This is a genomic window from Ruegeria sp. CDSB136 (genome assembly GCF_059610965.1).
On the sequence record NZ_JBXWOP010000010.1, the window covers coordinates 54939 to 112609 of the forward strand.

General features: G+C 59.7%; 52 protein-coding genes (2 of these 52 cut by a window edge). 24 read left to right on the forward strand and 28 right to left on the reverse strand.

The annotated features are described in order from the left end of the window. The 8 genes from AC2FIR_RS12260 to AC2FIR_RS12295 all read right to left on the reverse strand — a co-directional run. On the reverse strand, positions 1 to 470 hold the 5' portion of the coding sequence (locus AC2FIR_RS12260; protein WP_480914153.1) for a NuoB/complex I 20 kDa subunit family protein. The gene continues 64 nt to the left of window position 1, outside the view; only the first 470 of its 534 coding nucleotides appear in the window; it begins with the start codon at positions 468 to 470; the stop codon falls past the left edge of the window. Beyond that, positions 461 to 826 (reverse strand): NADH-quinone oxidoreductase subunit A, encoded by a 366-nt coding sequence (locus AC2FIR_RS12265; protein ID WP_170615352.1) that lies wholly within the window; start codon positions 824 to 826, stop codon positions 461 to 463. Before AC2FIR_RS12265 ends, AC2FIR_RS12260 begins: the two co-directional genes overlap by 10 nt. A 186-nt stretch (positions 827 to 1012) precedes the next feature. Beyond that, positions 1013 to 1801, reverse strand: a complete 789-nt coding sequence (locus tag AC2FIR_RS12270; protein WP_496746130.1) for a crotonase/enoyl-CoA hydratase family protein — start codon at positions 1799 to 1801, stop codon at positions 1013 to 1015. Beyond that, positions 1794 to 2324, reverse strand: a complete 531-nt coding sequence (locus AC2FIR_RS12275) for a P-loop nucleotide/nucleoside kinase family protein (protein WP_496746128.1) — start codon at positions 2322 to 2324, stop codon at positions 1794 to 1796. The genes AC2FIR_RS12270 and AC2FIR_RS12275 overlap by 8 nt, the downstream gene beginning before the upstream one ends. Further along, positions 2325 to 3179 carry a hydroxymethylglutaryl-CoA lyase gene (locus tag AC2FIR_RS12280; protein ID WP_480812186.1) on the reverse strand — a complete coding sequence of 285 codons (855 nt, stop codon included), beginning with the start codon at positions 3177 to 3179 and terminating at the stop codon, positions 2325 to 2327. It lies immediately after the preceding gene. A gap of 79 nt (positions 3180 to 3258) precedes the next feature. Next, positions 3259 to 5190 (reverse strand): acetyl/propionyl/methylcrotonyl-CoA carboxylase subunit alpha, encoded by a 1932-nt coding sequence (locus AC2FIR_RS12285; protein WP_170619704.1) that lies wholly within the window; start codon positions 5188 to 5190, stop codon positions 3259 to 3261. A 78-nt stretch (positions 5191 to 5268) separates the two neighbouring features. Then, positions 5269 to 6873 carry a carboxyl transferase domain-containing protein gene (locus tag AC2FIR_RS12290; protein ID WP_496746125.1) on the reverse strand — a complete coding sequence of 535 codons (1605 nt, stop codon included), beginning with the start codon at positions 6871 to 6873 and terminating at the stop codon, positions 5269 to 5271. Positions 6874 to 7252: 379 nt separating this feature from the next. Then, positions 7253 to 8779, reverse strand: a complete 1527-nt coding sequence (locus tag AC2FIR_RS12295; protein WP_496746123.1) for an AMP-binding protein — start codon at positions 8777 to 8779, stop codon at positions 7253 to 7255. A gap of 136 nt (positions 8780 to 8915) precedes the next feature. Between AC2FIR_RS12295 and AC2FIR_RS12300 the strand changes: the two genes are divergently transcribed. Beyond that, positions 8916 to 9518, forward strand: a complete 603-nt coding sequence (locus AC2FIR_RS12300) for an OmpW/AlkL family protein (protein WP_480914138.1) — start codon at positions 8916 to 8918, stop codon at positions 9516 to 9518. A 51-nt stretch (positions 9519 to 9569) separates the two neighbouring features. Here AC2FIR_RS12300 and AC2FIR_RS12305 read toward each other — a convergent pair whose 3' ends face one another. The 3 genes from AC2FIR_RS12305 to AC2FIR_RS12315 all read right to left on the reverse strand — a co-directional run bounded on the left by AC2FIR_RS12305 (position 9570) and on the right by AC2FIR_RS12315 (position 12810). Then, positions 9570 to 10733: an isovaleryl-CoA dehydrogenase gene (locus AC2FIR_RS12305; RefSeq protein WP_480525216.1), complete on the reverse strand. Its 1164-nt coding sequence runs from the start codon at positions 10731 to 10733 to the stop codon at positions 9570 to 9572. A gap of 166 nt (positions 10734 to 10899) precedes the next feature. Beyond that, a complete protein-coding gene (locus AC2FIR_RS12310; RefSeq protein ID WP_496746120.1) occupies positions 10900 to 12099 on the reverse strand; it encodes a DegT/DnrJ/EryC1/StrS family aminotransferase in 1200 nt (399 codons plus the stop codon). 39 nt (positions 12100 to 12138) lie between these two features. Then, positions 12139 to 12810 (reverse strand): HAD-IA family hydrolase, encoded by a 672-nt coding sequence (locus tag AC2FIR_RS12315; protein ID WP_170615332.1) that lies wholly within the window; start codon positions 12808 to 12810, stop codon positions 12139 to 12141. Between the two features lie 134 nt (positions 12811 to 12944). Here AC2FIR_RS12315 and glmU point away from each other — a divergent pair, with 134 nt between their 5' ends. Genes glmU through AC2FIR_RS12335 form a run of 4 tightly spaced genes read left to right on the forward strand, consistent with a single transcriptional unit; the run spans position 12945 to position 17364 of the window. Then, complete coding sequence (glmU, locus tag AC2FIR_RS12320) at positions 12945 to 14297, forward strand: bifunctional UDP-N-acetylglucosamine diphosphorylase/glucosamine-1-phosphate N-acetyltransferase GlmU (RefSeq protein ID WP_496762442.1); 1353 nt, start codon at positions 12945 to 12947, stop codon at positions 14295 to 14297. Between the two features lie 3 nt (positions 14298 to 14300). After that, on the forward strand, positions 14301 to 16124 hold the full coding sequence (gene glmS / locus AC2FIR_RS12325) for a glutamine--fructose-6-phosphate transaminase (isomerizing) (RefSeq protein WP_496746115.1): 1824 nt from the start codon (positions 14301 to 14303) through the stop codon (positions 16122 to 16124). Positions 16125 to 16127: 3 nt separating this feature from the next. Beyond that, a complete protein-coding gene (locus tag AC2FIR_RS12330) occupies positions 16128 to 16688 on the forward strand; it encodes a pyridoxamine 5'-phosphate oxidase family protein (protein ID WP_496746113.1) in 561 nt (186 codons plus the stop codon). Continuing rightward, a complete protein-coding gene (locus AC2FIR_RS12335) occupies positions 16678 to 17364 on the forward strand; it encodes a DNA alkylation repair protein (RefSeq protein WP_496746111.1) in 687 nt (228 codons plus the stop codon). Before AC2FIR_RS12330 ends, AC2FIR_RS12335 begins: the two co-directional genes overlap by 11 nt. Here the strand turns inward: AC2FIR_RS12335 and AC2FIR_RS12340 are convergent. After that, the gene (locus AC2FIR_RS12340; RefSeq protein ID WP_496746109.1) at positions 17352 to 17768 is read right to left on the reverse strand and encodes a hypothetical protein; all 417 of its coding nucleotides are present in this window, start codon (positions 17766 to 17768) and stop codon (positions 17352 to 17354) included. The two genes, AC2FIR_RS12335 and AC2FIR_RS12340, sit on opposite strands and share 13 nt — an antisense overlap. A gap of 90 nt (positions 17769 to 17858) precedes the next feature. On the opposite strand from AC2FIR_RS12340, the gene moaA reads away from it, so the two are divergent. Then, positions 17859 to 18866 carry a GTP 3',8-cyclase MoaA gene (gene moaA, locus AC2FIR_RS12345; RefSeq protein WP_496746107.1) on the forward strand — a complete coding sequence of 336 codons (1008 nt, stop codon included), beginning with the start codon at positions 17859 to 17861 and terminating at the stop codon, positions 18864 to 18866. Between the two features lies 1 nt (position 18867). Then, complete coding sequence (locus AC2FIR_RS12350) at positions 18868 to 20163, forward strand: 3-deoxy-D-manno-octulosonic acid transferase (RefSeq protein ID WP_496762444.1); 1296 nt, start codon at positions 18868 to 18870, stop codon at positions 20161 to 20163. Between the two features lie 94 nt (positions 20164 to 20257). Here AC2FIR_RS12350 and AC2FIR_RS12355 read toward each other — a convergent pair whose 3' ends face one another. Genes AC2FIR_RS12355 through AC2FIR_RS12370 form a run of 4 tightly spaced genes read right to left on the reverse strand, consistent with a single transcriptional unit; the run spans position 20258 to position 25650 of the window. Then, positions 20258 to 21421, reverse strand: a complete 1164-nt coding sequence (locus tag AC2FIR_RS12355; protein WP_170677864.1) for a M20 aminoacylase family protein — start codon at positions 21419 to 21421, stop codon at positions 20258 to 20260. 18 nt (positions 21422 to 21439) lie between these two features. Beyond that, positions 21440 to 22606: a M20 aminoacylase family protein gene (locus AC2FIR_RS12360; protein ID WP_480525197.1), complete on the reverse strand. Its 1167-nt coding sequence runs from the start codon at positions 22604 to 22606 to the stop codon at positions 21440 to 21442. A 51-nt stretch (positions 22607 to 22657) separates the two neighbouring features. Continuing rightward, complete coding sequence (argE, locus tag AC2FIR_RS12365; protein ID WP_496762446.1) at positions 22658 to 23824, reverse strand: acetylornithine deacetylase; 1167 nt, start codon at positions 23822 to 23824, stop codon at positions 22658 to 22660. A gap of 5 nt (positions 23825 to 23829) precedes the next feature. Then, positions 23830 to 25650 carry an ABC transporter ATP-binding protein gene (locus AC2FIR_RS12370; RefSeq protein WP_496746102.1) on the reverse strand — a complete coding sequence of 607 codons (1821 nt, stop codon included), beginning with the start codon at positions 25648 to 25650 and terminating at the stop codon, positions 23830 to 23832. Between the two features lie 285 nt (positions 25651 to 25935). Between AC2FIR_RS12370 and AC2FIR_RS12375 the strand changes: the two genes are divergently transcribed. The 3 genes from AC2FIR_RS12375 to AC2FIR_RS12385 all read left to right on the forward strand — a co-directional run bounded on the left by AC2FIR_RS12375 (position 25936) and on the right by AC2FIR_RS12385 (position 29717). Next, the gene (locus AC2FIR_RS12375) at positions 25936 to 27642 is read left to right on the forward strand and encodes a peptide ABC transporter substrate-binding protein (RefSeq protein ID WP_170615308.1); all 1707 of its coding nucleotides are present in this window, start codon (positions 25936 to 25938) and stop codon (positions 27640 to 27642) included. Between the two features lie 94 nt (positions 27643 to 27736). After that, on the forward strand, positions 27737 to 28744 hold the full coding sequence (locus tag AC2FIR_RS12380) for an ABC transporter permease (RefSeq protein WP_170615306.1): 1008 nt from the start codon (positions 27737 to 27739) through the stop codon (positions 28742 to 28744). Further along, positions 28737 to 29717, forward strand: coding sequence for an ABC transporter permease (locus AC2FIR_RS12385; RefSeq protein WP_170677871.1), 981 nt, complete (start codon positions 28737 to 28739; stop codon positions 29715 to 29717). The genes AC2FIR_RS12380 and AC2FIR_RS12385 overlap by 8 nt, the downstream gene beginning before the upstream one ends. Before the next feature lie 6 nt (positions 29718 to 29723). On the opposite strand, the gene AC2FIR_RS12390 is transcribed toward AC2FIR_RS12385, so the two are convergent. The 6 genes from AC2FIR_RS12390 to AC2FIR_RS12415 form a co-directional block, all read right to left on the reverse strand. Further along, complete coding sequence (locus AC2FIR_RS12390) at positions 29724 to 30860, reverse strand: MFS transporter (RefSeq protein ID WP_480489556.1); 1137 nt, start codon at positions 30858 to 30860, stop codon at positions 29724 to 29726. A gap of 71 nt (positions 30861 to 30931) precedes the next feature. Further along, positions 30932 to 32209 (reverse strand): DUF3422 family protein, encoded by a 1278-nt coding sequence (locus tag AC2FIR_RS12395; protein WP_170615304.1) that lies wholly within the window; start codon positions 32207 to 32209, stop codon positions 30932 to 30934. Between the two features lie 106 nt (positions 32210 to 32315). After that, positions 32316 to 32672, reverse strand: a complete 357-nt coding sequence (locus tag AC2FIR_RS12400; protein ID WP_496762448.1) for a VOC family protein — start codon at positions 32670 to 32672, stop codon at positions 32316 to 32318. Between the two features lie 160 nt (positions 32673 to 32832). Continuing rightward, positions 32833 to 34287 (reverse strand): NAD(P)(+) transhydrogenase (Re/Si-specific) subunit beta, encoded by a 1455-nt coding sequence (locus tag AC2FIR_RS12405; RefSeq protein ID WP_170615302.1) that lies wholly within the window; start codon positions 34285 to 34287, stop codon positions 32833 to 32835. Between the two features lie 13 nt (positions 34288 to 34300). After that, positions 34301 to 35872, reverse strand: a complete 1572-nt coding sequence (locus AC2FIR_RS12410; protein WP_170677877.1) for a Re/Si-specific NAD(P)(+) transhydrogenase subunit alpha — start codon at positions 35870 to 35872, stop codon at positions 34301 to 34303. 131 nt (positions 35873 to 36003) lie between these two features. Continuing rightward, complete coding sequence (locus AC2FIR_RS12415; protein WP_496746093.1) at positions 36004 to 36453, reverse strand: methyltransferase family protein; 450 nt, start codon at positions 36451 to 36453, stop codon at positions 36004 to 36006. A gap of 170 nt (positions 36454 to 36623) precedes the next feature. On the opposite strand from AC2FIR_RS12415, the gene kynU reads away from it, so the two are divergent. Continuing rightward, complete coding sequence (kynU, locus tag AC2FIR_RS12420; protein WP_496746091.1) at positions 36624 to 37817, forward strand: kynureninase; 1194 nt, start codon at positions 36624 to 36626, stop codon at positions 37815 to 37817. Here the strand turns inward: kynU and AC2FIR_RS12425 are convergent. Next, complete coding sequence (locus tag AC2FIR_RS12425; RefSeq protein WP_170615298.1) at positions 37810 to 38388, reverse strand: TetR/AcrR family transcriptional regulator; 579 nt, start codon at positions 38386 to 38388, stop codon at positions 37810 to 37812. The genes kynU and AC2FIR_RS12425 overlap by 8 nt on opposite strands. 98 nt (positions 38389 to 38486) lie before the next feature. Between AC2FIR_RS12425 and AC2FIR_RS12430 the strand changes: the two genes are divergently transcribed. After that, positions 38487 to 38951 (forward strand): 2Fe-2S iron-sulfur cluster-binding protein, encoded by a 465-nt coding sequence (locus AC2FIR_RS12430; protein ID WP_321254096.1) that lies wholly within the window; start codon positions 38487 to 38489, stop codon positions 38949 to 38951. A 3-nt stretch (positions 38952 to 38954) separates the two neighbouring features. Further along, positions 38955 to 41195: a xanthine dehydrogenase family protein molybdopterin-binding subunit gene (locus AC2FIR_RS12435; protein ID WP_496746089.1), complete on the forward strand. Its 2241-nt coding sequence runs from the start codon at positions 38955 to 38957 to the stop codon at positions 41193 to 41195. A 39-nt stretch (positions 41196 to 41234) separates the two neighbouring features. Here AC2FIR_RS12435 and AC2FIR_RS12440 read toward each other — a convergent pair whose 3' ends face one another. The 3 genes from AC2FIR_RS12440 to AC2FIR_RS12450 form a co-directional block, all read right to left on the reverse strand. After that, a complete protein-coding gene (locus tag AC2FIR_RS12440) occupies positions 41235 to 42014 on the reverse strand; it encodes a gamma-glutamyl-gamma-aminobutyrate hydrolase family protein (RefSeq protein WP_496762450.1) in 780 nt (259 codons plus the stop codon). Positions 42015 to 42245: 231 nt separating this feature from the next. Further along, a complete protein-coding gene (locus tag AC2FIR_RS12445; protein ID WP_170615294.1) occupies positions 42246 to 42671 on the reverse strand; it encodes a GlcG/HbpS family heme-binding protein in 426 nt (141 codons plus the stop codon). Positions 42672 to 42753: 82 nt separating this feature from the next. Continuing rightward, positions 42754 to 44889: a malate synthase G gene (locus tag AC2FIR_RS12450; RefSeq protein ID WP_496746087.1), complete on the reverse strand. Its 2136-nt coding sequence runs from the start codon at positions 44887 to 44889 to the stop codon at positions 42754 to 42756. Between the two features lie 223 nt (positions 44890 to 45112). Here AC2FIR_RS12450 and pepN point away from each other — a divergent pair, with 223 nt between their 5' ends. The 7 genes from pepN (at position 45113) to AC2FIR_RS12485 (ending at position 54059) form a co-directional block, all read left to right on the forward strand. Continuing rightward, a complete protein-coding gene (pepN, locus tag AC2FIR_RS12455; RefSeq protein WP_496746085.1) occupies positions 45113 to 47665 on the forward strand; it encodes an aminopeptidase N in 2553 nt (850 codons plus the stop codon). Then, complete coding sequence (locus tag AC2FIR_RS12460; RefSeq protein WP_496746083.1) at positions 47662 to 48090, forward strand: hypothetical protein; 429 nt, start codon at positions 47662 to 47664, stop codon at positions 48088 to 48090. The genes pepN and AC2FIR_RS12460 overlap by 4 nt, the downstream gene beginning before the upstream one ends. A gap of 204 nt (positions 48091 to 48294) precedes the next feature. Further along, a complete protein-coding gene (locus AC2FIR_RS12465; RefSeq protein WP_496762453.1) occupies positions 48295 to 49482 on the forward strand; it encodes a hypothetical protein in 1188 nt (395 codons plus the stop codon). Between the two features lie 99 nt (positions 49483 to 49581). Then, positions 49582 to 51093 (forward strand): Asp-tRNA(Asn)/Glu-tRNA(Gln) amidotransferase subunit GatB, encoded by a 1512-nt coding sequence (gatB, locus tag AC2FIR_RS12470; RefSeq protein WP_480713772.1) that lies wholly within the window; start codon positions 49582 to 49584, stop codon positions 51091 to 51093. 149 nt (positions 51094 to 51242) lie between these two features. After that, entirely contained in the window at positions 51243 to 52499 is a 1257-nt protein-coding gene (gene pepT, locus AC2FIR_RS12475) for a peptidase T (protein ID WP_496762455.1), read from the forward strand. Positions 52500 to 52580: 81 nt separating this feature from the next. After that, positions 52581 to 53015 carry a DUF4177 domain-containing protein gene (locus AC2FIR_RS12480; RefSeq protein ID WP_170615285.1) on the forward strand — a complete coding sequence of 145 codons (435 nt, stop codon included), beginning with the start codon at positions 52581 to 52583 and terminating at the stop codon, positions 53013 to 53015. A 144-nt stretch (positions 53016 to 53159) separates the two neighbouring features. Then, positions 53160 to 54059: a hypothetical protein gene (locus AC2FIR_RS12485; RefSeq protein WP_496746079.1), complete on the forward strand. Its 900-nt coding sequence runs from the start codon at positions 53160 to 53162 to the stop codon at positions 54057 to 54059. Positions 54060 to 54065: 6 nt separating this feature from the next. On the opposite strand, the gene AC2FIR_RS12490 is transcribed toward AC2FIR_RS12485, so the two are convergent. Further along, on the reverse strand, positions 54066 to 54320 hold the full coding sequence (locus AC2FIR_RS12490) for a BolA family protein (protein WP_170678569.1): 255 nt from the start codon (positions 54318 to 54320) through the stop codon (positions 54066 to 54068). 107 nt (positions 54321 to 54427) lie between these two features. Between AC2FIR_RS12490 and AC2FIR_RS12495 the strand changes: the two genes are divergently transcribed. Beyond that, positions 54428 to 55054, forward strand: a complete 627-nt coding sequence (locus AC2FIR_RS12495) for a J domain-containing protein (protein WP_170615281.1) — start codon at positions 54428 to 54430, stop codon at positions 55052 to 55054. A 69-nt stretch (positions 55055 to 55123) separates the two neighbouring features. Here AC2FIR_RS12495 and AC2FIR_RS12500 read toward each other — a convergent pair whose 3' ends face one another. Further along, the gene (locus AC2FIR_RS12500) at positions 55124 to 55900 is read right to left on the reverse strand and encodes a carbon-nitrogen hydrolase family protein (RefSeq protein WP_496762457.1); all 777 of its coding nucleotides are present in this window, start codon (positions 55898 to 55900) and stop codon (positions 55124 to 55126) included. Between the two features lie 137 nt (positions 55901 to 56037). On the opposite strand from AC2FIR_RS12500, the gene AC2FIR_RS12505 reads away from it, so the two are divergent. The 3 genes from AC2FIR_RS12505 to AC2FIR_RS12515 form a co-directional block, all read left to right on the forward strand. After that, positions 56038 to 56457 carry an Lrp/AsnC family transcriptional regulator gene (locus AC2FIR_RS12505; RefSeq protein ID WP_170615277.1) on the forward strand — a complete coding sequence of 140 codons (420 nt, stop codon included), beginning with the start codon at positions 56038 to 56040 and terminating at the stop codon, positions 56455 to 56457. Between the two features lie 81 nt (positions 56458 to 56538). Continuing rightward, a complete protein-coding gene (locus AC2FIR_RS12510; RefSeq protein WP_170615275.1) occupies positions 56539 to 57132 on the forward strand; it encodes a dimethylsulfonioproprionate lyase family protein in 594 nt (197 codons plus the stop codon). Positions 57133 to 57307: 175 nt separating this feature from the next. Further along, on the forward strand, positions 57308 to 57671 hold the beginning of the coding sequence (locus AC2FIR_RS12515; RefSeq protein ID WP_496746075.1) for an MBOAT family O-acyltransferase. Its footprint extends 1028 nt past the window's final position; only the first 364 of its 1392 coding nucleotides appear in the window; its start codon is at positions 57308 to 57310; its stop codon lies off the right edge, out of view.

A 57671-nucleotide genomic window follows, 5' to 3' on the forward strand; every position in this document is an offset into this window, starting at 1 on the left:
GCCTCAGCCGTCGGAGGGCAGCCCGGTACGTAGATGTCCACAGGAACAATCCGGTCACAGCCGCGAACAACAGAATAGGAATAGTGATAGTACCCACCGCCATTGGCGCAGGACCCCATCGAGATAACGTAACGCGGTTCCGGCATCTGGTCATACACCTTGCGCAGCGCCGGTGCCATCTTGTTGGTCAGCGTCCCCGCGACGATCATTACGTCGGACTGACGCGGAGAGGCGCGCGGAGCAATGCCAAACCGTTCGGCATCGTAGCGCGGCATCGACGTGTGCATCATCTCAACCGCGCAGCAGGCCAGACCGAATGTCATCCAGTGCAGCGACCCGGTACGCGCCCAGTTGATGATGTCTTCGCTCGAGGTCAGCAGGAAGCCCTTGTCCTGCAGCTCGGCATTGAGGGCCTGGGTGGCGACTTCCTTGTCGGCGCCAGCGGTGTTTGCGCCCGTCATCACTCCCATTCCAGGGCCCCCTTCTTCCATTCATAGGCAAAGCCGATCGTCAGCACCGCCAAGAATACCATCATGGACCAGAAACCCACATCGCTGATGTCGCGGAAGCCCACGGCCCACGGAAACAGGAAGGCGATTTCCAGATCGAAGATGATGAAGAGAATCGAGACCAGATAGAATCGGACGTCGAATTTCATCCGCGCATCGTCGAAGGCATTGAAGCCACATTCATATGCGCTGACTTTTTCAGGATCAGGATTGCGAACAGCAAGCACCACAGCCGCAAGAATAAGGACTATTCCAAGGCCTACGGCGACGGCCAGAAACACCAGGATCGGGAGATACTCCCGCAACAGCTCTTCCACGAGTGGCTCCTTTCCTGCGCGTCCGGTCCCGGGCGCGCCGTCAATTGGCGTGTTGACTGGACATTCTCTATCCGCGCGGGGTCAGAGGGTCAACCAAGCACAGGCGGCGAATGCCGTATTAATCTGCATGCCTGACCCCGATACACCGCCCGGATTTCGCTTTATCCAACAAACGGGAAGATGCTGCTAAACCTTACTATTCCATGCAGGTTTTCGTTTCTCGAAGAACGCACTGATTCCCTCTTGCGCCTCTTGTGTTTCCCACCTTTGGACCAGGGCGTTGATCGTTTGATCAATCACGGCATCGTCGATTTTCGGGCCCAACGCCTGAACAAGGCTTTTGGCGGACGCGACAGCCCCGGGCGCGCAGGACAGATAAGGTTCCACATGGGCTTCCACCGCGTCCTCCAGACCTTCGGCGGGCACAGTCTCAGCCAGCAGCCCAAGATCCACAGCCTCGCTCGCATCAAACAGGCGCGCGGACATGAAGACACGGCGCGCTCGCGCTTCGCCCATGCGAGCAACGACGTATGGCCCGATCGTTGCCGGGATCAGACCTAGGCGGGTTTCCGTCAGGCCCATCTTCAGGCTGTTCACACCGATCGCAATATCGCAGACGGCCGCCATGCCCACACCGCCCCCGAACGCGTTGCCCTGCAAGGCGCCAATCAACGGCTTGGGCAGGGTATTCAGGGCGTTCAGCATTTCGGCCAGCTTGCGTGCTTCGGTGAACCGTGTGGCGGGATCCGCTGCCATCTGGTCCTGCATCCAACCAAGGTCGCCCCCGGCGCAAAAGCTCTTTCCTGCCCCGGTCAGAACAACCAAGCGCACGTTTTCATCCTTGCCCAGCGCCGCTGCCGCGTTGGTCAGTTCCGCAATCATTTGCGCCGACATGGCGTTGTGCTTTTCGGGGCGGTTCAGGGTCAACCTGGCGACACCACGCTGATCAACTGCAATATCGATCGTTTCAAACATCGTTTTTCTCCTGTGGGTCTTCACGGATCGCAGCCGCCAACAAGATCGCCGCCTCGGCCGGATCTGTCTGCGCTGTGTCGATCCTAATATCGGGATTTGGAAACGGGTCGTATCTGCGCATCTCAACAGCCTGCCAGGTCGGCGGTGACCAATTGCGCAACTCGACCACGCGCTTTTCGACACGTTTTCGATGTTCGGTCTTATCTGAGCACCAGAATTCCACATCAAGATGCCGCGCCCGGGCTTTCCCCGACACACCGCGCCATGCGTCTCGCGTCAGGCTGATTGGGTTCACACAGTCGGCTATCACGTCAAACCCCTGCTGCAAGGCACCAGTGGCAACGGCTTGTGCTGCGGCATAACCGCCATCTGCAAGATCATCGACCTTCATATGCGACGACTGCATGGCGGTTTCGATCTGATCAATCCAAAGCCACAACGCGCCTGTCCGCTCCGCAACCATTCGGGCAATTGTCGTTTTGCCAACACCCGGCAAACCGGACAGACACATCAAAACCGGCACTCAGGTGCCCCGCATCGAACGGGCCATCTCTGCCGCTTCCTGCAGGATCGCGGCGTCCAGACCCGTGTCATAGCCCAACCGTTCAAGATGCGCCGCAACCGCCTCGGTCGCCACGTTCCCCGCCGCCCCCGGCGCGTATGGGCAGCCGCCCAAACCGCCGACCGCCGCATCGAAGACACGCACCCCAAGTGCCAGAGCGGCATCGATATTATCCATCGCCCGGCCATTCGTGTCATGAAAATGCCCCGCCAACCTTGTGACCGGCACCTGCTCGCGAACAGCAAGGATCATGCGCGCGATCTTGTCGGGCGTGCCCTGCCCGATGGTATCGCCCAATGAAATCTCATAGCAGCCGTGCGAAAACAGCACATCAGCCACTTCGGCGACTTTCTCCGGCGCTGTCGGTCCGTCATAGGGGCAGTCGGTCACGCAGGAAATATACCCGCGCACCGGCAAGTCGATATGGCGCGCTTCCTCCAGAATCGGCTCGAACCGCGCGATGGATTCCGCAATAGACGCATTAATGTTTGCCTTCGAAAACCCTTCGGATGCCGACGCGAATATGGCGATTTCGTCCGCATGTGCGGCAATAGCGTCCTCATAGCCGCGCATATTCGGCGTCAAGGCAGCGTAGCGAACGCCAGCCGCGCGGGTAATGCCTGCCAAAACCGCTGCACTGTCTGCCATTTGCGGCACCCATTTCGGCGACACAAAACTCGCAACTTCGATGCGATTGAAGCCGGCATCGCTCAGGCGATTCACCAGCGCCACTTTCTCGGCCACGGGGATCTGGCGCTGTTCATTCTGCAGACCGTCCCGGGGCCCGACCTCAAAGATTTCGACTCTGTCACCCATTCCTGCGCCTCTCCTGTGTTGTTCCGATCAACGGCTGAACCTGCCCCGACAATGGCATGCGATGCATCACAGGGATAGGCTACTCCTCTTCCAGCCGAACAAGCGCGGCACCGGCTTCGACCTGCGATCCGGGTGCGGCCAGAACTTCGGCAACGATGCCGTCACGTGCGGCCAGCAAGGCGTGCTCCATTTTCATCGCTTCCAGAATGGCCAAGCGGTCGCCCTCCGATACGGACTGACCAGCCTCGGCGAACACGGCCTTGACCAGACCGGGCATGGGCGCCTCGATCACGTTTGTGTTGCCGGATGCTGTCGTATCGCGATCCAGCGGATCGATTAGTTCAAACGCGTGGCCGTAATCGTCAAAAACCGTGATGACGGCTCCGTTGATGGCAACGCGAGGCATGGGCTGACCGTCCAGACGCCAGAGGCCATCGCGCCGCCGTGCCTCGATCTGTTTCTGGTTTACATACCACAGTTGCCGGTCACGCCCATCGACCTGCACGTCCAGATCGATGACATCGCCCCGGTGCTGCAGGTGGACCGCACGACGCAGCGGCTCCCACAGCGTGAAACCGGTCTCGTAATCCGTGTCGACAAGGCCCAGGGCCGCCATAGCGGCGGCCACGGAATGTCCGGCAGAGGGTTCTGTTTCCGAAGTCAGCCCCGGCAACTCCCGGCCAATCAACCCAGTATCCACATCACCTGCGGCAAATCCTGCATGCCGCGTCAGCGCGCCCAGAAATGCAAGGTTCGTCACCGTTCCAGCGACCTCGGTTTGCTGCAACGCACGGTGCAATTGCTCCAGCGCCGCCGATCGGGTTGGTCCATGCACGATGACCTTGGCAATCATCGGATCGTACCACGGGCTGATTATGTCACCGGCACGCACACCACTGTCGGCGCGGCAATCATCTGGAAACCGAAGGTGAGAAAGCTGTCCGGTCGCGGGCAGAAACCCTTTTGGTACGTCTTCAGCGTAAAGCCGCGCCTCGAAGGCATGCCCGCTGATCGACAGATCTTCTTGACCGGCGGGCAGCTTTTCCCCGGACGCGACCCGCAATTGCCATTCGACCAGATCAACGCCAGTGATCGCTTCTGTCACGGGATGTTCAACCTGCAAACGTGTGTTCATTTCCATGAACCAGAACCGGTCCGGGCGCAGCCCCTCCGAGGCATCTACAATGAACTCAACGGTCCCTGCGCCCTTGTAGCCGATCGCTTCGGCGGCCCGGACACCTGCCTGCCCCATCGCCTCGCGCATCTCGGACGTCATCCCCGGCGCTGGCGCTTCCTCGATGACCTTCTGATGGCGCCGCTGTAACGAGCAGTCCCTTTCGAACAAATGCACGGCATGGGTTCCGTCGCCGAACACCTGCACCTCGATATGGCGGGGTTTGGCGACGAATTTCTCGACCAGAACCGCGTCATTGCCAAACGCCGTCCGCGCCTCGCTGCGCGCGCTGTCCAGCGCGGCGTCGAAGTCCTGCGGCTTTTCGACCAAGCGCATGCCTTTGCCGCCGCCACCGGCAACCGCTTTGATCAGAACCGGGTAGCCAATGGTATCCGCAGCCCCGGCAAGGTGTTCCGGGTCCTGGTTTTCGCCGTGATAGCCGGGAACAACCGGCACACCGGCCTCCTCCATCAGAACCTTCGCCGCATCCTTCAATCCCATCTTGCGGATCGCATCGGCGGACGGTCCTATGAACGTCAGACCGGCAGCTTCGACTGCATCCACGAAATCGGGGTTTTCGGACAGGAATCCATAGCCGGGATGGATCGCTTGCGCGCCGGTTTTTAACGCCGCCTCGATGATCACGTTCCCTTTGAGGTAGCTGTCCGCAGGGGCCGCGCCACCGATATGCACCGCCTCATCGGCCATCTGGACGTGCTTGGACCCGATATCGGCGTCCGAATAGACGGCAACGCAGGAAACCCCCAGCTTTTGCGCGGTTTCCATCACTCGACAGGCAATCTCACCCCGGTTGGCAATCAGAATTTTAGTGAACACAAGCCCAGTTCCTCTCTGAACAAAAATCCCTCGACGAAGGATTTCTTCCCAAGAATTTTCGCAGAAACTTCTCTGCCATCACATCCTGAACACGCCGAAGCGCGTCTCCTCGATCGGGGCATTCAACGCAGCGCTCAGCGAGAGGGCCAGCACTTCGCGGCTTTTGCGCGGGTCGATGATGCCGTCGTCCCACAACCGCGCCGAGGCATAGAGCGGATGCGACTGCTCCTCGAACATGTCCAGCGTGGGCCGCTTGAATTCCGCTTCTTCTTCAGCCGACCATGTGCCGCCCTGCCGTTCGATCCCGTCGCGCTTGACCGTGGCCAGAACACCCGCCGCCTGTTCGCCACCCATGACCGAGATGCGCGAGTTCGGCCAGGTCCAAAGGAAGCGTGGCTGGTAGGCGCGGCCCGCCATGCCATAGTTCCCGGCCCCGAACGAGCCACCGACAAGCATCGTAATCTTCGGAACCGAGGTCGTCGCCACTGCCGTCACCATCTTGGCCCCGTGCCGTGCGATGCCTTCGTTCTCGTATTTCCGCCCGACCATGAAGCCGGTGATGTTTTGCAGGAAAACCAGAGGGATTTTGCGTTGTGAACAGAGTTCAACGAAATGCGCGCCCTTCTGGGCTGCCTCTGAAAACAGCACCCCGTTATTGGCGATGATCCCGACGGGGCAGCCTTTGACATGGGCGAACCCTGTCACCAGCGTTTCCCCGAACCGCGGTTTGAACTCGTCAAAGCGCGAGCCATCCACCAGCCGCGCGATTACCTCGCGGATGTCATAGGGCGTGCGCAGATCGGCGGGGACCACCCCCAGAATCTCTTCAGGATCATAAGCGGGGTCCTCCGGGTTCGCCCAATCCACGGTCTGCGGCTTGCGCAGGTTCAGCGATGCGACGGCCCGGCGCGCCAGCGCCAGCGCATGGGCATCATCCTCGGCCAAATAGTCGGCTACGCCGGACAGGCGTGTATGAACGTCACCACCGCCCAGATCCTCGGAACTGACCACCTCGCCTGTTGCGGCCTTGACCAGAGGCGGCCCGGCCAGAAAGATCGTCCCTTGCTCCTTCACGATGATCGTTACGTCCGACATCGCAGGCACATAAGCGCCACCCGCCGTGCACGACCCCATGACCACCGCAATCTGAGGGATCCCCTTCGCGCTCATCCGCGCCTGATTGTAGAAGATGCGACCAAAGTGGTCGCGGTCGGGAAAGACCTCATCCTGATTGGGCAGGTTCGCGCCGCCACTGTCGACCAGATAGATGCAGGGCAGATGATTTTCCTCGGCGATCTCCTGCGCGCGAAGGTGTTTCTTGACCGTCATCGGGTAGTAGGTGCCGCCCTTCACGGTGGCGTCGTTACACACCACCATGACCTCGCGCCCCTGCACCCGGCCAATGCCCGCAATGGCCCCGGCAGACGGCGCGGCATCTCCGTACATCCCATGGGCCGCCGTTGCACCGATTTCAAGGAAAGGAGAGCCCGGATCGAGCAAGTTCGCCACCCGGCGGCGCGGCAGCATCTTACCCCGAGATTCATGGCGTGCACGGGACTTTTCACCGCCCCCCATACGGGCCGCTTCCGTAGCAGCGGAGATTTGTGCCAATGCCTCGAGATGAGCAGCGCGGTTTTGTTTGAAGCCCTCGGAGGTGGGCATGGCTTTGGATGTGAGTTTCATACCTTGACCTCTAATTTCAGCATTTGATTACTCAGCGGCATTGCAACAAGGAACACATAAATCAGAAAGGGAATGAATTTGGCGACGCCCGATGAAACGAAAGGTGCCATTGACGTTATACTGTCTGCCAGCACATCTAGTATTCCCTGAGAAATTAGGAAGAAAATCGGGACAAACATCAAGATAAGTGAAACCAAGAAAAAGCTCAGTGCGTTACCAAGCCTAACTCTTAGAACGCTGTTACAGTTCGCGCATTTACCTGCGGGCAAATGGCCTTCAACAATATCAACACTCCCCGCAAGCATCCAAGACACCCATAGCGGAAGCGGTTCACAACAATTCGGGCACTTTAGGCCAGCCAGTCGTCGAAAAAGCCCAATCAATTGTTTGTTTCCTCTGCAGCCAAGTGCTTCAACTCTTTCCGAATAACCTTCCCCGTCACCGTCATTGGCAATTCTTCCAAAAACGCCACCTCGCGCGGATAGGAGTAATGCGCCAGACGGTCTTTGACCCAATCCTGCAACTCGGCCCCCGACGCCTCGGCGCCGGGTTTCAGCACGACATAAGCCTTGACGATCTCGGTCCGCAGCGGGTCAGGCTTGCCGACTACGCCCACGGTCGCTACCGCCGGATGGGTCAGCAGGCAGTCTTCGATCTCGGCGGGGCCAATGCGGTAGCCAGCCGAAGTGATCACGTCATCATCACGGCCGACAAAACGCAGGTATTCCCCGTCCCACACGCCGCGGTCGCCAGTGATCAGCCAATCGCCGCGAAACTTCTCGGTCGTGGCCTGGGGCCGGTTCCAGTACTCCAGCATCATTGAGGCCGACCCCTGCCTGATCGCTACGTCGCCTTCTTCGTCCGTCGGAGCGCCATCTTCGTCAATCACCACGACCTCATGCCCCGGCACCGGTTTGCCGATGCATCCGGGACGGACTGGATAGTCCTCGGCGCAGGAAGACACGACCATGTTGCATTCGGTCTGACCGTAGAATTCGTTGATGGTCAGGCCAAACGCCTTTTCCCCCCAGGCCAGCATTTCCGCGCCCAAAGGCTCTCCTCCCGAGGCGACAGAGCGCAGGCCGGGAATGCTCTGATCCGCCGCTTTCAGCATCCGCAGCGCGGTCGGCGGGAAGAAGACGTTCCGTACTCCACCCCGCGAAATCACGTCGGCGCACCCTTCGGGCGAAAACTTCTCAAGCCGCGCGGCAACCACCGGAATTCCCAATGCCAACCCCGGCATCAACACGTCGAACAGTCCGCCAATCCAGGCCCAGTCCGCAGGTGTCCAAAGGCAATCACCGTCCCGCAGATGATTGTGGCTTATCGACACGCCCGGCAGATGGCCGGTCAACACCCGATGCCCGTGCAAAGCCCCTTTCGGAGTCCCTGTTGTACCAGACGTATAGATTAGAACCGCAGGGTCTTCGGGGCCCGTATCGGCAAAAGGCACCGGATCACCTGGTTCTCCGATCTGGTGTGCCAGCAAAGGTTCGGCCAGATCGCCCAGCAGCGCGGCCCCTTCGGCGTCGGTCAGCACAATCCGAGCCCCGGAATCCCCGACCCGCGAGGACAGAGCATCGCGGCGGAACAGCTTGAACAGCGGCACTGAAATGGCCCCGATTTTCCAGATTGCCAGATGTGCCGCAGCGCACCAGACAGACTGCCCCAGCAACACACCAACCCTGTCCCCGGTCCGCACCCGGCGCAACAGCGCCCGCGCCAAACCGTCCGCCAGAGCGCTGAGTTGCCCGTATGTCACGGATGAGGTTTCTTCTCCGGTCAGATCCAGCAACGCCAATTTGTCCGGGGCCTGCGCCAAGCACTGCCGGGCCATGTTCAATTGCGCCGGACAATCCCAGCTGTGATCGGCGCGCAAACCCGGTATGACCTCAGTGGGACGCATGAGTTTTTTCCATTATTTTACTGCGCCTTACCGCCGCTACCTCATTTGGCATTTCGACACGAATTTGACTCAGATCAGAGTCCGCCAGCCTTTGATCCGGCACCACTGCCTCATCAACATAACCAAAGGCATGAATATGACCAAGAAACTCGCCGCTTTGACCTTGTCTACTGCACTGGTTGCGCTGGCCGCGCCGGCTTTTGCACAATCGCAAGGGGACTGGACCGTGGGTATCGGTGTCGGCTACCTCGACCCGAAATCCGACAATGGCACTCTGGCCACGCTGGATGCCGAAGTCGGGTCCAGCACCCGCCCGATCTTTACCGCCGAGTACTTCGTCCGCGACAATCTTGGTATCGAACTTCTGGCCGCAACCCCGTTCAGCCACACCATCGCGCTGGGTGGCATTGATGCCGCCAGCACCAAGCAACTGCCGCCGACCCTGTCCCTTAACTATCACTTCCCGACCAACAGCGCCTGGAAGCCCTATGTTGGTGCCGGTTTGAACTACACGATCTTCTTTGACGAAAAATCCGCCTTGGGCGATCTCGACATCGACAACTCCTTTGGCGTCTCGCTGCAGGCCGGCCTGGACTACATGGTCACCGAACAAGGCTCGGTGCGGCTGAACGTGCGCTGGTTCGACATCGACTCGGACGTCACGCTGGACGGCGCCAAAATCGGCAAAGCCGAAATCGATCCGTGGCTGGTCGGTGTGTCCTACGTCCATCGCTTCTGATCCGTTCGCAATCCCGCCCCGCTGGTCCACTGGCCTGCGGGGCGAATTATCTCAGAGCATCTTGTTCATCATTTCGCGCCCGATCAGCATCCGACGGATTTCGCTGGTCCCGGCACCAATCTCCATCAGCTTTGCATCCCGGAAGATGCGACTGACCGCAGCGTCGGACAGGAACCCGGCCCCGCCCATTGCCTGAACCGCCTGATGAGCCTGCGTCATGGCCTGCTCCGACGCATAGAGGCAGCAAGCCGCCGCGTCCTGACGGGTCACGTCGCCCCGGTCACAGGCCTTTGCGACCTCGTAGATATAAGCTCTGGCCGAGTTCATCGCGGTGTACATATCGGCGATCTTGCCCTGCATCAGCTGAAAGGTACCGATTGGTTTGCCAAACTGCTTGCGCTCGGCCAGATAAGGCATGACCTCATCCAGACAGGCCGCCATGATACCGGTTCCAATCCCCGCAAGAACGACGCGTTCGTAATCCAACCCGGACATCAGCACCGAAACGCCTTTGCCCTCCTCGCCCAGAACATTCTCGAAGGGCACTTCGACATCTTCGAAGATCAGTTCGGCGGTATTCGACCCGCGCATCCCCAGCTTGTCGAAATGGGGTGAGGTCGAAAACCCGGTCATCTCCTTTTCGATCAGAAAGGCGGTGATGCCCTTGGACCCTGCGTCCGGATCAGTCTTGGCGTAGACAACCAGCGTATCGGCATCCGGGCCGTTGGTGATCCAGTATTTGTTGCCATTCAGCCGATAATGATCGTTCCGTTTCTCGGCCCGCAGCTTCATCGACACAACATCGGATCCGGCCGAAGGTTCGGACATCGCCAACGCGCCGACATGCTCACCGGAAATCAGGCGTGGCAGGTATTTCTGTTTCTGCTCGGCGTTGCCGTTCAGCTTGATCTGGTTCACACACAGGTTCGAATGGGCGCCGTAAGACAAAGACACCGAAGCGGACGCGCGAGCGATTTCCTCGACCGCGACCGTGTGCGCCAGATAGGACATTCCGGCTCCGCCGTATTCCTCGGGCACGGTAATGCCCAGCAGGCCCAGTTCCCCCATTTCCGTCCACAGATCATTCGGAAACGCGTTCGAGGAATCGATCTCGGCGGCCATCGGTTTGACCCGCTCCTGCGCCCAGCGATGCACCATATCGCGCAGGGCATTCACATCTTCGCCCAGATCAAATTGCATTGTTGCGGTGAACATCCGGGGCCTCCCTTGCCGGTTTAATGAACAGTTGTTCAATAACGACATACCAGCTTGCATCCGGCCGGTCAACGTTACGGTTTCACGATCTGCCAAAACGAAAAAACCGCCGCCCGTTGGCAGGCGGCGGTTTCTTTGAGAAATCAAGCGTGCGCCGCAGGCGCACTCAATCGGATTGCGCCTGATAGACTGCACCGACTTCGGATCGGATAATCCGAGCAATGACGCGACAGTCTTCAAGCGAAAACGTCAAAGGCACCCGCATATCCATGATGCCGGCCAGGATACGGTCACTCGCTGGCATCCGGGTGCTTTCCGCATAGCGCCAGCTGTCATAGCGCGAGGTAAAACCGGCCGGTTCCGCCCCGCCAAACCACTTCAACTCCACCCCTCGCGCGGCACAGCGGGCAATGACCTCTGCGATGCGGTCAGGGGGCCAGTCCAGCAGCAGAAACTGGATCGAAGACCCGACATAGGTCTCGGCCTCCGGGCGTTCGACAATCGTCAACCCGGGCGTTTGGCGCAAACCTGCCTCAACTTCTCTGTAACGTTCGTTCCAGCGCTGCACCTGACGGTCGAGATCCCGCAGTTGCGGGCGCAGAATCGCGGCCCGCAGATTATCCATGCGGCCAGAAACGTTAGGCGTGGTGTATTTGATGCGCTCGAAAACCTCCGGCCCGGGGGCGGCCAGATGCCGCTCATACAGCATGTAGGATCCCGACAGCATCGTGGCCTTGGCGGCCAGTTCCTCATCATTGGTGATCAGCAGCCCGCCTTCACCGGAATTGACATGCTTGTAGGTCTGACAGGAATAGCACCCGATGGCGCCCTGACGGCCCGACAATTGCCCCCGCCATGCCGCACCCATCGTGTGGGCGCAGTCCTCGATCACCGTGACACCGGCCGCATCACACATCTGCATCAGCCGGTCCATGTCGCACAGATGTCCGCGCATATGGCTTAGCATCAGAACGCGTGCCTGACCCAACTTTCCTTCCAGATCGTCCAGATCGATCGTCAGGCTTTCCGTCACCCCGACAAACACCGGGCGGGCACCGACCGAGGCGATTGACCCCGGCACCGGAGCCAGCGTGAAGGCATTCGTCAGAACCGGATCACCCGGCTGAACCCCGACGGCCCGTAAGGCGGTCGCCAGCGCATACCCCCCCGAGGACACGGCGAGACAGTATTTCGCGCCGGTCTGCGCGGCAAATTCCTGTTCCAGCAATGCAGTCTCGCCCAGTTCCCCGGGCACCACGTTATAGCGATGCAGCCGGCCGTGCCGGAGGACGGCTAACGCGGCTTCGATTGCGTCTTCGGGGATGGGTTCCTGCTGCGTGAAGCTGCCAGAGAATGTTTCGGTCATGTGCCAGTTCTGATCCTGCAAAAGGTTCCGGTCAAGAGCTTACGCCGTCACGCCGATCAGGTCATTCACGACGTCGGGCAGATCATTGAAATGATGCAGCAGGGCGTCCGGTTCCAACGCGGCCATATCTTCGCCGGAAGGCCCGAACGTCACCAGGACCGACGGCACCCCGGCGGCGCGTGCCGTGTTGTGGTCGGTATCCGAGTCTCCAATCAGAACGCACTGGTCGGGGTGCCCGCCAGCACGGCGCGCGGCCTCGCGCAGGGGTTCGGGATCGGGCTTTCGCACCGCCAGCGTATCGGCCCCAACCAGCGAGGCGAAACGATCCCGCACCCCAAGACGCATCAAAAGCAGATCGGCCAGAGCCTCGGGTTTGTTGGTGCAGATACCCACACCGTACCCTGTGGCTTTCAACGTATCGACTGCCTCAAGCGCGCCGGGGTAGAATTTGGTGTGGATGTCAATGGCTTCCGAATAGGCCTCGAGCAGAATTGGATAATACGCCAGCACTGTTGCCTCGTCATACGCTCCGACCCGTTTCAGCCCGTGGCTCAGCATCATGCGTCCGCCACGCAAGGCAACACCGGCGTCCTGTTCCCGCGTCAGAACATCGCCATGCCCCATTTCACGAAAACAATGATTTGCCGCCGCCAGCAAATCGCCTGAAGTATCCGCCAAAGTGCCGTCCAGATCGAAGATGACCGTACGCATTTTGCCTCCTTGCTCGGCAGAAACCCGCCATGAGATGTTGCAAACGGCAATCTTGTTTGATGGGCGAACCGCTTGCGCCTTTGAAACCAGCGGATAAAACGGACGACAACAAAACACAAAGAGAAAACGATTTCATGACCACTGCCCTTGTCATCCTCGCCGCCGGAAAAGGCACCAGGATGAATTCGGAGATACCAAAAGTTCTGCATCCCATCGCGCAGGCCCCGATGCTGGTTCACGCCATGCGCGCCGGCGCAATTCTGTCCCCCGAACGCACTGTCATCGTCACCGGGCACGGGTCCGAGGCGGTCGCCAAAGCCGCGCGGGCCGAGGATGAAGACGTGCATATCGCCATGCAGGAGGAGCAACTGGGTACCGCCCACGCGGTCGCGCATGCACGCGGCGCGTTGGACGGGTTTTCCGGCGATATCGCGGTTCTGTATGGCGACACACCCTTTCTGCAACCGGACACTCTGGAACGGATGGTAGCCGCGCGGGCCGAGAACGATCTTGTCATTCTCGGGTTCGAGGCGGCCGATCCCGCCCGTTATGGCCGACTGGTCATGAAGGGCGACACACTGGAACGGATCGTTGAATTCAAGGACGCCTCCGAGGAGGAGCGCGCGATCACCTTTTGCAATTCGGGCCTTTTGGCCTGCGATGCCCAGACCCTGTTCTCGCTGATCGACGCGGTCGGGAATGGCAATGCATCCGGCGAGTACTACCTTACCGATGTTGTTGAAATCGCGGGAAATCGCGGACTGAAGGTCACCGCTGTTGCCTGTGATGAGGCCCAGACACTGGGTGTCAATTCCCGCGCCGATCTGGCGGCGGCAGATGCCGTTTATCAAACCCGCGCTCGTGCAGAACTGATGGATTTGGGCGTCACGCTGATGGACCCGCAGACCGTGTACCTGGCTGCTGACACAGTGATCGGGCGCGATACCGTGATTGAACCAAATGTGGTTTTTGGCCCCGGCGTTACCGTGGAAAGCGGCGCAACGATCCGCGCCTTTTCGCATCTTGAAGGATGCCATGTCAGCCGCGGTGCCATCGTTGGCCCCTATGCCCGCCTGCGTCCGGGCGCCGAATTGGCCGAAGATGCGCGTATCGGAAATTTCGTCGAAATCAAGAATGCAGAAATCGGTGAAGGTGCCAAGGTCAATCACCTCAGCTATGTCGGCGATGCCTCGGTCGGGGCCAGAACCAATATCGGCGCCGGAACCATCACCTGCAACTATGACGGCGTCATGAAGCACCGAACAACGATTGGTGACGATGTCTTCATCGGCTCCAACACTATGTTGGTGGCACCGGTCACGCTGGGCGACGGCGCAATGACGGCCACTGGCACGGTGGTCACTAGGAATGTCGATCCCGACGCACTGGCCGTGGCTCGTTCACGCCAGGAAAACAAACCGGGTTATGCGCGTAAATTGTTTGAAATGTTAAAGGCGAAGAAGGCTCGCCGCGACAAAGGAGCCTAGAATATGTGTGGTATTGTTGGCGTACTGGGACAGCACGAAGCCGCCCCTATTCTGGTCGAGGCGCTGAAGCGGCTGGAATATCGCGGTTACGACAGTGCGGGGATTGCAACGGTCAACAACGGCGCACTGGGGCGTCGGCGGGCCGTGGGCAAGCTGGTCAACCTAAGCGATCTGCTGGTGCACGACCCCTTGCCCGGAAAATCGGGTATCGGCCACACCCGCTGGGCCACGCATGGCGCGCCTTCGGTCACCAACGCCCACCCGCACAGGGCGGGCCCGGTGGCCGTTGTCCATAACGGCATCGTCGAAAACTACCGCGAATTGCGTGCTGAGCTGGCAGAAAACGGGATCGATTTCCAGACCGAAACCGATACTGAAACCGTCGCCCTGATGACCGAACACTACATGAAAACCGGTCTGAACGCGGTTCAAGCCGCCTTCAAAACGATCGACCGGCTGGAAGGTGCCTTTGCCCTGGCATTCCTGTTCGATGGAGAGGATGACCTGATCATTGCCGCCCGCAAAGGCTCTCCGCTGGCGATCGGCCATGGCGATGGCGAGATGTTCGTTGGCTCGGACGCCATTGCGCTGGCCCCGCTGACAGACAGGATCACATATCTCGAGGAAGGCGACCGCGCCGTCCTGACCCGCACGTCGCTGGAAATCCGCAATGACAAGGGTGACCTGGCCAACCGGGAAACGCGCCGGATCAAACTGGACCATACCCGAACCGACAAGGGCGGGCACAAACATTATATGGCCAAGGAAATCGCCGAACAGCCGATCGTGGTGGCCGAGGCGATCCGGTCCTATCTGCCGACAAGTGGCGACCGGGTCGTGTTGCCCGATGCGGATCTGGATTTCACGAAACTGGACCGGCTGACCATGGTAGCCTGCGGCACAGCCTTCTATGCCTGCCTGACCGCAAAATACTGGTTCGAACAACTGGCCAAAATGCCGGTCGAAGTCGATATCGCCAGCGAGTTCCGCTACCGCGAACCACCGATCACTGATCGGACACTGGCCCTGTTCGTCAGTCAGTCAGGCGAAACGGCGGACACACTGGCCGCGCTGCGCTATTGCGAGGGCAAGGCGGACAAGATCGTTTCGGTCGTCAATGTCCCCGAAAGCTCGATTGCCCGCGAAAGTGACATCGCCCTGCCGATCCACGCCGGCGTGGAAATCGGCGTAGCATCGACGAAGGCGTTCACGTGTCAGTTGAGCGTGTTGCTGATGCTTGCGCTCAAGGCTGCCGCCGACCGGGGCACGCTCAGCGACGAAGAACTGGCCGATCACGCCGCAGCTTTGCGCGGTCTGCCCACAATCCTGAACGCGGCGCTGGATCAAAGCCACGCCATCCGCAAATCCGCCCAGCGCCTGTCCGAGGCGCGCGACGTGTTGTTTCTGGGCCGGGGGCTGATGTATCCACTGGCCATGGAGGGGGCGCTGAAGCTCAAGGAAATCAGCTATATCCATGCGGAAGGTTATGCCTCGGGTGAATTGAAACACGGGCCCATCGCCCTGATCGACAAGCACATGCCGGTGGTTGTCATGGCCCCGCGCGACGCCGTTTTCGACAAGACGGTTTCGAACATGCAGGAGGTCATGGCGCGCAAGGGCAAGGTCATTCTCATCTCGGACGATGACGGCATTACCGACGCGGAAGACGGTGTCTGGAACACGATCCGCATGCCGCATGTCCATACAAGCCTGGCACCAATCCTGTATTCGGTGCCGGCCCAGTTGCTGGCCTATCACACCGCTGTCGCAAAGGGCACGGATGTGGATCAGCCGCGCAACCTGGCCAAATCCGTAACGGTGGAGTGAACCATGTCCAAACAATTCCCGGAACTGGACGCCGCCCAACGCAAGTTCATCGAAGACCAGCACATGTTCTTTGTCGGCACCGCAGGGCCTGAAGGTCGCGTCAATATCTCGCCCAAGGGCATGGATTCCTTACGTGTTCTTGGGCCCAACCGGATCGTTTGGATGAACCTGACCGGAAGTGGCAACGAAACCGCCGGTCATTTGCTGCAGACCAACCGCATGACGCTGATGTGGTGTTCCTTCACCACGCGCCCTCTGATCCTGCGCACCTATGGCACTGCACATACCCTGCATGTCGGCGACGATGGCTGGGACGAACTGGCCGCCCTGTTCCCCAATCATCGCAGCGCGCGGCAGATCTATGACCTCAGCCTCGACATGGTGCAGACATCCTGTGGCTACGCGGTTCCGTTCATGGAATTCCAATCGGACCGCGACACGATGCAAAAGTGGGTCGACGGAAAATCCGACGAAGACATCCGGGCCTATTGGGTCGACACGAACCACTCCACGATTGACGGCCACCCCACCCGTGCCTTGGAAAAGGGCGGCGATGCCGGATAGCTATCTCAACCAGATCAAGGCTCATGCCGACCCCGAGCGCGCCGATCAGATGGCGGCCTATCACAAGGTCGAGCGTCCTTATCTGGGGGTCGCCAATCCGGTTTTGAACGACCTCACCAAGTCGTGGCGGCAAGAGCTGGATGTTTCTGATCGCGTAGAAGTGGCGGACGCTCTGTGGCAGAGCAACATTCACGAGGCTCGTCTTGCTGCTGCCAAACTGCTGGCGCAGGCCCGTATCCGGCCAGATCAGGCGGTCTGGGAACTGCTGCACAGCTGGTTGCCGGATTTTGACGCCTGGGCGGTGGCCGATCACGCCTGCATGGCAATGCAAAAGCGCCTTACAGCAGACCCCGGGCGGCTGGATCAGGTGGAGCTCTGGACCGCCTCAGACCACATGTGGACCCGCAGGGCTGCGCTGGTCGCCACCCTGCCCTGGACCAAGCAGAACCACCCCAAACCCGACGATCTGCAGCGCCGCGACCGTATTCTGGGTTGGGCTGCGGGTTATGTTCCCGATCGTGACTGGTTCATTCAGAAATCTGTCGCCTGGTGGCTGCGCGAACTGTCCAAACACGATCCGCCCCGCGTCATTGCGTTTCTGTCCGCGCATGGCAGCCAGATGAAGCCCTTTGCCCGCCGCGAGGCCGGCAAATACCTGAAAGATCAGTTGGAATAGACTTCAAGTTCGACCAGAGCGTCGAGCGGCAACAAAAGTGCCCGCATTGCATCCAGCGACAGGCGGCTGCCCCCGCTTTCAGGTCCCGGCGCCGGAACCAGCGCAATATAGGCCTGTGCCCCCGTACTTGGGACCAGAACGCGCCCCGTGAACTCTGTCTCGACCAGAGGGGTTTCCATCCAGCGTCCCGGCGTCGTGGGATCACCCAGCGCGGCGACGGTCGTTCTGGCGCCGATCCAACCAGCCGCAGTGGCCGCAACAGGTTCCGGTTCGACCGCGTCCCCGGCAGACGCAGCATCCGGTTCGGCAGCACGATCGCCACCGCCAAAGACCCGGTCCGTCGTTGACCGAACCGCGTCACATCCCGCCAGCAAAGCGCACAACATCAAAACCGCATATCTCATGGCGACAACCTATCGATCTGTGCCCATCTATGCCAGCGCGAAGGAAACTTCACCCTTGTCGTGGGCAGGCCGCAGCTTTACCTATGTCGCATGACAGCTCCACTTATCGACCCGTTTGCGCGCGCCATCACCTACCTCCGTGTTTCCGTCACGGATCGCTGCGATTTCCGCTGCGTCTATTGCATGTCCGAAAACATGACGTTCCTGCCCAAGAAGGACCTGCTGACTCTCGAGGAGCTGGATCGCATGTGTTCGACATTTGTCCGGCTGGGCGTCGAAAAGCTGCGCATAACCGGCGGGGAACCACTGGTGCGCCGTAACATCATGAGCTTTTTCAACGCCATGACCCGGCATCTGGACAGCGGCGCGCTGAAAGAGCTGACGCTGACAACCAACGGATCACAGCTAAACCGTTTTTCCGAGGACCTGTATGCTGCAGGCGTGCGCAGGATCAACGTGTCGCTGGATACGCTGGATGACGACAAATTCGCCCGCATCACCCGTTGGGGCCGCCTGAAACAGGTGCTGAACGGCATTGATGCCGCACAAAAAGCCGGATTGCGGATCAAGATCAATGCCGTGGCTCTGAAAGGCTTCAACGAGGAAGAACTGCCGCGCATCACCCAATGGTGCGCCGAGCGTGACATGGACCTGACCTGGATCGAGGTCATGCCGATGGGGGACATCGGCAACGAAGATCGTCTGGATCAGTACTGGTCACTCAAGGATGTGCGGGCCGAATACGAAAACCACTACCGGGTCACCGATCTGGCCGAGCGGACCGGCGGCCCTGCCCGCTATGTCCGGCTCGAGGAAACGGGGCAGAAGATCGGCTTCATCACGCCGCTCAGCCACAATTTCTGCGAAAGTTGCAACCGCGTGCGGCTGACCTGCACGGGCGAGCTGTACATGTGCCTGGGCCAGGAAGACATGGCCGATCTGCGCGATCCGCTGCGGGATCATCCGGATACGGAACAACCGCTCGAAGACGCGATCCGCGCTGCGATCAACCTCAAACCCAAGGGGCATGATTTCGACTATTCCCGTCAGGCGGTAGATGGCCAGATGAGCCGCCATATGAGCCACACAGGCGGCTGACATGCCGCGCCGGAATGGCCAGACACTGCTTTATCGATTGTATTGCGGCCTGACCTCAATTGCCGCACCGCTTGTCTGGCGTTGCGTGCGTAACAAACTGCAGGCCGCAGGGGTTCCCCAGGCACGGCAACAGGAACGCCTCGGTCACGCAAGCCAGCCCCGTCCAGATGGCCGCCTGGTCTGGTTTCACGCCGCCAGCGTCGGAGAAAGCCTGTCCGTTCTCAGCCTGATCAATCGGCTTGCGGAAAAGCTGCCAGATGCGCATTTCCTGATCACATCCGGTACTCCGACCTCGGCGGCCCTTATCGAAAAGCGCCTTCCGCCCAGAACGCGCCACCAGTACCCGCCGCTGGACACCGGCGGCCCCGTCGGACGGTTTCTCGCCCATTGGAAGCCCGATGCCGGGATCTTCGTCGAAAGCGAAATCTGGCCGCACCTGATTGTCGAGGCCTCGCACCTGGGAACACCGCTTGCCCTGCTCAATGCCCGCCTGTCGGACAAATCAGTCGCTGGCTGGAAAAAGCGTCCGCAAACAGCGCGGTTCATCCTTGAACAGTTTCGCTTGTTTTTGACCCAGAACGACAAGGCGGCGGCCAACCTGCTGGCCATGGGGGCACCGGCAGATCGGGTCAAGCCCGGGACCAACCTCAAGTCGATGTCCGACCCCCTGCCTGTGAACAAAGAAACGCTGACCAGCATCCGCAGCCAGATTGCCGGGCGGCCGGTTTGGGTCGCCAGTTCCACCCATGCCGGAGAAGAGGAAATCGTGCTGGCGGCCCACGCGCAATTGCTGGAAAGATGGCCCGACCTGATACTCCTGCTGATCCCCCGCCATCCTGAACGGCGCGAAGATGTCGGTACATTGATCCAGCAGGCCGGCCTTTCCATGTCGCTGCGCTCTGCCGACATGCCAATCACGGCAGACACGCAGGTCTACGTCGCCGATACCCTCGGCGAAACCGGAACATGGTACGCCTTGTGTCCGATCGTGTTTTTGGGCGGCTCGCTTAAGGAAATCGGCGGTCACAACCCGTTTGAACCGGCACAGGCCGGCGCGGCCGTCATTACCGGGCCGGGGTATTTCAACTTTGCCGAAACATTTGCGCCTCTGATCGACAGTGGCGGCTCAATCGAGGTGCGGACAGCAAAAGACCTTGCCACCGCCGTCACCACTTGGCTGAGCGACAAAGTGGCATTAGCGGAAGCCCAAAGCGCCGTCAAATCCTGCGTGAACACTCAAAAATCGGCGCTGGACGACGTCACAGATACACTCTGCAAGTATCTTTCTCTCACGTGATCGCCCGTGGGGTCCACGCTTCATCTGGCTAAAAATATCCCGGGGGAGGCGCGCCATGGGCGCGACGGGGGCAGAGCCCCCATCGCCTTTGCCGTCAGGCGGCCGGCATCCTTTGTTCAACAATCTCGGCCCACCAACTGCATCCTGCCGGAATGGCCTCATCATTGAAGTTGTATTGCGGGTGATGCACCATCGCCGTGTCGCCGTTGCCAACCAGAATATAAGCGCCCGGACGTTCTTCCAGCATAAAGGCAAAATCCTCGCCGCCCATGACCAGAGGTGCCTCCTCGCAAGCGCCTGAGACTGAACGCGCCACGTCCGCCGCAAAATCGGTCTGCTCGTCGCTGTTCACCATGACCGGATAGCCTCGGATATAGGTCACATCAGCGGTCCCACCGTAAGTCGCGGCAACGCCGTTGCAGATTTCGTTGATCCGGCGCTCAGCCAGATCCCGCATAGCATTGCTCATGGTGCGCACGGTTCCCTTGATCTGAACCGTCTGAGGGATCACGTTGAAAGCCTTGGAGGAGGTTTCGAACGAGGTTACGGATACCACAATCTGATCGACCGGATCGGCATTACGCGAAGCGATGGTCTGCAACGCCAAAACTGCATTGGCGGCCAGGACGGTCGTATCAACAGTTTCATGTGGTTTGGCCGCGTGGCCGCCAAGGCCTTCGAACGTGATGTCGAACTGGTCAGTAGCTGCAAAGAACGCACCCGGACGGATCGCAAACGACCCTACGGGCTTACCAGGCCAGTTGTGCATTCCATAGACTTCCTGAATATTCCAGCGATCCATCATGCCATCTTCGCACATCTCGCGCCCGCCGCCGCCGCCTTCTTCGGCAGGTTGGAAGATGACCACAACCGTTCCATCGAAATTGCGGGTTTCAGCCAGATATTTTGCGGCCCCCAACAACATCGCCGTATGCCCGTCATGGCCACAGGCATGCATGGCACCCGGAGTTTTCGATGCATAGTCCAGCCCGGTCGCCTCATGGATCGGTAGCGCATCCATATCCGCCCGAAGTCCGATGACCTTGCCTTTGGTATCCGACTTGCCCTTGATCACGCCAACAACGCCGGTTCGCCCGATGCCGGTTACAATCTCGTCACAGCCGAATTCCTTCAGCTTGTCGGCGACCACCGCGCTGGTGCGATGCGTTTCGAACAGTATTTCCGGATTTTCATGAAGATCCCGTCGCCAAGCGGTGATTTCTTCCTGCATCTCGGCAAGGCGGTTCTTGATAGGCATGTCATTCTCCCCTGTGTGTCATGCGACAGGCATTCGTCGTTCCACCACTTCCGCGTACCAACTGCAGCCCGCGGGTATGGCTTCGTCATCAAAGTTATATTCAGGATGGTGGCACATGGCGGTGTCCCCATTGCCAACAAAGATGTAGGCGCCCGGCCGTTCTTCAAGCATGTAGGCGAAATCTTCCGACGGCATGATCGGATCGACGCTATCATTCACCTTGCCGGCAACAGCCGCCGCAGCTTCGGCAGCATAGCCTGTTTCCGCATCGGTATTGACAGTCGCCGGGTACCCCGGCGTCCAGATCACTTTTGCCGTTGCACCAAAGGCCGAGGCCGTGTCCTCGGCGATCCGGCGCACCCGCTCTTCCGCGATCGCGCGATACTCGGGATCCAGCGTTCGCACCGTGCCTTGCAACCGCACCGTATGCGCGATCACGTTCGACGCAACGCTATCAGTCACGAAGGTGCCGACCGTCAGCACCACACGCTTGATCGGATCGACGGTGCGCGACACAACCGACTGCAAAGCCACGACAATATGAGATGCGACAAGTGTTGTATCCACCGCATCATGTGGCGCGGCGGCGTGCCCGCCCTTGCCCGTCACAACAATCTCGAATTCGTCGGACGAGGCCAGCAAGGCCCCGGGTCGAATGGCGAACTCTCCCACCGGAAGACCCGGCATATTGTGCATACCGTATACTTCCTGAATGCCCCATCGTTCCATCAGGCCATCCTGACACATCGCCAATCCGCCCGCGCCGCCTTCTTCGGCGGGCTGGAAAATCAGAACAACGGTCCCATCAAAATTCCGGGTCTCAGCCAGATACTGTGCCGCCCCCAGCAGCATCGAGGTATGGCCGTCATGCCCGCAGGCATGCATCTTGCCCGGCACGGTCGAGGCATAGTCGAGCCCGGTTGCCTCTTCGATGGGCAGCGCATCCATATCGGCGCGCAGACCCACGACACGACCCTTCGTGTCGGTCCGCCCCCGGATCACGCCAACAACGCCTGTTTTGCCGATACCGGGCGTAATCTCATCTACGCCAAACGCTTTCAGGCGCTCTGTTACAAAGGCGGCCGTTTCGTGGACGTCATACATCAATTCTGGATTGGCATGCAGATGGCGGCGCCATTTGGTGATCTCGCCATGCATTTCGGCTAGCCTGTTTTTGACGGGCATTTTCATCCTCCTGTGACAAGAGTTTCAATATCGACCAAGTGGCCACAAATCTCAGGCGCCGAGCTTGTTTACCAGCCGCTCCATAAATCTGTGACCTTCATTGAACTGTGCAATCGTTATGAACTCGTTCGGCTGATGGGCCTGTGCAATATCGCCGGGGCCGCAAATAACCGCTGAATAGCCCGCTTCCTGAAACTGCCCCGCTTCAGTCCCGTAGCTGACAACATGCGAGGCATTGTCCCCCGTCAGGGATCGCACCAAGGCCTCGGCCTCTCCATCAGGTTCGGGCACCAGCGCCGGTACTGCAAAATCCTCGGCCACGTCGATGCGCGCTTCCGGGTGGACCTGCTGCATCCGGGCTTCGATCTGCCGCACCTGCTTCAGATAGTCCGTTCTCCAGTGCGATGCCTGTTCACCGGGCACCACTCGGAAATCCATCATAAACCGGCAGTCCTTGGCAGTGATATTGTGCGCCGTGCCCCCTTCGATCATCCCGACATGGCAGGTGGTCCTGGGCGGGTCGAATATCGCGGCGACATCACTCGGTTCGGCTGCCATATTCTCGGCATTACGATCGTTGGCCCAATCGATCAGCGGCGCCGCCGACATGATCGCGTTGACCCCGGTATGCATGATCGAGCTGTGGACCTCAAACCCGACAACATGTGTATCATACCCGAAGCTGCCCTTGTGGCCCGTGACGGCCTGCATCATCGACGGCTCGCCCACGATCACCGCGGATCCTTTGGGCAGAAACTCCTGCATGGCTTCGATCATCGGCGGGGCTCCGGTGCAGCCAACCTCCTCATCAAAGCTCAGCGCCAGTTGCAGAGGTCGTTTGAGATCCGCGTATTGCGCCTCGACCAATGCCCAGATGGCCAGTGCGTCAAAGCCCTTCATGTCGCAGGTTCCGCGTCCGAAATATTTGCCGTCTCTTTCAACAACAGTGAAAGGGTCGCTGTCCCATGGCTGCCCGTCAACGGGCACGACATCGGTATGGCCGGACAGGACAACCGCCCCTTCCTGCCAGGGGCCAACATGGGCCAGCAGGGCGGCTTTGTGAGGCTGGTTCGGATCGGGCCAGCGATGCGACGTGATGCCGTGGCTGGCCAAGTAGGCCTCGACCCAGTCAACCAGAGGCAGGTTGGTCTCACGGCTCACCGTCGGGAACGAGATCAGGCGCGTCATGATCTCAAGCGGCGTCAGGCGGTGCGGCATGGGGATCAGTAACCGCTATCCGTGGTTAGGACGAAGTGACCCGGCTCGACCTCGCGGTATTCCGAAGGTTCGGGTTTATAGCCGATTGGATGAATTGGCGACGGGATCGGCTTGAAATTCAGATCCTTTTCCGATTTCCGCTGGTTCGGATCGGCAATCGGAACAGCCTTCATCAGCGCCTGAGTATAGGCGTGTTGCGGGTTCTCGAACACACGGGCACGCGGGCCAAGTTCGACAATACGGCCCAGATACATGACGCCTACATGGTGGCTGACCCGCTCGACCACGGCCATGTCGTGGCTGATGAACAGATAGCTGAGGCCAAGTTCCGACTGAAGCTCCATCATCAGGTTCAGAACCTGCGCCTGGACCGATACGTCAAGCGCCGATACCGCCTCGTCCGCGACGATCAGTTTGGGGTTCAGCGCCAGCGCTCGGGCAATCGCGATCCGCTGCCGCTGACCACCCGACATCTCGTGCGGGAAACGACGCATGAAGCTGCGCGGCAACTGTACCTTGTCGAACAGTTGCGCCACACGGTCCTGCAACTCCGAGCCTGACGCGACTCCGTAGTTGCGCATCGGTTCTGCCACCTGATCGATCAACTGCATCTGCGGATTGAGCGAGGCGAACGGGTCCTGAAAGATCATCTGCATATCCAGCCGCGCTTTGCGCAGGCCTGCGGAATCCAGTTTCATGATGTCGAGGCCATCCAGATTGACCTCACCTGCCATCGGCTCGACCAGCCGCAGGATCGACCGACCCGCCGAAGATTTGCCGCACCCTGATTCGCCCACAAGGCTCAGCGTCTGGCCTTTGTTCAGGGTGAACGAAACGTCTTCAACCGCGTGCACATTGGAAATCGTGCGACGCAGCAGCCCACCCTTGACGGGGAACCGGGTGGTCAGGTTCTTGACGGTCAGCAGAACTTCTTCGGTGCCGGGGATTGGCGCGATGTTCTGCCCTTCGACACCCAGCAGCTTCATCGGTTCCGGGGCCGATTTTCCCTGCATTTCGCCCAGTTTCGGAACAGCGGCCAGCAGCGCCTTGGTGTAATCGTGCTGCGGATTCTCAAAGATCTCCTTGACCGTGCCCTCTTCGACCTTGTTGCCGCGGAACATGACCACGACGCGGTCGGCCATCTGCGCCACAACCGCCATGTCATGCGTGATGAACATCACTGCCGTGCCGGTTTCCCGCTTGAGCCGGTCCATCAGTGCGAGGATCTCGGCCTGAATGGTCACGTCCAGCGCTGTGGTGGGTTCATCCGCAATCAGCAGGCGCGGCTCGCAGGCCATGGCCATGGCGATCACCACCCGCTGGCGCATGCCGCCGGACAACTCGTGCGGGTATTGCTTCAGTCGCCGTTCGGGTTCTGGAATGCGGACCTGACGCAGCAGTTCCAGCGCGCGGTCCTCGGCCTGCGACTTGGACAGATTCTTGTGAATCCGCAACCCTTCGGTCAACTGCCGGCCAACGGTAAAAACGGGGTTCAGCGCTGTCATCGGCTCCTGAAAGATCATTCCGATCTCGTTGCCGCGAATCTGTTTCATCAGATTCTGATCGGCCCCAGACAGGTCCATTTCGGTCTTGTCGCGCCGGTCAAACAGCAGTTGCCCACCCGCGATCTCACCGCCGCCGAATTCCACCAGCCGCATCAGCGACAGAGACGAGACCGATTTCCCCGACCCCGATTCACCAACGATACATACGGTTTCGCCGGGATTGACCGAAAACGAGACATCTTCGACCCCGACCACCGGACCATCCTTGGTCTGAAATTCGACCCTGAGATTCTTGATCTGGGCAATAGGCTGATCCAGCACGCGCACGCTCCCCTTGGCGGCTTGTTATTTTTGAATGCCAAACGCTAAGGCGGCAGGAAGGGAAAAGTCAAACGCATTGCAGGTTTTCCTTAAGGCAAGGCTTGCAATTTTCCAAAACTCTGTTTCGATACGCCGAGTAACCGTTTTTGGGAGATGGCGGAATTCGCGAAGCGTGGCTTGCATACATGTTTCTTTTCAGCGCCTTACAATCCCACACGGCAACGCCAAACCCGCAGGCCTTGCGGAGATAATCGAGACACGAATGTGTCCAACATGGAGTGTATGATGAAAATCAAAACCCTTTTGCTTGGTGCGATTGCAAGCACGGCGATGGCCCCGATGGCCTTTGCCGAGCGCGGATCGGACGGCAATGTCAGCATCATCTACTGGCAGGCACCGTCGATCCTGAACCCGTTCCTTTCGGGTGGCACCAAGGATGTGGAGTCGGCCTCGCTGGTGATCGAACCGCTCGCCCGCTACGACCAGGACGGCAACATGGTGCCTTATCTGGCATCGGAAATTCCAACCGTTGAAAACGGCGGTGTCAGCGAAGATCTGACCTCGATCACCTGGAAAATCGCACCGGGAATCACCTGGTCGGATGGTAGTCCGTTCACTTCTGCGGACGTGAAATTCACCGCTGACTACTGCATGCACCCCGAAGGTGGCTGCGCGCAGGTGACCAAATTCGAAGGCGTCACATCGGTCGAAGCCGTGGACGACCTGACCGTAAAGGTCACGTTCGATGCGCCGACCCCGTTCCCCTATGGTCCGTTTGTCGGCGGCGAAAGCCCGATCATTCAGGCCGCACAGTTTGCCGACTGCCTGGGCGCGAAAGCCCCCGAATGCACCGAGCAGAACTTTAACCCGATCGGCACCGGCCCGTTTGTCGTCACCGAGTTCAAGCCGAACGACGTGATCACCATGAAGGCCAACGACAACTACCGTGATCCGGCAAAACCTGCCTTTGCGACGCTGACCTTCAAAGGTGGCGGTGACGCAACTGCGGCGGGCCGCGCGGTGATGGAAACCGGCGAGTTTGACTATGCCTGGAACCTGCAGCTGGCACCCGAGGTGATCCAGCAGATGCAGGAAGGCGGCAAGGGCACTCCGGTCGCAGGCTTCGGCCCGCTGGTCGAGCGCATCATGCTGAACCAGACCAACCCGTCGCCCGATCTGCCGGAAGGCGAGCGTTCGACTGCTGCGCATCCGCACCCGTTCCTGCAGGATCCTGCGGTTTACAAGGCGATGTCTCTGGCAATCGACCGTCCGCTGCTGGTGGAAATCGGCTATGGCCAGGCCGGTCAGGTCACCTGTAACTGGGTTCCGGCCCCGGCTGCCGTGAATTCGGACACCTTTTCCTGTGACACGCAGGACATCGAAGGTGCGAAGAAACTGCTGGATGACGCGGGTATCGTAGACTCTGATGGCGACGGCGTGCGTGAAAAAGACGGCGTTCCGCTGAAGATCGTCTACCAGACCTCGACCAACGCCGTCCGTCAGGACTTCCAGGCGCTGATCAAGGAATGGTGGAGCCAGATCGGTATCGAAACCGAGCTGCGCAACATCAACGCGTCGGTCTTCTTCGGCGGTGACCCGGGTTCGCCCGACACCTTCCAGAAGTTCTATGCGGACGTTGAAATGTACGCCAACACCTTCAACGGCACCGACCCGCAGTCCTATCTGGGCAACGGCTTGTGCGACAAGGCTCCCAAGCCGGAATCGCAGTGGCAGGGTGAAAACATCAGCCGCTTCTGCAACGAAGAATTCGACAAGCTGCATGGTCAGCTGGCCGAAACCGCCGGTGCGGAAGAGCGTGCGAAAATCGCCCGTCGTCTGAACGACATCATGGTTGAAAACGGCGGTATGATCCCGCTGGTGCACCGTGGCCGTCTGTCGGCGCACGCAAACACCCTGGGTGGCGTGATCCTGAATGTTTGGGACAGCGAGCTGTGGAATGCAGCAGACTGGTACCGCAAGACCGGATCCTAAACATCAAGTTGCAAAGCTGCGCCCCGATCTGTATCGGGGCGCGGTCATTTGCACACCACTCCAACAAGAAGACGCACAATAAAGGCGCCTTTTGATGCTCAACTTCACCATCAGACGACTGATTCTGGCCGTTCCGACGCTCCTGTTTATCAGTCTCGTCATCTTCCTGCTGCTTGAACTCGCACCCGGCGATCCCATGGCGCAGGTTCCGCTTACCGTCCCCCCCGAAGTCAAAGAGAAGATGCGCGAGGCGCTTGGCCTCGGGCAGCCGATGCATATCCGGTTCTGGAAATGGATCGTGCAGTTCTTCTGGATTGAACCGCAGGTGCTGATCGACTCGATGTTCGGCACGACCTTCTCCGAAGGCGATCTGCGTGTGATTTCGTGGCAGACCCGCTCGCCCGTCATGGACATCGTCGTTCAGCGTATCCCGCAGACCCTGTGGGTCGTCGGCACCGCTTATGTGGTCGCCATCCTTATCGCGCTGCCCATCGGCATCTATTCCGCATACCGCCAGTATTCCTGGTTCGATCAGATGGGTACATTCGTGTCGATGGTCGGCTTCTCGGTCCCGCCTTTCTTCTCGGGCGTGCTGGTGATCGTGATCTTCTCGGTCCAACTTGGCTGGTTCCCGTCAATCTATGACACAACACATGTGGTCGACAGCTGGGACAGTTTTGTCGTGCAGCTGAAGCAGATGATCATGCCTGTCATGGTTCTGGCGCTTCAGATCACCGCACAACTCAGCCGGTTCATGCGCGCCTCGATGCTGGATAACCTCAATCAGGACTACGTCCGCACCGCCCGCGCCAAGGGCCTTAGCGAATACACCGTCGTGATGGTCCACGTGCTGCGCAACTCGATGATTCCGGTTGTCACCGTGATTGCTCTGGGCATTCCGGCCATCTTCGGCGGCGCCATCATTACCGAGCAGGTCTTCAAGGTGAACGGCATCGGCCAGTTGCTGATCGGGGCCATTCAGGCCAATGACCTGCCGATGGTGCAGACCCTGACCTTCATCTTCGCCGTCCTGATCGTGCTGTTCAACCTGATCGCAGACGTCCTGTATGGCATTCTGGACCCGAGGATTCGCTATGACTGATCATGATCGCACGGATTCTCTGGTTCCGGACGAAGGGCTTGCCCCGGCCTCGACCGCCCTGCCAACGGCAGACGTGCTGGAGGAACTGGCCACCCCGCCCCGCAGTCAGTGGCGCGATGTCTGGGATCAGTTCAAGACCCACAAGGGCGCGATGATCGGGGCCGTCCTGTTTATCTTCATCGTGGCCGGCGTCTACATTGGTCCTTATCTGTGGAGCATCGATCCGACACAGATCGACATCCGGTCCCGCAATCAGGGGCCAAGCTGGTCGCATCCGTTTGGAACAGACCAGTTGGGCCGAGACATTCTGGCCCGTATGATGTCAGGCGGGCAAACCTCGGTCTCCGTGGGCATCACTGCGATGTTGCTGGCGTTGTTCCTGGGATCTTTCATCGGCGTTCTGGCCGGGTTCTTCAAACGGCTGGACGGGCCGTTGATGCGCCTGACCGATCTGTTCCTGGCCCTGCCCCTGCTGCCATTGCTTCTAGTCATGATGCTGCTGTTCCGAGAACCGCTGTCAGCGGCATTCGGGCTGGAGCGCGGGATTTTCATCCTGATCGTCGCCGCAATCGGCGTCACGTCGTGGATGCCGACCGCACGGATCGTGCGCGGAGATGTTCTGGCGATCAAGGAGCGGGAGTTCGTTCTGGCCGCGCGCTCGATCGGGACAAGCAACGGACAGATCATCACGCGGCACATCCTGCCCAATGTGCTGTCCCCGATCATGGTCTCCGCCACGCTGGGCATCGCCACCGCGATCATCACCGAAAGCGCACTGTCCTTCCTGGGCCTGGGCTTTCCGCCGGACTTCCCGACCTGGGGCCGGTTGCTGTTTGACGGTGTCGACTATCTGCAGCAATACCCCGAACGCGTGTTCTGGCCCGGTCTTGCGATCTCGCTGACGGTGCTAAGCGTCAACTATCTGGGTGACGGTCTGCGCGACGCTCTGGACCCGCGTATTCGCGGACGTTGAACCAAGTCAGCCGGCGCGTTTCAGCGCGCCGGCCAACACGACGATCAGTACCGCCAGCGGTATCAGCACCGAAAACGCCATTCTCAGGCCAAACAATTCGGCCAGAAACCCGATCAATGGCGGCCCGATCAGCAACCCGCCATATCCAAGCGTTGCAACACTGGCAATTGCCTGTCCGGGGGGCACCAGCGGGTCATTCGCGGCGCGGCTGAATGCCAAGGGCATGATGACGGCATAACCGATCCCCATCAAAGCAAAGCCGAACAAAGCCAGCGAGGTCGCCGCAGCGGATACCACGCAAAACACCCCGATGGCCGCACAGACACCTCCGAATCTTGCGATGCTGACCGGCCCGAACCGGGCTATGAACACACCACCCGCCAGTCTGAGCGCAACCATCGCGACCGAAAACACCGCATAACCCAACGCCGCAACACCTTCGGTCGCTTCCGTGACATCGCGCAGGTAGACCGCGCTCCAGTCCGCGACCGCTCCCTCGCCCAACGCACCACACAGGGCCGCAATTCCAACAAGAACCAAAGCACCGGACGGCCATGCAAAAACGGCGCCGCCCGCGCTCTCCGACAGTTTTGACGTCCAGCGCACCCATGACAGGGCAAGCGCAAAGCCCACGACAATCCCACCTGCCAGCAGGAAATGAGTGATCACGGTCAGCCCCATCTGGACCGCCATGTAACCGCTGAGCGCCCCCAGCCCGGCCCCAAGGCTCCACATCGCGTGAAACGAGGACATGACGGGTTTATCATAAGCCTGCTCTACCTCGGCCGCCCAGGCGTTCATCGCCACGTCCATCGACCCGTGGAATGCCCCAAAGATGAACAGAAACACAGCCAGCGCCCAGAAACCGCCTGCCAGAGCCAGAAGGATCAGCGAAAGCGTGTAGAGAACGGCAATCACACGCGTGATAACGACAGCTCCGAAACGGTCGGTCAGACGTCCCGTCACTGGAAATGAACACACCGCCCCTGCCGCCATGAACAGCAAGCCATAACCCAACGCCTCGTGCGTCAGCTCCAGCCTGTCACGCACCGCGGGGATGCGCGATGCCCAGATGCCGAACAAGGCACCGTTCAGGATGAACATGGCCGCGACAGCGCGCCATGCGACCACAATTCCGATCACGAAAAACCCCTCTTGCCGGGCAAACCTGCCAGCCCCGTTCTACAGGCCTGATGGATTTTGGCAAACGTGATCTAGGACAGCCGCTTGCGGATATGGCGAACACCGACCCAAACGCCTGCGACAACCGGCAATGTCACGGCGGCCGTCAGCATCCCCTTGCTGATGCCCGCGCTCGTCAGCGGATACAAAAGATAGCTGACCAAAGACACCGCATAATAGCTGATTGCAACAACCGACAAACCTTCTACCGTGTGCTGAAGTCGCAAGGCCAGATCCGCGCGACGATCCATGCTTTCCAGCAGCGCCTGGTTCTGCGCACTTCGTTCCACATCCACCCGTGTCCGCAGCAGGTCGCCGGCGCGGATAGCCCGGTCCGACAAGGCTTGCAGGCGGCGCTCGGCCGACTTTACGGTGCGCATAGCCGGGTCATAGCGGCGCATCATGAAATCGGCAAAAGACTGGCCGCCCTCGAACCGTTCCTCACGCAGGATTTCGATCCGTTGGTTGACGATGGCTTCATAGGCGCCCGACGCTCCAAAGCGGAAAGAGGATTGGGCCGACAGGGTTTCCAGTTCGATCGACGTGGACAGCAGTTGCGGCAACAACTCATCCGGCTTGGACGAACTGACAGTCATCTGCCTCATCAACTCCGTCAGCTTCCCGTCCAGTTCGCCTATGCGCGGCATCAGCTGTTTCACCCGTGCAAAGCCCAGCATGGACATTGCCTTATAGGTCTCGATTTCACACAGACGCTGAATGATACGGCCAGTCCGGCGCTGATTGGTCCCGTCACGGACAAAAACGGCAAAGCGCATATGACCCGCCGGGTCGATGCGAAAATCGCTGGCGCAAATGGCGGCGTCATCCAAAACGCGGGCCACCGCCAGGCTTTCCGGTTCGAACCAATCCGCAAGCATCGGCTTCACGGAGTCATCATCTTTGCATTCCACCACCCGCAGCATCGCCGAGGTTACGCGCTGACCGGGGCTTGCCATCAGCCAGTCGGGCGGAAAAATTTCGAAGTCCGCCGGATTGAACGGGCGGTCACTGACATTCTGCGCAATGGCCGTATACGTGACGAATTCAGCGTGCTGCTCCCATTTGAGCCAGTGACGCCCGATCTGTCCGGCATAATGCGTGGCCCCGGGTTGCGGATGCGGTGCTCCGTGGCGGTTCAGCAGATCCGTCAGATGCGCAACATCTTCATCACGATCCCGCGCTGCCGCCGCAACGGGCTTCTTGATGGCCAGAAACACCACCGTACAGGGCGTTTTCGCCACCGGAAACGGGCGCGCGTGCAATTCATTGGCCAGCGCATAGCGCAGCGGATGATCCTGGATGGGCGTCATTCTTAGCTCCCTGACTCCAGGCCACTATACCCCGCATTCAAAATACATCAATTATTGTTTTATTTCATATACTTACATGAATACCACCGCATACAGTGGCGCTATCCTATTGATTTGGCTGCCAGAGCTCGACCGGATTGCCTTCAGGGTCGTGAATACGAGCGAACTTCCCGACCTCACTGTCCCACTCATCGCGGGTTTCGACCTGGATGCCTGCTGCCTCAAGCTGCGCGATTAACGCTGCCAGATCATCGACGCGGAAGTTGATCATCCACTGTTGCTCTGACCGGCCGAAATATTCGGTCTCCTGGTCGAAAGGCGCAAACACCGTGTGCCCCTCGCGCTGTTTCCAGGGGACAGGATCGTAGTGATTGACCCCCAGATGGGTCTCGTACCACGCGGACAGCGCTTTCGGATTACGCGCGCGGAAAAACACACCGCCGATGCCGTTCACCTTTTCCATCAACGCCTCCTGTCAACAACCTGGCCCGCCCAGCCTAGCACGCCCCGCCTGCTTCATCTGACCAAAAATATCATGGAGGTCAGGAGGCAAAGCCTCCTGCATACAAAAAAAGAAAAGGGCGCCGTCTGGCGCCCTTTGCAATTTTAATACAGCCTGCCGATCAGTCGATCATGGGCAGCAGCTTGTCCAGGCTCGCCTTGGCGTCGCCATAGAACATGCGGGTGTTTTCCTTGAAGAACAGCGGGTTTTCGATACCCGAATAGCCAGTACCCTGACCACGCTTGGACACGAACACCTGCTTGGCCTTCCAGCATTCCAGAACCGGCATACCGGCGATGGGGCTGTTGGGATCCTCCTGCGCCGCAGGGTTCACGATGTCGTTCGAGCCGATCACGATGGCCACATCCGTATCCGGGAAGTCATCGTTGATCTCGTCCATTTCCAGAACAATATCATACGGCACTTTCGCTTCGGCCAGCAGAACGTTCATATGGCCCGGCAGACGACCGGCTACGGGGTGGATCGCAAAACGCACCTCTTTGCCCTTGGCGCGCAGCTTGCGGACCAGTTCGGAAACGGACTGCTGCGCCTGCGCCACGGCCATCCCGTAACCCGGGATGATGATCACGCTGTCAGCGTCGTTCAGCGCGGCCGCAACTCCATCTGCGTCGATCGCCACCTGCTCGCCCTCAACAGCCATCTGTTCGCCCTGCGGGCCACCGAAGCCACCCAGGATCACGCTGACAAAGTGGCGGTTCATCGCCTTACACATGATGTAGGACAGGATGGCACCGGACGAACCGACCAGCGCGCCGACCACGATCAGCAGGTCGTTGCCCAGCGAGAAGCCGATCGCCGCAGCGGCCCAGCCCGAATAGCTGTTCAGCATCGACACAACCACCGGCATGTCAGCGCCTCCGATGCCCATGATCAGGTGGTAACCAATGAACAGCGCCGCCAGAGTCATCAGGATCAGCGGGAACAGGCCACCCGACGAGGTGTACCAGATCAGGCAGATCAGCGAGAGACCGGCAGCCGCCGCGTTCAGCGCATGACCGCCGGGCAGTTTGGTTGCGGCGCTCGTCACCTTACCCGCCAGCTTGCCATAGGCGACAACCGAACCGGTAAAGGTAATCGCACCGATGAAGATGCCGAGGTACAATTCGACATGCAGGATTGCCAGTTCCGCCGCGGTCTTCTTGGCGATCAGCTTAGCAAATGCGCCCAGATCGGAAAGATCCGCCTGAGACGCACTGTCGGCAATCGCCATGACCTGCGCCACGTTACCGATTTCGAAATGAGCGTTGAAGCCGACGAATACAGCCGCAAGACCCACCAGCGAGTGCATAGCTGCGACAAGCTGCGGCATCTCGGTCATCTGCACGCGCTGCGCCACGTATTGGCCGATGAAACCGCCACCGGCGATCAGCAGCAGCGACAGCAGCCACAGTCCCGAACCGGGACCAACCAGCGTGGCGAAGACCGCCAGCGCCATACCGACGATGCCATACCAGACCGCGCGCTTGGCGCTTTCCTGGTTCGACAGACCGCCGAGCGAAAGGATGAACAAAACAGCCGCAACAACATAGGCAGCAGTAGTGAAGCCAAATTCCATGTGCCCGGCCTCCTTAAGATTTCTGGAACATGGCAAGCATGCGCCGGGTTACGAGGAAGCCACCGAAGATGTTGATCCCGGCCATGAAGACGGACAGCGCCGCCAGCAGAATGACCAGGAACGATCCTGATCCGATCTGCATCAAGGCCCCAACGATGATGATCGACGAGATCGCGTTGGTGATCGCCATCAGCGGAGTGTGCAAGCTGTGCGAAACATTCCAGATCACCTGGAAGCCCACAAAGATCGCCAGCACAAAGACGATGAAGTGCTGCATGAAACTGGCCGGAGCGATCAGCCCCACCAGCAACATCAGCGCACCACCAACACCCAGCAGTGTGAACTGCTGCTTGGTCTGCGCCTTGAAGGCCGCAATCTCCTGCGCCTTCTTCTCTTCCGGGGTCAGTTCCTTGACTTCCGGTTTCTTCTGCGCCGCAATCGCCTGCACTTTCGGCGGCGGCGGCGGGAAGGTAATCTCGCCCTCATAGGTCACAGTCGAGCCGCGAATGACGTCATCTTCCATGTCGTGATTGATCTGACCGTCCTTTTCGGGCGTCAGGTCGGTCATCATGTGACGGATGTTGGTCGCATACAAAGACGAGGACTGTGCTGCCATCCGGCTGGGGAAGTCGGTATATCCGATAATGGTCACGCCATTGTCGGTCACGATCTTCTCGTCCGCCACGGTCAGCTTGCAGTTGCCGCCCTTTTCCGCCGCCAGATCGACGATCACCGAGCCGGGCTTCATGCTTTCAACCATGTCCTTGGTCCAAAGCTCGGGCGCTTCGCGGTTCGGGATCAGCGCCGTGGTGATGACGATGTCCATCTCGGGCGCAAGTTCGCGGAACTTGGCCAGCTGCGCGTTGCGGAACTCTTCGGACTGGACCGAGGCATAACCGCCGGTGGCCGCGCCGTCCTGCTGGTCTTCTTCAAAGTCCAGATAGACGAATTCAGCACCCATGGACTCGACCTGCTCGGCCACTTCCGGGCGCACGTCGAACGCATAGGTGATCGCGCCCAGCGAGGTCGAGGTCCCGATGGCCGCCAGACCGGCCACACCGGCGCCAACGATCAGCACCTTTGCAGGCGGCACTTTACCTGCCGCCGTCACCTGACCGGTGAAAAAGCGACCAAAGTTGTTGCCCGCCTCGATCACGGCGCGGTAACCCGCGATATTGGCCATCGACGACAGCGCGTCCATCTTCTGCGCGCGCGAAATACGCGGCACCATTTCCATGGCGATCACGTTTGCGCCCTTGGATTTGGCCAGTTCCATGCCTTCTTCGTTGCCCGCAGGGTTGAAGAACGAGATCAGCGTCTTGCCCTTGGTCAGCCGCTTCAATTCCACATCGGTCGGTTGGCGCACCTTGGCGACGATATCAGCCGCCTTCCAAAGCGCCGCCGCGGTCTTGACCACCTCGACACCCGCAGCCTCATAGGCCGCATCCGAGAACCCGGCAGCGGCACCCGCGCCCTTCTCGATCAGGCACTCATAGCCCAGCTTCTGCAATTGCACGGCAGAGTCCGGCGTCATCGCAACCCGGTTCTCTCCGTCCAGTCTTTCCTTCGGTGTGCCTATTTTCACCGGTGCTATCCCCCTAATTTTGACTCAATCTGAGCAGGTGGTCGGTATTGTTTGATAAGCAAACATGTATCCTGCGCAACATTATTTCGCAAGCGCAGCATTTTTGACGTTGGATCATCGCCGCAACCCACTCATATCCACCGCCGTGTTTCCCGTTCATAACGGGCAAAATCGGCGCGGAATGTCCGGCGCAGGCGGTCTTCTTCCGGCAGGATAAAACGGCGTTCCAGGACCCAGGCAAAGACCGGCACCAAAACCAGAGAAAGCACTGCATCAAAACGCAGAATCAGACCGGCCAGGATCAGAACATCCCCCAGATAAATCGGATTGCGGCTGCGCTTGTAGATGCCCGAGCGTACCATCGCGGTCGGTGTTTCGTGCGGAATGACGGTGGTTTTGTGGCGGCGGAATTCGACGATGGCCAACACGGCCAGAAGGATGCCCCCTCCGATCAGGATGCCACTCAAAAGATCGGTCAGGCCGCTTTCCAGCGACAGATCCAACGACAGATGACGTCCCTGCAGCCACGCGAGCACGGCGAATCCCAAAAGCCAGACGGGTGGTACATCAATCCGTTGCACGCACATTTCCTGTGATTGACGACACGCGCGATCATGTCGCTTCTGAACGACGTCCTACCGCTTTCGGGCCAAAATGGCAAAGCTCAGGATGTCGCATCGATGGACAGGCGGTATCCGATCAGATAGGCCCGTGGAAACACTGATCCGAAGCACAATGAGATGAGCACTGAATGACCGATTTTGCCGCAACCAAAGCCATGTTCGACCTGCCCGAGGGCGTGATTTATCTGGATGGCAATTCGCTCGGTCCCTTGCCCAAGGCGGCGGGCGCACGTGTGCAGGACATGATGGCCAACGAATGGGGGCAAATGCTGATCACCGGCTGGAACAAGGCAGGCTGGATGGGAATGCCGACCGGGCTGGGTGATCGTATCGGGCGGCTGATTGGGGCCGAACCCGGCAGCGTTGTGGTCGGCGACACATTGTCGATCAAGGTATATCAGGCCGTGGCGTCCGCGCTGGAGCTGTGCCCCAACCGCAAGGTTGTTCTGTCGGACAACGGAAACTTCCCCTCGGACCTTTACATGGCGGACGGGCTTCTGCGCTCACTCGGACCGGATTATGAATTGCGTGTGGTCGCCCCCGAGGACGTGGCCGCGAACATTACCGAAGACGTTGCCGTTCTGATGCTGACGGAAGTGGACTATCGCTCGGGACGCATGCACGACATGAAGGCGCTGACGGAACAGGCGCATTCGAACGGCACAGTTACGGTCTGGGACCTGGCCCATTCTGCGGGCGCAATCCCCGTTGACCTGTCGGGCTGCAACGCAGATTTTGCAGTGGGCTGCACATACAAATACCTCAACGGTGGTCCGGGCGCGCCAGCCTTTATCTATGTCGCACCACGTCTGGCTGACAGCGTCAGGCCCGCACTGTCCGGCTGGCTGGGTCACGAAGCGCCATTTGCCTTTGATCTGGATTACCGTCCGGGCAGCGGGATCGAAAGAATGCGGGTCGGCACCCCCCCGGTCATTCAGATGAGCGCGCTTGCATCAGCAATGGATGTCTGGGATCTGGCAGACATGAACGACGTGCGGGCCAAGTCCATCGAACTGACCGAGCTTTTCGTTGCGCGCGTCGAAGCCACCTGCCCTGGTCTGCATCTGGCCAGCCCGCGAGATCCGAACCTGCGCGGCAGTCAGGTCTCATTCCACTTCACCGAGGGCTATGCCGCGATGCAGGCCCTGATCGCACACGGCGTGATCGGAGATTTCCGGGCCCCGGACATTATGCGCTTTGGCTTCACGCCGCTTTATATCGATGAACAGGATGTCGAACGCGCGGTCGAAATTCTTGCAGATATCATGCAGAACAGATTGTGGGACGCGCCGGAATACAAAATTCGCCAGCGCGTCACCTGACCTCGAGCCCGGCACCGAACAGGTCGGCCACTTGGCCTACCTGTTGTTCGTAAACCTCGGCACCCGCTCCGGTCAGTTTTAATCCCTTGAGCGTCGCTGAAATGGTCCGGCCGGTTTCAACCGCGTCCGCGAACAACCGAACGCGCCCAGCTTGTTGTTGGTGTGACAGCCAGTCTGCGTAAAGCCCCGCCAGCATGGCCTCCCCCTCCGAGATGATCTCGGAAGACATGGACTTGGTGTTATCCAGCAGTTCAAGCCCGTGCGGCAGCGCCAGAATGGCTGCCATTCCTTCGGTCTGCGCCCGTATTGCTCGCTTCAACACGTCCGGCACGGAACCGGGCGACGCCAGCGCGGCAGCAACCGCTGCGCTTTTTTCCGCATAGTAGAGTTCGGTCAGCTTTCTGACGATCGCTTCTTTGTTCTTGTAGTGCAGATACACGGCCGGTCGGGACATCCCCGCGCCCCGCGCTATGTCGTCCATTGATGTCTTGCGAAATCCGTACGTAGCAAATGCCTGAAAGGCCGAGTCCAGGATCGCTTTTTGCCGTATATCGCCAACTGCTTCTGTCATGCTCAAATTCGTGACATTTTTTGTTTATTTTGTCAATTGACATCCTGACACTTTTCAACAATTGTGTCAGAAACCGCGACAGCTACGAGAGGTGCGCCATGGCGACCGCCCTTAAGATCAATGGAAAGCAGCATCAGATTGACCTGCCCGATGACGTCCCCCTGCTTTGGGTCTTGCGGGATGAGGTCGGCCTGACCGGGACCAAATTCGGCTGCGGCGTGGCAGCCTGTGGGGCCTGCACCGTCCATATTGATGGCGAGGCGGTACGCTCGTGCCAGGTTGCGCTATCGGACGTTTGGGGTGACGTGACCACAATAGAAGGTATCGGCACCCCGGACGCGATGGCGACCATACAGCAGGCCTGGGTCGATCATCAGGTCGCGCAATGCGGTTATTGCCAGTCGGGCCAGATCATGCAGGCCGCTGCGCTGCTGGCGGAAAACCCCGCCCCAAGCGACAGTGATATCGACGAGGCGATGCAGGGCAACCTGTGCCGCTGCGGCACCTATCCCCGCATTCGCGCCGCGATTCACGATGCGGCGTCCAAGATAAACGAGGCGTAAATTATGGCATCTGTTGGTAAAATCCTCCGCCGCACGTTCCTGATCGGTTCAGCCGCAATTGTCGGCGGCGTGGCGTTCGGCGCCTACTATGTCAGCCGCCCAGTTGCCAATCCGCTCAAACCCGGCAAAGGCGAGGCGGCGCTGAACCCGTTCGTTCTGATCGACCAGAACGGCGTTACCCTCTTTGCACCCCGCGCCGAGATGGGGCAGAGCGTGAAAACCACCTGGGCCGCACTGATCGCGGAAGAACTGGACGTGGAACTGGACCAGATCACCGTCCTGCACGGCCCGGCGGCGCAAGCCTATTACAACACGGCCATGATCGGTGAAGGCTTGCCGAACAAGGGCTACGACATCTCTGATTTCCAGCACAATCTGGGTGAAGCTTTGGGCGGGATCGGCAAAGTGCTCAGCCTGCATGTGACTGGCGGCTCGACCTCGATGAAGGACGGGTTCGAGCGGATGCGGGAAGCCGGCGCCTCGGCCCGCGAAACGCTGAAACAGGCTGCGGCCGACCGTCTGGGCGTGGACCGCAGTGCCCTGAACACGGCCTCGGGCCATGTGATTGCCCCGAATGGCGACAAGATACCCTACACCGAACTGGCCGAGGATGTGGCCAAGCTCGACCCGATCGAGGCACCGCTGCGTGACCCCTCGGAATGGCGTTACCTTGGCCAGACCCAACCGCGTCTGGACATGGCCGAAAAGGCGACCGGCACGGCCGAATTCGCAATCGATGTACGCCTGCCCGGAATGAAGTTCGCCTCGGTCCGCATGAACCCGAAACTGGGTGGCCAGATGAACGGCTTTGACGACACCGCCGCGAAGTCAATGCCTGGGGTCGAGAAAATCGTCGATCTGGGCACTGGCGTTGCTGTCATTGCCACCAATACATGGCTGGCCAATCAGGCAGTCGAAGCCATTGACGTGGATTGGGGCGACGCGCCCTATCCGCCCGGGACAGAGGCAATCTTTGCCAGGATCAGCGAGGCGTTCGAGAACGACCCGAACTCGACCATGCGCGATGACGGCGACGTCAGCACTCTGCCGGACGGCGCCACCGAGATATCCGCGGAATACACCGTGCCTTATCTGGCCCACGCGACAATGGAACCGATGACGGCCGCCGCGCTGTTTTCCGGCAACAAACTGGAATTCTGGGGCGGCAATCAGGCCCCGACCTTCATGCAGATCAAAATTGCCGAGGCGGCCAATCTCGAAACCGATGCTGTTGAGGTTCATACCACCTATCTGGGCGGGGGCTATGGCCGTCGGCTGGAGTTTGACTTTGGGGTCATCGCCACAAAAATCGCCTTGGCCATGCCGAACACGCCGGTTCTGACGACCTGGAGCCGGGAAGAGGACATGCGCCACGACTTCTATCGTCCCGGCGCAATAGCCCGGATGCGCGGTGCGGTCAAAGACGGTCAGGCGGTCCTGATTGACGGTCGGGTCGCCTCGCAATCCTGCACACATCAGGCCGTGTCTCGCGTGACCGGGTTCGCCGGCGGCGGCCCCGACAAGGTACTTGTCGAAGGGCTGTTCAACCAGCCATATGCCGTGCCGAACTATCGCATCAGCGGCCACATCGCCGATCTGGATATTCCCGTCGGCTTCTGGCGTTCGGTCGGCAACAGCCACAACGGGTTCTTCCACGAAACTTTCATGGATGAAATGGCCCATGCCGCCGGCCGCGACCCGCTGGAATTCCGGCTGGAGCTGATGAAGAACGAACACGCGCCATCGGCCGGGTGTCTGGAAGCGGTGCGCGACATGTCGGGCTGGACCGGCCAGACCCCGGACGGAGTTGGCCGCGGGGTCGCCTTCACCTACAGCTTCGGCACTCCGGTAGCGCAAGTGATCGAAGTCGTTGACGAAGACGGCAGCATCCGCATCAGCAAGGCTTGGATTGCCTGCGATATGGGCATTGCGCTGGACCCCGATAACATCAAGGCGCAGATGTTCGGCGGCATGATGTACGGCCTGTCAGCGGCCTGCTTTGGTGCAATAACCTTTGCCGATGGCGAGGTCGAGCAGTTCAACTTCCCCGACTATGACGCCATGCGTATGCACACGGCCCCGGAAGTCGAAGTGCGCGTACTGGAAACCAACCGTCACCTGGGTGGCGCAGGAGAACCCGGCACGCCGCCATCAATGCCGGCACTGGGCAACGCGCTTTTTGACCTGACCGGAGAACGCGCTCGGTCTCTGCCGCTGATCAATCAGTTCAATCTGGTGGTTTGATGCAACCCGACCGGTCCCGTTTTGCGGGGCCGGCGCAAGTCACGCGGTTTGTTGAAACAGTCCAGCTTCCGATCCAGTCGCCCAGGCCCGCACCGCCGCTCCAAATGCTTCGAACAATGGCCGTGACACAGGATCATTCACAGCATCCCATTCCGGATGCCACTGTACGGACAGGGTAAATCCCGGGGCGTCTTTGACATAGATCGCCTCGGGCGTGCCGTCCGGTGCATGGCCGTCGATTTCGATCCTGTGGCCGACTTTCTTGATCCCCTGCCCGTGCAACGTGTTGGTCATCACCTCGGTCGCGCCCATCAGGCGGTGGAACACACCACCCTCGGCCAGTGTCACGACATGGCGCAGGGCGAATTTCTCTTCCAACGTACCGTCGGGCGGCATCCGGTGGTTCATGCGCCCGGGCAGATCACGGATTTCGGGGTATAGCGTCCCGCCCAATGCCACGTTGACTTCCTGAAACCCACGGCAAATTCCAAAAAACGGCTGACCTCGCTCAACACAGGCCCGGACCAGTGGCAAAGTTATCGCATCGCGCGCCCGGTCGAATTCCCCATGCGCTTCAGTGGCCAGTTCGCCATACTCCTCCGGGTGAACATTGGGGCGCCCACCTGTCAGCAGGAAGCCGTCGCAGACCTCAAGCAGTTCATCGACGGATACATATCTGGGGTCTGCCGGGATCAGCATCGGCAGGCAGCCCGAAACATTCGCCACCGCATCGGAATTCATCGTACCGCCGGCATGCGTCGGGTATTGATCCTTCATCAGATACGAGTTTCCGATGATACCAACCACGGGTCGTGACATTGTTGTTTTCCAAAACGTTTCCAGATCTAGCTGAAAACTATCGGCGGCAGATGAGACGTGCAATAGCACACACCCTGCATCTCAGCGCAAGCTCCTGTTCACAAGTGCACAATTTTTCCCAATTTTCGATCAATATTCAGGAAATTGTTCCAGCAAGATCACTAGAAGCGGGAAGGAGTTCCAAATGGCGGTTCTTCAGTCTCCACACCGGCCACGACATAACGTTGCGTGTCAGATCTCGCCCGTCAGACCTGCGGCTTCGATGCCAGCCAGGGCCGCCGCCGCGTCGTTGTCCGACGTATCGCCCGTCACCCCAACCGCACCAATCACGGCACCCTTTTTGTCGCGCAGCAGGACGCCACCCGGAACAGGCACGACCTGACCGCCATAAACGCCATTTACCGCCGCCATGAAATAGGCCTGAGCCTCGGCGCGCTGCATCTGCGCAGTACCCGCCATGCCCAACATGACCGCCCCATAAGCCTTGCCGTGCGCTATTCCAAAGCGCCCCGGGGCCGCGCCGTCCTCACGCTCGAATGCGATGACGTGACCGCCGGCATCCAACACAACCACCGAGAGTGGCTTCAACTCCATCTCATGCGCTTTTTCCAACGACTTTCGAATGATGGTGCGCGCCTTGCGCAAGGAAATAGCCATCCCTGATCCCTTTCATCTGGCCCAAAGTATCCTCGGGGGAGCGCGAGGGGGCAGACAGCCCCCTCGTTCCCGCCCGTGCAGCTCAACCCAAACTGGCTTTCTTTTCCAGCCGCCGTGCATGCAAAACCGGCTCGGTATAGCCCGAGGGCTGCACCCGCCCCTTGAAAACCAGATCGCAAGCCGCCTGAAAGGCGATACCATCAAAACCGGGCGCCATTGGAGAATATTCCGGATCATTCGCATTCTGGCGATCGACCACGGCCGCCATCTTGCGCATTGCGGCCATCACCTGACCTTCGTCCATCACATCATGGTGCAGCCAGTTGGCCAGCGCTTGCGAGGAAATCCGGCAGGTCGCGCGGTCCTCCATCAGGCCGATGTCATGAATGTCCGGCACTTTCGAGCATCCGACACCCTGATCGACCCACCGCACAACATAACCCAGAATGCCTTGCGCGTTGTTCTCGACCTCACGAGTGATTTCCTCTTCGCTCAGGTTGCGCCCGCCCAGCAGGGGCACGGTCAGCAGATCCTCAAGCGTGCCGCGCGCGCCGCCGGCCGCCAGTTCGTCCTGACGGGCCAGAACATCAACCTTGTGATAGTGGGTCGCGTGCAGTGTAGCGGCGGTTGGGGAAGGCACCCAGGCACAGGTCGCGCCGGATTTCGGGTGGCCGATCTTTTGGTCCAGCATGTCGCCCATCCGGTCGGGCATCGCCCACATGCCCTTTCCGATCTGAGCCTTGCCCTTCAGGCCGCAGGCCAGACCGATATCAACGTTGCGATCCTCATAGGACGCAATCCAGGGCGTGTTCTTGATGTCGCCTTTCGGCAGCATCGGGCCGGCCTCCATCGAGGTGTGAATCTCATCCCCGGTGCGGTCCAGAAAGCCGGTATTGATAAAGGCCACCCGCGATTTTGCAGCGCGGATACATTCCTTTAGGTTGACCGATGTGCGGCGCTCCTCATCCATGATACCCAGTTTCACGGTGTTTCGCGGCAAGCCCAGAATATCCTCGACCATGTCGAAAATTTCGACCGAGAACGCCACTTCTTCCGGCCCGTGCATCTTGGGCTTGACCACGTAAACCGACCCTGCGACCGAGTTGCCCCCCTCGCGCCGCAGATCGTGCATCGCGATCAGCGTGGTGCAAAGCGCATCCATCAACCCCTCGCCGATCTCATTACCCTCGCCATCCAGAACGGCGGGGTTGGTCATCAGATGGCCGACGTTTCGGATCAACATCAGCGAGCGGCCCTTCAGCGCCGCGGTTTCGCCGCCAACGGCGGTGTATTCAACGTCGCCAGCCAGCTTTCGGGTGAATGTCCGGCCACCTTTCGAAACCTCTTCGGTCAGGTCGCCCTTCATCAGACCCAGCCAGTTGCTGTAGGCAACAACCTTGTCGGCGGCATCCACGCAAGCCACCGAATCTTCGCAGTCCATGATAGTGGACAGCGCCGATTCCAGGCGCACATCAGCGATGCCTGCGGGGTCGGAGGCACCAATATTGCTGGACGGGTCGATCATGATCTGCACGTGAAGACCGTTATTCTTCAGTACCACGAACTCAGGCTTGTCAGCGGAACCGCCAAAGCCAACGAAACCTGCGGGATCGGCCAGTGCGGGCACCAGCGCACCGCCTTCGGCGCTCAGGTCCGAAACGTCGTACCACGAGCCATTTTCCAGCGGCACTGCGTCATCCAGAAATGCCTTGGCCCACGCGATCACGCGGGCACCCCGAGCGGTATCGTATCCTTTACCCACGGGCAGATCGCCCATCGCGTCGGTGCCATAAAGCGCATCATACAGGCTGCCCCATCGTGCGTTGGCGGCGTTCAGCGCAAAGCGGGCGTTGGTGATTGGCACCACCAGCTGAGGCCCGGGTGTCAGAGCAATCTCCGGATCGACCTTGGCGGTTTCGATCCGAAAATCGGTACCTTCCTCGACAAGGTATCCAATCTCTCGCAGGAAAGCCTGATACGCGGCGGCATCATGATCCTGCCCTGTTCGGGCCAGATGCCAGCCGTCGACCCGGCCTTGGATCTCGGCCCGTTTTGCCAGCAACGCTTTGTTCTTCGGCCCCAGCTCCTGAACCATCCGGGACAGGCCTGACCAAAAATCCTCGGATGAAACGCCCGTTCCGGGCAGCGCCCGGTTTTCGATGAAATCTGCCAGTTCAACGGCGATCTGCAAACCGTTCCGGGCTTCTCTACTGCTCATATTCGACATCTCCCGCAATTGTACGCCACTGTATGCCGGCTTCAATTAGAGCGGAAGTTTCCGATAGGCAACATATTCGCCATCGCTTTTCGGCGGACCTGCCGGATTGGCGTGGCGTCAGCACGCAGGAGAAGCACGCCGGATTTACGTGCCCGGCACCGCTTGCAGCGCATCGCCGCAACCCATAACGTCGCGCCAGACATGAACCGATGCGAGGCCCCCGATGCGCGACGCCGCCCCCACCACAATCTATCTGAAAGACTACACGCCCTTCGGCTATCTGGTGGACAGTGTGCATCTGACCTTTGATCTGGCCGAACACGCCACGCGCGTCACATCGCGCATCGCGTTCCACCCCAATCCCCAAGCAACGGACCGAACCTTTTTCCTGCACGGCGAGGATCTGAAACTGATCCGCGCCGCCATTGATGGCGCGGACATCGCGCCACAGGTCACCGACAAGGGCCTGACTGCGGATGCACCGGATGCGCCGTTCGTGTGGGAGGCCGAAGTCGAGATTGACCCGGGCAACAACACCGCGCTTGAGGGGCTTTACATGTCGAACGGCATGTACTGCACGCAGTGCGAGGCCGAGGGGTTCCGAAAGATCACTTTCTACCCCGACCGCCCGGATGTGATGTCGACCTTCACCGTGCGGATAAATGGCGACCTTCCCGTGCTTCTGTCCAATGGCAACCCCACGGCCAAAGGCGAAGGCTGGGCCGAATGGACCGACCCATGGCCCAAACCCGCCTATCTGTTTGCACTGGTCGCGGGCGACCTGATCGCCCATCCCGACCGGTTCACCACCATGTCGGGCCGGGACGTGGACCTGAACCTTTGGGTTCGTCCGGGCGACGAGGGCAAATGCGCCTTTGGCATGGAAGCGCTGAAGAAGTCGATGAAATGGGACGAAGATGTCTATGGCCGCGAATACGATCTGGATGTGTTCAACATCGTGGCCGTCGATGATTTCAACATGGGCGCGATGGAGAACAAGGGGCTGAACATCTTCAACTCCTCCGCCGTGCTGGCCAGCCCCGAAACTTCGACCGACGCCAATTTCGAACGGATCGAAGCGATCATCGCCCATGAGTACTTCCATAACTGGACCGGCAACCGGATCACCTGCCGCGACTGGTTCCAATTGTGCCTGAAGGAGGGTCTGACCGTCTTCCGCGATGCGCAGTTTACGTCCGACATGCGCTCGGCCCCTGTCAAGCGCATCCACGACGCCATAGACCTGCGCGCACGGCAATTCCCCGAGGATAACGGGCCGCTATCGCACCCCGTCCGGCCCGAAAGCTTTCAGGAGATCAACAACTTCTACACCGCGACCGTCTACGAAAAAGGCGCCGAGGTAATCGGCATGCTGAAGCGGCTGGTAGGGGATGAGGCCTATTCCAAGGCGCTTGACCTTTATTTTGACCGCCATGACGGGCAGGCCTGCACCATAGAGGACTGGATCCAGGTGTTCGAGGACACTGCTGGCCGCGACCTGAGCCAGTTCAAGCGCTGGTACAGCCAGTCGGGAACCCCGCGGGTGGCCGTAACAGAGGACTGGGCCGATGGCACCTATACGCTGACCCTCATCCAGCGGACAGAACCCACACCGGGTCAGACCGAGAAGTTGCCGCAGGTGATCCCCGTTGCTGTTGGCCTTTTGGGGCCGAACGGCGACGAGGTGCGCGCAACTGAAATGCTGGAATTGACGGAAGCGGAACAGAGCTTTGCCTTTACCGGTCTGGCTGCCAAGCCAACACCGTCGATCCTGCGTGATTTCTCGGCGCCTGTGATCCTGGAACACGATCAGACCAATGCCGAACGCGCTTTCCTGCTGGCCCATGACACCGACCCGTTCAACCGCTGGCAGGCGGGACGTTCACTGGCGCAGGACGCACTGCTACGAATGATTTCCGAAGACGCCACCCCGGATTCCGATTATCTGGAAGGGTTGCTGGCCGTGCTGCGCAACCGGGATCTTGATCCGGCTTACCGCGCCCTTATGCTGGGACTGCCAACGCAATCGGAACTCGCTGCCGCCTTGTTCGACCGTGGTGAAACACCCGATCCGATGGCGATCTGGAGCGCGGTCGAGACATTACGGCAAGCCACGGCGCAACATGTGCAGGACCTGCTGCCCCGCCTGCACAGCGAAGCCCTGGTTCAGGCCCCCTACAGCCCAGACGCGGAGCAATCCGGCAAACGCGCACTGGGCAGTGCCGCTCTGTCGCTGACTTCGCGCCTGGACGGCGGTGCCAAGGCAGTAGAAGAGTATGGCGCAGCCAACAACATGACCCTTCAACTCTCGGCCCTGGCTTGTCTGTTGCGGGCCGGCAAAGGTGAGACGGAACTGGCCGGATTTTACACGCAGTGGCAGCACGACCGGCTGGTCGTGGACAAATGGTTCGGCCTGCAGGTCGCGATGGCCGCGCCCGATGCGACGCCAGACATCGCCCGCAAACTGACCGAACATGCCGATTTCAACTGGAAGAATCCCAACCGGTTCCGCGCAGTGATGGGCGCGCTGGCAATGAACCACGCCGGGTTCCATCAGGCCGATGGCGCAGGTTATGACCTGCTGGCGGACTGGCTGATCCGGCTTGACCCGGTCAACCCGCAGACCACCGCGCGTATGTGCTCGGCCCTCCAGACATGGAAGCGGTATGACAGTGACCGTCAAGCCCTGATGCGCGCACAACTGAGACGTATCCAGGACTCCGCGAACCTGTCGCGGGACACCGGGGAAATGGTGTCACGCATACTCGACGCATGACGCCCTTTACCTTCACCCGGCAAAACCGCGCGCCCCGCACTGTACTGATCCTGATCGGCGTCTTTGCGGGGCTGATATCGCTCGTGATCTTTTTCAACGCCGCACTATGGCTGGTCGGGGTGCTGGCGCTTGCCACGCTGCCGGCCATCTGGGACATCGTGAAAGACACCAGCGCCGGGCTGACGCTGGACCGGGATTGCCTCAGGTGGCATTCGGGCGGGCGCGAAGGTGAAATCGACCTGAACGAGATCGATTTTTTCCGCTTCGACACTCGCTGGGACTTCTCGGTTCGCGTCTCTTTAATGTTGAAATCGGGCAAGCGTATCCGGCTGCCGGATGAGTCGGTCCCGCCGCACCGGGCCTTTGAAAACACTTTGGAAAACGCCGGCTTTCGGGTCGAACGGCATCATTTTACAGTTTTCTGAAACGATGAGCCGCCACTGACCGGATTGACCCGGGATTCTGAAGTGTTTCAGGCAATTTACTTGAACTGACGCTGATTTACGGCCAGACTTCCGCTGTAAGTTACGTTTATTGTTACAGTTCCGAGTTTCGCCATGTTCAGGTCATTCAGGGCTCATCTTGCCCGTTTCACAAATCCTTCCCGGCAAATTGCGCCGCCAAACAAGGTGGCAGCAGATGCTGTTGCCGCCGTTCTGCCTGATCAGGGGCAGCTTAACATTCCCGTTGCACAACTAAACGCTGGCGACTTCGTGGGACGAACCACTATTGAACGCGGCCGTCATCTGGCCCGGCAGGACCGGTGGGAAGATCTGTCCGCAGAAATGCGGGCAGCTGATGCAGCGCGCGACACCGCGCCCGACGGGTTGCCGATTGCTGATTTGCTGGCATTCGGTGCACGCTCGGATGTGGTTCTGGCCGCTGAACATGCATTGTCGGATGGCAAGGCCCTGTCAGACTATGATCTGCTAGGAGGCGTCGCCGATATGGAAGACGTGATGCAGGAACACCCCGGCAACCCGATGATAGCCCTGATCGTTGCACTGGCACATATTGATCTTGCCTGGGCATGGCGGGGAACGGCGCTGGATGCGACCTTGCCACCGCTGCACCGGTCGCGCTGCGCAGCGCATTTTGACCGGGCGGCGGCTATTCTGCCCAAGTGCAAGGCCGTGTTGCCAGACAGCCCGTTGGTTGCTGCCGCAGGCTGCGCCCTGCTGGCCGGTCAACGCCGCACGTCGGTTCGGGTAGCGGACGAGTACGAGCGGCTGATCGCGCTGGACCCCGAAAACCAGCGTCACATGCGCGCCATGGGCAGCCATCTGCTGCCGCGCTGGTTTGGCAGCTATGAAGAGCTTGAGGTTCAGGCCCTGCGCAACGCCGCCAGAACGCAAAAAATATGGGGCGCCGGAGGATATACCTGGGTCCAATTCGATGCGATTGCCTTGGATGAGGAAGCCTGCGCTCGGGTCGATATCGAGTTCTTCCTGGAGGGGCTGCACGACATCTTGGAGCGTCGTCCGGACCAGCAGACCATCAACATGCTGTCGGCCTATTGCGCCATTACCGTGCAAAACGGCGTGGGCCTGAACGAAAAAGCCGATCTTGTCCGCTCGCAACTGCGTGAGGCGGCAAACTGGCTGATCCGCGATCATCTGACCGAACTGCATCCGCTAATCTGGGCGCATGCGGCCGCCGGGTTCAACAACTCGGTCCGCGTTCCTTCGCCCGAGCGGTTCGCTGCGCGCGGACACCGGGACGCATTGCGGGCCATCGCCGATCTGTTTCGCGAGGAACTCAACAGCGGCAAGGACGTGACATTTACCTCGTCGGGCCTGCAACTTTCACGGAACTGAACCGGCAAAAGACTGGAAATCACAGCCATTCCCCCTTGCTCCTCTGACGTGCCGGGCCTAATACGCTGGCCTAGACTTTCTGCGGATATGAGGCGCGCCATGCTCGACCTGACATACGAAATGCCCAAACCCAAGACCATTGCCGGGGCCAAGCACGACTGGGAACTGGTAATCGGGATGGAAGTGCATGCGCAGGTCTCGTCCAATGCCAAACTGTTTTCGGGCGCGTCGACAAAATTCGGGGCTGAACCGAACGCAAACGTTGCTTTCGTGGACGCGGCAATGCCGGGCATGCTGCCGGTGATCAACGAGTATTGCGTGGAACAGGCGGTGCGGACCGGGCTGGGCCTGAAGGCAGACATCAATCTGAAATCGGCCTTTGACCGCAAGAACTATTTCTACCCCGATCTGCCGCAGGGGTACCAGATTTCCCAGCTTTATCATCCGATTGTGGGTGAGGGCGAAGTGCTGGTCGAGATGGGTGACGGCACCGCACGCAAGGTGCGGATCGAGCGTATCCACATGGAGCAGGACGCGGGCAAATCGATCCACGACATGGACCCGCATATGTCCTTCGTCGATCTGAACCGGACCGGCGTTTGCCTGATGGAAATCGTGTCGCGTCCCGACATCCGTGGCCCCGAAGAAGCCGCCGCCTATATCGCCAAGCTGCGTCAGATCATGCGCTATCTGGGTACCTGCGACGGCAACATGCAGAACGGCAACCTGCGGGCGGACGTAAACGTCTCGATCTGCTTGCCGGGCGCGTATGAGAAGTATCAGGAAACGCAGGACTTCTCGCATCTGGGCACACGGTGCGAGATCAAGAACATGAACTCGATGCGCTTTATCCAGCAGGCGATTGAGGTCGAAGCCCGCCGTCAGATCGCAATTGTTGAGGCCGGTGGCAAGATCGATCAGGAAACCCGCCTGTATGACCCGGACAAGGGTGAGACGCGGTCCATGCGGTCCAAGGAAGAAGCGCATGATTACCGCTATTTCCCGGACCCCGACCTGCTGCCGCTTGAGATCGAGCAGGCGTGGGTGGATGATATCGCCGCCAATCTGCCGGAACTGCCGGACGGCAAAAAAGCGCGCTTTATCAGCGAGTTCGGGCTGACTGATTATGACGCCTCGGTGCTGACTGCCGAGGTGGAATCGGCAGCGTATTTCGAAGAAGTCGCCAAGGGACGCAGCGGTAAACTGGCCGCGAACTGGGTCATCAACGAGCTGTTCGGCCGATTGAAGAAAGAAGATCACGACATCACCGAGTCGCCGGTTTCGCCAGCGCAGCTGGGCGGTATCATCGACCTGATTTCGTCGGACGCCATCTCGGGCAAAATCGCCAAGGACCTGTTTGAAATCGTCTATACCGAAGGCGGTGACCCGGCACAGATTGTCGAAGAACGCGGCATGAAACAGGTGACGGATACCGGCGCGATTGAAACGGCTCTGGACCAGATCATCGCCGCTAACCCGGCGCAGGTCGAGAAGGCCAAAGTGAACCCCAAACTGGCCGGATGGTTTGTCGGTCAGGTGATGAAGGCGACCGGTGGCAAGGCCAACCCGAAGGCCGTCAACGAATTGGTCAGCAAAAAGCTGGGTTCGTAAATCTTCGGGTTTGCACGTCGCGTACGGCCCACGGTGTGCATTTTGTACATAACGAAAAGTTAACCGCTCAGCCCCGATTTCGGGCTGAGCATCTGCTTGACTCCCCGCCGGATTGCACCCTTTCTTCCGGGCAAGAGAGGTGAGGTAACATGCAGAAAAGATTTGATCAGGAACTCGGGGACCGGCTGGTCCGGTATGCGGCGATCGACAGTCAGAGCGATGAGACGTCGCCCTCGACCCCAAGTTCGGACATCCAGCTGAACATGCTGAACCTGCTACGCCAGGAACTGACCGAAATCGGCGCGCAGGATGTTGAATTAACAGGTGACAGCGTTGTTGTCGCCACTATCCCCGGAACTGTTCCCGGCCCCACGATCGGGTTTCTGGCCCATGTCGACACCGCCCCGCAGTTCAATGCCACCGGCGTCAAGCCGCGCGTGATCAAGGGGTACAATGGTGGCGAGATCACCTTTCCCGACGACCCCGATCTGGTCCTGTCGCCGGAGGAGCACCCCTATCTCGCCGAAAAGATCGGGCACGATCTGATTACTGCATCGGGCACCACGTTGCTGGGCGCGGATGACAAGGCGGGTGTCTCGATCCTGATGACCATGGCGCGGCATCTGGTTGAAAATCCTGATATTCCGCACGGGCCGATCCGCATCGCCTTTACCCCCGATGAAGAGATCGGGCGCGGTGTTACCGAACAACTACCCAAGGATCTGGGCGCTGATTTCGCATACACTCTGGATGGTCAGGAAGTTGGCGAAATCGAATATGAAAGCTTTTCGGCCGACCGTGCCGTGATCCGGATCGAGGGCGTCTCGATCCACCCCGGGCTTGCGAAGGGAAAAATGGTCAACGCAGCCCATCTGGCAGCTAAGATCGTGCAGACTTTGCCGCAGGCGACGATGACGCCCGAGGTCACAAATGACCGCGAAGGGTTCATTCACATTACCGATATGAATGGCGGCTCCTCCGAGATGGAGATCAAGCTGATCCTGCGCGACTTCGAGCTGGACGCATTGCAGGCGCAGGGCGATCTGGTGCGACAGGTCTGCGCCGCCGTGCAAGCCACGGAGCCACGCGCGGTGATCAGGTGCGAGATTTATCCGCAATACCGCAACATGCGCTATTGGCTGGAAAAGGACATGACCCCGGTTGATCTGGCGCGCGACGCCTGCCGCGACATGGGGATCGAGCCTGTATCTGTTCCGATCCGGGGCGGCACTGACGGGTCGCGCCTGACCGAGTTCGGCACCCCATGCCCCAATATCTTTACCGGGATGCAGTGCATTCACGGCCCGCTGGAATGGATTTCGGTGCAGGACATGGCCGTCGCGACCGAGTTGTGCCTGTCCGTGGCGACCAGGGCAGCGCAGAAACCGGGCAACAGTGGCGGGTAAAATCAGGCATCGGGTCGACGTCTCTTTCGCCCGGCGGTCAACGTGATAACCTGTCCGCCACAGGCATTTCAGGAACGGTTGATGCAGCGCTACGAATACAAGGTTGTCCCCGCCCCGCAAAAAGGCACCAAGGCCAAGGGCGTGAAAACGCCCGAGGGGCGGTTTGCCAATTCGGTCGAACAATTGCTGAACCAGATGGGTCAGGACGGCTGGGAATACCAGCGCGCCGAGTTGCTGCCCAGCGAGGAACGCTCGGGCCTGACCGGATCGACGACCCACTGGCGCAATGTGCTGGTGTTCCGCCGCGCGTTCGAGGCTGAGGTCGCCCCGGTTCCCGTCCCGAGCCCGACGGAGACCCCCGAAGGCGTTCCGCTGGCCCACCCGATCCCGGGACCGGATAAGGTGAAGGCGCCCGAGCCGGATGCGGTTCAGGCCCCGGGACCTATTTCAGCCGAGGTTGATGAGCCGCCCCTGACCTTGCAACCCGGCGAAAAAGCCGACGAAGATTCCAAGTAACAAGCATCAAGACCAGACGGTTCGAATGGTGTGTTTTTGATGGCACGGATTTGACCGACAGGACTGAGACGGTCATCCGATTCAGGGTTTCGGTCGTATCGTTAAGAGATATTTTTTTGACACCCAGAAGGACCCCGTGCTGCGATGAAACCCCGCAAAGCTTATCTTTGTCTTTTTGCCGCCATCGCATGCCAGTTCGCGTTGCCCGCCGTCGCACAACAACGGTTAGGCTGGGTCAGCCAGATCGACGGGCTGGCCGCGTATCAGGGCAGCGCCAATCTGGATCAGGGCGGCGACTTCAGCGCGACGCGGTCGTTCCTGCGGGCTACGGGTTTGTATAATTTTGACAGCGGTACTTCGCTTGGTGTTTCGGTAAGTTTCGGGCAACTGGATTACGATTTCAGCGCAGCGGACAACCAGCCGTGGAACGATATCCGCGACATCCGAGTTTCAACCCCGCTTCGGTTTCAGGCCGGGCGACGGGCCAGCGTGTTCGTATCGCCTCAGATCAGATGGGACTACCAACGAGGTGCCGCATCTTCGGATGGGCGCACATATGGTGTTTTTGCGGGCGTCGCATGGCAGATGAGCGAAAGCTTGACCATCGGCCCGGCATTTGGGGCCTTCTCGCAACTGGAAGATAGCGGTGTGGATGTCTTTCCCGCGTTGTTGGTGGATTGGGACATCAATGATCGCTGGAACTTGAACACCGGATCCGGAATCGGAGCTACGCGAGGGCCGGGGCTGACATTGAGCTATGCGGTGAATGAAGATTTCAGCCTCTCGCTTTCGGCACGTTCCGAGAAAATCCGCTTCCGGCTAGACGACAACGGGCTGGCTCCAAGCGGGATTGGTGAAGATCAGAGCATCCCGGTGGTTGCGTCCCTCAGCTATGACCCGAATCCCGGCGTGTCAGTAACCGTCTTTGCAGGGGCCGAGTTCGACGGTCGACTGACGCTGGAGGACGAGAACGGTAACGAAATCAGCCGTCAGAACTATGACACGGCCCCTCTGGTCGGTCTCGCCTTCCGGCTGCGGTTCTAAGCGCGATCAGACACCGATATCCAATGCCAGCGCATGAATGCGCGGAACCACATCGCCCAGCGCCTTGTGCACGGCGCGGTGGCGGGCAACGCGGGACTGGCCTTCAAACGCGGCGGCGCGGATGCGGACGTTGAAGTGGCTCTCGCCCCCGTCCTGGTATCCGGCATGGCCCCGGTGGCTTTCGCTGTCATCGACCACTTCAAGCTCGCGCGGGTCAAACGCAGCCTGCAGGCGGGATCGGATTTCTTCGGTCACGCTCATTTTTATGCTCACCGGCAAAATTTTTGCCGCCCCCCTCTTCTACTTTCGGCTGCTTAGACTAAACTGCTGCCTCCGAGTCGAAAAGATGTGTTCGTAAGGATCAGAGCATGACGAAATCAGACCCATTCGGATTCGATATGTCCGTTTCCAGCGCCAAGAAAAAGAACCCGCGCGGGCGTCGGGGCATGTCGGGTGCGTCTGAGACCTCGATGCGAATCTGCGATCACGAAGGTTGTGAAGAGGCGGGCAAGTTTCGGGCGCCAAAAGCGCCGGACGTTCTGGATGACTTCTTCTGGTTCTGCCAGCAGCACGTGCGTGAGTATAATCAGAAGTGGAATTTCTTCGACGGCACCACCGAGGCCGAACTGAACGCGCAGCGGTCCAAGGACAAGGTGTGGGAGCGTGAGACCAAACCCATGGGTGACCCCGAGGCGCGGGCCTGGGCCCGGCTGGGCATCGAGGATCCCCACCAAGTGCTGGGCGCCAACGGTACACAGAACAAGGGCCGTACATCAGGTGGCGGCGGGCGTCGCCTGCCCCCGACCGAGCGCCGTGCGATCGAGATTCTGGAAGCCAATGACAGCTGGTCAAAGGCCGAGGTGCGCAAGGCCTACAAGAAGCTGATCAAGGTGCTTCACCCGGATATGAACGGCGGCGACCGCAGTCAGGAAGAGCAGCTACAGGAGGTTGTCTGGGCCTGGGATCAGATCAAGGACAGCCGGAACTTCAAATAGTCCGGCATCCGGTTGGCCCTGCCGCAAACAATGACAGCAGGACCGGAACGGGTCTGGCCCGTCAAACAATCACTCCGGAACGTAGCGCGGATAGGTCGATTTACTTTGCGCGGCAAAGTCCAGATCGACCTCGACCGTAGCAAAGGGATTGTCAGGGTCGGTGGTGGCCAGCACGTTCCCTTCGGGGTCGATCACCCAAGCCAGACCGCCTGCGTTGGGGGCTTCCCCGACGGAGGCCCACAGGTTGGACGACAGGCAATAAGCACCGGAACACACGGCCGAGGCCTGACCGCCGGCCAGCCATTTTTCGACAGAGCCGTGCGGCGTCGCACGCGGGACGCATAACAGGTCGGCACGCGAGGCCGCATAGTGGCGGGCCCATTCAAAGAACCACATCTCGGTACAGATCTGGACGCCGACGCGCATCCCCAGAACACGGGCCAGATCAAAGCTCTTGGGTCCGCGATCATACCAGCTGTGCTCATGATAACCCGGTTCATCCGGCAAATAGTATTTCTCATGCACCGGCGCTGCGTTGTCTGTTTCAGAGGTCCAGACATAGGCCTGATTGCGGCGGCTGCCAGCGGCGTTGACAATCGGGCGGGTTCCCATCGCGCCGCGAACGCCCAGTTTCGAAAGCTGCGAAATCCTGTCGTCATGCGCCGCAACGGAGGCAGCCCAGCGCCCGGCATCCGGCGTTGCGTCATGCGCCAGCCAGTCGAAAAAACACATCTCGGGCAGCAGCAAAAAATCTGTTCCGGCAGCTTGGACATGATCGGCCAGACCCGACAGGTACTGGTCCAGTTGTGATGGGCGCGGGTCGAGTTGGCAAACGGTGACTTTCACGGCTGCGGTCCTTGGACATGGTTGATATTGCGGATCAGCATGACTGCACCGGAATTGGCGTAACAGCCAGGGAATGGTATCGTTTCGATAGATCTTTAACGATTTGACAGCCATTTTGACGAAAGCGAACACAAGGCATGGACAATATCGATCGGGAACTGCTGCGCCTTCTGAGCGGGGATGCCCGACGTTCGGCCGCCGAACTGGCACGCGAATTGGGTGTGTCGCGGGCCACAATTCAGAACAGGATCGACAAGCTGAAGGCGAACGGCACGATCGCGCGGTTTACGGTGGAACTTGGGGGCAAGGTTGAAAACGCGCTGGTCGATGCACTTGTGCTTTTGAAGCTGGCACCGGGGGACAGCAGACGGATCATCGACCAACTCAGGAGAATTCCCGAAGTTCAGTCGCTTGGCTCCGTGAACGGTGTGTTCGATCTGGTTCTGGAATTGCGCACCTCCTCGCATCAGCGTCTGGATACGGTCCTGATGGATATCCGCCGCATGCCGATGGTGGCCGAAACCAACAGCTGCATCCGCCTTAATCACTTCAAATGAAGCAAATGCCCGCAGCGAAATACCTGTCCGATGTCGCAGGTGGACAAGCCTAAAGGTCCGATTCGATCGTCTGATCACCGCATGGGCAACGATCACCTTTACGACAAACTTCTGCGCCTTGCGCGCGACGCCTATCGCGGCAATCGTGAATTGACGGCCTTTGCGGCGTTTCCGGATGACGTCGAGCGGCAGCCGATCACGCCATTACACCGCCCCTGCGGTGACGCTCTGCGCAACGAAACCGGTTTGTCATCCCAAAACTATGCCGATCTGCAGGATGCCATCGTTGCCGCCGGTCCGGCGGCTGTCTGGCGCGAAACCTACAAGGGCACCAATATCGGGGACCGGTTCCTGCAAAATTTCGGATGCTATTCCATCATCGGCAAAGGCGGGCCATTCACCTCGCGGCAGTTGTGGCTGTGGATCGTCCATATGCCAGCCGGGCTGTATTATCCATGGCACCATCATCCGGGGGAAGAGGCATATTTGGTCGTGTCCGGGTCGGCTGTTTTCAAGCGGCGGGGATGCTCCGACGAAACCCTGCGCGAAGGCGGTACTGTACTGCATCAAAGCAACCAGCCACACGCGATGGAGACATTGGACGCGCCGGTCCTGTGCCTTGTCGCGTGGCGAAACGGGTTCGACACACCGCCTGTTCTGACGCCTTCGAAGTGATAGCCGTGTGGCTTGATCACGCGCAGGGTTCCGGCCAGAGGCTTCGGTTTTCTGGCGCATCGGGCTTGGGCAAACCGGGTGTGGGGCAACTCCTCGCTTGAAAGCGCTTCGGGACTGAGGCAGTAGGTCGTGACCCGCCGCTTTTGAAAGGCTGAGATGCTATTCAGTTCCGTTTGTGTTTGTTTTTCTGCCTCTGAGCCTTCTTGGGTTCTACGCAGCCGCAAGACTGCGCAATGCGGATGTGAAACTCTTGTGGATCGCGGCTTGTTCGCTGTTTTTCTATGCCTATTGGCGGCTGGATTACCTGCCAATTCTCTTGGGATCGGTCTGCGTCAACTTTCTTGTGGCCCGGGCCATTCGGCACAAGATGGCGGCGCAGGGGCAGGACGGCGCGGCGCGGGGGCTGCTTGTCGCGGGCATACTGTTCAACCTTGGTCTGCTTGGGTTCTTCAAATACCTTGGATTTGCCGTCGGTATCCTGAATGACGTCACGGGGTCCTTCATCCAGCCGCTGAGCATCGCGTTGCCGCTGGCGATCT

What these genes read in the sequence shown, in the direction of transcription:
- moaA (WP_496746107.1), top strand. Translation starts at nt 17,859, where the DNA reads ATGACAGCTCCACTTATCGACCCGTTTGCGCGCGCCATCACCTACCTC.
- AC2FIR_RS12280 (WP_480812186.1), bottom strand. Translation starts at nt 3,179, where the DNA reads ATGGGTGACAGAGTCGAAATCTTTGAGGTCGGGCCCCGGGACGGTCTG.
- AC2FIR_RS12270 (WP_496746130.1), bottom strand. Translation starts at nt 1,801, where the DNA reads ATGTTTGAAACGATCGATATTGCAGTTGATCAGCGTGGTGTCGCCAGG.
- AC2FIR_RS12360 (WP_480525197.1), bottom strand. Translation starts at nt 22,606, where the DNA reads ATGCCCGTCAAAAACAGGCTAGCCGAAATGCATGGCGAGATCACCAAA.
- AC2FIR_RS12340 (WP_496746109.1), bottom strand. Translation starts at nt 17,768, where the DNA reads ATGAGATATGCGGTTTTGATGTTGTGCGCTTTGCTGGCGGGATGTGAC.
- AC2FIR_RS12305 (WP_480525216.1), bottom strand. Translation starts at nt 10,733, where the DNA reads ATGTTCACCGCAACAATGCAATTTGATCTGGGCGAAGATGTGAATGCC.
- kynU (WP_496746091.1), top strand. Translation starts at nt 36,624, where the DNA reads ATGACCGATTTTGCCGCAACCAAAGCCATGTTCGACCTGCCCGAGGGC.
- gatB (WP_480713772.1), top strand. Translation starts at nt 49,582, where the DNA reads ATGCTCGACCTGACATACGAAATGCCCAAACCCAAGACCATTGCCGGG.
- AC2FIR_RS12310 (WP_496746120.1), bottom strand. Translation starts at nt 12,099, where the DNA reads ATGACCGAAACATTCTCTGGCAGCTTCACGCAGCAGGAACCCATCCCC.
- AC2FIR_RS12295 (WP_496746123.1), bottom strand. Translation starts at nt 8,779, where the DNA reads ATGCGTCCCACTGAGGTCATACCGGGTTTGCGCGCCGATCACAGCTGG.
- AC2FIR_RS12510 (WP_170615275.1), top strand. Translation starts at nt 56,539, where the DNA reads ATGGGCAACGATCACCTTTACGACAAACTTCTGCGCCTTGCGCGCGAC.
- AC2FIR_RS12440 (WP_496762450.1), bottom strand. Translation starts at nt 42,014, where the DNA reads ATGTCACGACCCGTGGTTGGTATCATCGGAAACTCGTATCTGATGAAG.
- AC2FIR_RS12495 (WP_170615281.1), top strand. Translation starts at nt 54,428, where the DNA reads ATGACGAAATCAGACCCATTCGGATTCGATATGTCCGTTTCCAGCGCC.
- AC2FIR_RS12330 (WP_496746113.1), top strand. Translation starts at nt 16,128, where the DNA reads ATGTCCAAACAATTCCCGGAACTGGACGCCGCCCAACGCAAGTTCATC.
- AC2FIR_RS12505 (WP_170615277.1), top strand. Translation starts at nt 56,038, where the DNA reads ATGGACAATATCGATCGGGAACTGCTGCGCCTTCTGAGCGGGGATGCC.
- AC2FIR_RS12405 (WP_170615302.1), bottom strand. Translation starts at nt 34,287, where the DNA reads ATGGAATTTGGCTTCACTACTGCTGCCTATGTTGTTGCGGCTGTTTTG.
- AC2FIR_RS12425 (WP_170615298.1), bottom strand. Translation starts at nt 38,388, where the DNA reads ATGACAGAAGCAGTTGGCGATATACGGCAAAAAGCGATCCTGGACTCG.
- AC2FIR_RS12300 (WP_480914138.1), top strand. Translation starts at nt 8,916, where the DNA reads ATGACCAAGAAACTCGCCGCTTTGACCTTGTCTACTGCACTGGTTGCG.
- AC2FIR_RS12450 (WP_496746087.1), bottom strand. Translation starts at nt 44,889, where the DNA reads ATGAGCAGTAGAGAAGCCCGGAACGGTTTGCAGATCGCCGTTGAACTG.
- argE (WP_496762446.1), bottom strand. Translation starts at nt 23,824, where the DNA reads ATGCCGCACCGCCTGACGCCGCTTGAGATCATGACGCGCCTGATCTCG.
- pepN (WP_496746085.1), top strand. Translation starts at nt 45,113, where the DNA reads ATGCGCGACGCCGCCCCCACCACAATCTATCTGAAAGACTACACGCCC.
- AC2FIR_RS12380 (WP_170615306.1), top strand. Translation starts at nt 27,737, where the DNA reads ATGCTCAACTTCACCATCAGACGACTGATTCTGGCCGTTCCGACGCTC.
- glmU (WP_496762442.1), top strand. Translation starts at nt 12,945, where the DNA reads ATGACCACTGCCCTTGTCATCCTCGCCGCCGGAAAAGGCACCAGGATG.
- AC2FIR_RS12350 (WP_496762444.1), top strand. Translation starts at nt 18,868, where the DNA reads ATGCCGCGCCGGAATGGCCAGACACTGCTTTATCGATTGTATTGCGGC.
- AC2FIR_RS12460 (WP_496746083.1), top strand. Translation starts at nt 47,662, where the DNA reads ATGACGCCCTTTACCTTCACCCGGCAAAACCGCGCGCCCCGCACTGTA.
- AC2FIR_RS12435 (WP_496746089.1), top strand. Translation starts at nt 38,955, where the DNA reads ATGGCATCTGTTGGTAAAATCCTCCGCCGCACGTTCCTGATCGGTTCA.
- AC2FIR_RS12400 (WP_496762448.1), bottom strand. Translation starts at nt 32,672, where the DNA reads ATGGAAAAGGTGAACGGCATCGGCGGTGTGTTTTTCCGCGCGCGTAAT.
- AC2FIR_RS12445 (WP_170615294.1), bottom strand. Translation starts at nt 42,671, where the DNA reads ATGGCTATTTCCTTGCGCAAGGCGCGCACCATCATTCGAAAGTCGTTG.
- pepT (WP_496762455.1), top strand. Translation starts at nt 51,243, where the DNA reads ATGCAGAAAAGATTTGATCAGGAACTCGGGGACCGGCTGGTCCGGTAT.
- AC2FIR_RS12290 (WP_496746125.1), bottom strand. Translation starts at nt 6,873, where the DNA reads ATGAAACTCACATCCAAAGCCATGCCCACCTCCGAGGGCTTCAAACAA.
- AC2FIR_RS12375 (WP_170615308.1), top strand. Translation starts at nt 25,936, where the DNA reads ATGAAAATCAAAACCCTTTTGCTTGGTGCGATTGCAAGCACGGCGATG.
- AC2FIR_RS12490 (WP_170678569.1), bottom strand. Translation starts at nt 54,320, where the DNA reads ATGAGCGTGACCGAAGAAATCCGATCCCGCCTGCAGGCTGCGTTTGAC.
- AC2FIR_RS12355 (WP_170677864.1), bottom strand. Translation starts at nt 21,421, where the DNA reads ATGCCTATCAAGAACCGCCTTGCCGAGATGCAGGAAGAAATCACCGCT.
- AC2FIR_RS12385 (WP_170677871.1), top strand. Translation starts at nt 28,737, where the DNA reads ATGACTGATCATGATCGCACGGATTCTCTGGTTCCGGACGAAGGGCTT.
- AC2FIR_RS12485 (WP_496746079.1), top strand. Translation starts at nt 53,160, where the DNA reads ATGAAACCCCGCAAAGCTTATCTTTGTCTTTTTGCCGCCATCGCATGC.
- AC2FIR_RS12395 (WP_170615304.1), bottom strand. Translation starts at nt 32,209, where the DNA reads ATGACGCCCATCCAGGATCATCCGCTGCGCTATGCGCTGGCCAATGAA.
- glmS (WP_496746115.1), top strand. Translation starts at nt 14,301, where the DNA reads ATGTGTGGTATTGTTGGCGTACTGGGACAGCACGAAGCCGCCCCTATT.
- AC2FIR_RS12335 (WP_496746111.1), top strand. Translation starts at nt 16,678, where the DNA reads ATGCCGGATAGCTATCTCAACCAGATCAAGGCTCATGCCGACCCCGAG.
- AC2FIR_RS12430 (WP_321254096.1), top strand. Translation starts at nt 38,487, where the DNA reads ATGGCGACCGCCCTTAAGATCAATGGAAAGCAGCATCAGATTGACCTG.
- AC2FIR_RS12315 (WP_170615332.1), bottom strand. Translation starts at nt 12,810, where the DNA reads ATGCGTACGGTCATCTTCGATCTGGACGGCACTTTGGCGGATACTTCA.
- AC2FIR_RS12480 (WP_170615285.1), top strand. Translation starts at nt 52,581, where the DNA reads ATGCAGCGCTACGAATACAAGGTTGTCCCCGCCCCGCAAAAAGGCACC.